Raw genomic sequence first — 55,598 nt, forward strand, 5'->3', positions numbered from 1 at the left:
CCGCATTCTGCCGTTCATCTTCGTCTGCTACGTCATCAGTTATCTCGACAGAACCAATGTCGGATTCGCGGCGCTGACGATGAACAAGGACCTCGGCCTCACCGCCGAGCAGTTCGGCTTCGGCGCGGGGCTGTTCTTCATCGGCTATTTTCTGTTCGAGATCCCGAGCAATCTGATCATGCAGAAGGTCGGTGCGCGCGTATGGATCGCGCGCATCATGATCACGTGGGGCGTCTTTTCGATGGCCACCGCGTTCGTCGTCGGGCCGAAGAGCTTCGCGGCCGCGCGCTTTCTGCTGGGCATCGCCGAAGCCGGTTTCACGCCCGGCATCTACCTCTATTTCACGCACTGGTTTCCGGGCAAGTGGCGCGCGAAGGTGACGGCGGCGTTTCTCGTCGGCATTCCCGTGGCGAACATGATCGGCTCGCCGATTTCCGGCGCGCTGCTTCAGCTCGGCGGCCTGCACGGCCTCAAGAGCTGGCAGTGGCTGCTGCTCATCGAAGGGCTGCCCGCCGTCGCGCTCGGTATCGCGTGTCTGTTCGTGCTCGCGGATCGCCCGGAAAAAGCGCACTGGCTCACCGATGAAGAGAAGTCCGCGCTGGCGCGGCGTCTCGCGCTCGAACAGGGCGATATCGGCGCGAAGCACGGCAGCACGCTGCGCGACGCGATGACCAACTGGCGCGTGTTCGTGCTCGCGTTCATCAACTTCTGCGGGATCGTCGGCTCGCTCGGCGTCGGCTTGTGGATGCCGCAGATCATCCGGCAGTTCGGCGTCGGACACGCGACGGTCGGCTGGCTGACCGCCATTCCATACGCGATCGGCGCCGTGGTCATGCTGTGGTGGGCGCGCGTCGCGGGCCGTTCGCAGAATCGCATTCCGTATGTGGCGGGCGCGCTCGTCGTTGCGGCGGTGGCGCTCTTCGTCAGCACGTTCGTCGACATGCCGCTCTTCAAGCTGATCGCGCTGTGCTTCACCGTGAGCGGCATCCTCGCGTTTCAGGCGACGTACTGGGCCATTCCCTCGGGCTTCCTCACCGGACGCGCCGCCGCCGGCGGACTCGCGCTCATCGTCTCCGTGGGCAATCTCGGCGGTTTCGTCGGCCCGTCGATGATCGGCTTCCTCAAGCAGTTCTCCGGCGGCTTCACCGTGCCGCTCATCGCCGTATCGGCGGTGCTGCTGGTAGGCGCGCTGACCATCGCCTGGCTCGGCGATCCGGGCGCCGACGCCGGCGAAGCGCCTGCCGCGCACACATCCTGATCGCGCGTTTATCACCCACAGTCATCACCACAGTCATCCCCCCTAGTCTGGAGACTCCATGTCGTACAAGAAAGCCGGCCAGCGAGCCAGTTCGAACCTGAGCATCGCGCTTGGAGCCGTCGCGGCAGCAAGCATCACCTTCGTCCCGGCAAGCGCCGATGCGCAGAGCAGCGTGACGCTCTACGGCATCGCCGATATCGGCATCGAGCACATCAACAACACCGCCGCCGGCGGCGCGCAGACGCGCGAAGTGTCGGGCAATCTCTCCGGCTCGCGCTGGGGCATGAAGGGCGTCGAGGACCTCGGCGGCGGAATGAAGGCGATCTTCGTCCTCGAAAGCGGCTTCAACCTGAACGACGGCACCTCCGCGCAATCCACGCGCGGCCTCGGCGCGGGCGCGACCACGACCACGCGGCTCTTTGGCCGTCAGGCGTGGGTCGGCCTGTCGTTCAAGGATCAGCAGTTGACCTTCGGCCGGCAGAACTCGCTGCTGTACGAACAGGCCGTCGTGTTCGATCCGATGGGCGCGTCGTCCCGATACTCTTCGTTGTCCGTCGACTACGCGATGGCCGGGCGCATCGACAACTCGGCGAAGTACACCGGCTGGTTCGGCCCGCTGACCGCGCAGGCGATGTACAGCACGCGTTACGACACGGGCTACGGCAGCGAGGTGCCAGGCGCGCAGCTCACTGGCCGCTTCTTCAGCGGCGCGCTGACCTACGCGACCGGGCCGTTCGCCGCGAGCGTGTCCTACGAGCAGCGCAACAGCAACACCGTCGCGACGAACACCGATACCGAGCGCCGCGCGACCGCCGCCGCGACGTATGTGTTCGGGCCGGTGAAGGGCTTCGCGGGCTATCGCTATCTGCGGGCGTCGAACGCGTTCCTGCCGGCGAGCCCCATCAATGTCGCCAACGGCTCGGAAGCGAACGCCGCGAACCTGTACTGGGCGGGCGCGCAGTACAACGTGACGCCGTCTTTCAATCTGACCGCGACGGCCTACTACCAGGACGTCCACTCGACGAGCGCGGACCCGTGGCTCGCCGTGCTCTGCGCGGACTACCTGCTGTCCAAGCGCACCGACGTCTACGCGACCGCCGCCTTCGCGCGCAACACGAACGGCTCCGCGCTGGGCGTGAACGGCTACGGCACGGTCGCGCCGGGCTACAACCAGACCGGCGTGGTCGTCGGTATGCGGCAGAAGTTCTGAGGACGATGGCATGACGACCGCAGCTCAGCCGCCGGGTCCGGGTCTTGCCGGACGCCTGTTTCCGGCGCTCACGGAGGCGTCGCTGCGGCGTTATCTGGGCGGGCAGGTCGCGTCCGTGCTGGGAAGCTGGACCCAGAACGTGACGCTGAATCTGCTCGTGTATCACCTGTCGGGCTCCGCCGCGATTCTCGCGCTGCTCAACTTTCTGCTGTACGGGCCGCAGCTCGTCGTCGCGCCCGTCGCGGGTTCGCGGATCCGCTCGGCGAATGCGAAGCGCGTGACGCTGTGCGTGCTGATGGTGTCGCTGATGCTGACGGCGAGCCTCTTCGCGTTGTCGATGCTCGGCGTGCTGGGCGTGAAGCTGATTCTCGCGCATGCGCTCGCCATCGGCATATCGAGCGCGGTGGAGACGCCCGCGCGACAAGTGTTGCTGCTGACCAGCCTGCGCGATGCGCGTCACACGTCCAACGCCGTCGCGATGAACACGATGGTCTACAACGTGGGCCGCATGGTGGGCCCGACCATCGCCGGGTTCGTCTATCCGGCGTTCGGGCCTGAAGCATCGTTCGTGATCTACGCGCTCGCGCTCTGCTTCATGGCGACCTGCGTGCGTTCGATCAAACCGCACGCGGCGGCGCGGCCGTCGCGCGCGGACAGCAGCCTGCGCGATGCGGTCGGCTACGTGATGTCCGATGCCTTCTCGGCGCGCTATCTGCCGATTCTCGCGTGCATCGGACTCTTCGCGGGCAGTTATCAGACGCTCGTGCCCTTGCTGGCCGACCGCGGCTTTCACGATGCGGCGCGCTTCACCGGCGTGTTTTTCGCGTGCGCGGGCGCGGGGTCGCTGAGCGCGGCGGTGCTGCTGTCGTCGGCGTGGGGGTCGCGGGCATCGCGGCGATGCATTGCGTGGGCGCCGTGGAGCGCCGTCGCCGCGCTGCTCGTCCTGGCGATGACCACGGCGGCATCGGCATCGATACCCGCGTTCTTTGCGCTCGGCTTCAGCCTCACGTTCGCCGCGACATCGACGAACGCAACCATTCAGCGGCAGTGCCCGGAGCACGTGCGCGGCGGGCTCGTCGGCATGTACGGCATGGCCTACAACGGCACGATGCCGTTCGGCTATCTGCTCGTCGGCACGGTCTCGGAAGCGCTCGGCGTGCGTCACACCTTCGCGGCCATGGCGATCGTGCTGGCCGCGGGCGTCATGTCGATTACCGCATTGCAACGATTCAGGGAACAGCGCTCAGGCGCACAATAGACTGGGAGACAGAAATGCAAGCTACTGGTGTCATGGAGAAATCCGCAATCGAGCGCCGCACCATACGCAAGGTCGTATGGCGGCTCATCCCTTTCCTGATGATCTGCTACCTGCTCGCGTTTATCGACCGGGGCAACGTGGGCATGGCATCGCTGCAGATGAACCACGATCTCGGCATGTCGGCGCGGGTCTTCGGCTTCGGCAGCAGCCTCTTCTTCGTCTCGTACTTCCTCTGCGAAGTGCCGAGCAATCTTGCGATGCAGAAGTACGGCGCGCGCATCTGGATCGCGCGCATCATGATCACGTGGGGCATCGTATCGGCGGCGACGGCGCTCGTGCACAACGCGACGACCTTCTACATACTGCGCTTCCTGCTCGGCGCGGCCGAAGCCGGATTCTTTCCGGGCGTGCTGCTGTATCTCTCGTACTGGATTCCGGCGTCGTATCGCGCGCGCATCGTTGCGACTTTCATGGTGGCGATTCCCGCCGCGAGTTTCATCGGCTCGCCGATCTCGGCGCTGCTCCTGCAGATGGACGGCATCGGCGGTCTGCGCGGCTGGCACTGGCTGTTTCTGCTCGAAGGCATTCCCACCGTGCTGCTCGGCATCGCCTGTCTGTTCGTGCTGACCAACAAGCCGGAAAACGCGACCTGGCTCGACGAAGACGAGCGCAAATGGCTCATCAACGCGCTCGCGACCGAGCACAAGGCGCCGAAGAAAGTCGCGCAGATGCCGCTCACTCAACTGTTCCGCAACCGCTATGTGCTGTGTCTCGCGCTCGTCTGCACGTGCGCGTCGGCGGCGGGCAGCACGCTGGGCGTCTGGCAGCCGCAGTTGCTGAAGTCGTTCGGCCTCACGGTGATGCAGACCGGCCTGCTGAACGCGATTCCGTATGCGGTGGCATCGGTGCTGATGGTGTATTGGGGACGCCGTTCGGATCGTGTCGGCGAGCGCCGCTGGCATACCGTGATTCCGATGCTGCTGATCGGTCTGGGACTGCTCGCGACTTCGTTGAGCGGCGCATTGGTGCCGACCGTCGCGATGTTGTGCGCGGTGCTCGTCGGCGCGTATTCGTTCAAGGGCCCGTTCTGGGCGCTCGCGACGGGCATGCTGTCGAACAGCGCGGTCGCGGCGGGTCTCGCCACGGTGAATGCGATCGCGAACCTGCTCGGCGGCGGCCTGATGGTCAACGTCTACGGCTGGGTCAAGGAAGCGACGGGCAGCTATGCGCTCGCGTTGATGCCGCTCGCGATTCTCACGCTCGTCAGCGTGACGACCTTGCTGCTGTTGACGCGCAATGGGCACGCAAGACAGTTGACGAACAAGACGGAGACTGTCTGAGCATGACGACGAACCGACGCGCGTTCCTGCGCTACGCGGGAGCGTTGACAGCCGCATGCGCGCTGCCGGCCACGACATTCGCCGATGAAACCTGGTCGAGCGGCACGCAGCCGCCATCATTCAGATTGCCCGATGGCGCCATCGACTGCCACATGCATATCTACGACGACCGGTTTCCCATCGCGGCGGGCGCGACGCTGCGTCCGCCGAACGCGACGGTCGCGCAGTATCGGGCCTTGCAGAAGAGGCTCGGCGTGAGCCGAAACGTGGTCGTCACGCCATCGACGTACGGCACGGACAACCGCTGCACGCTGGACGCGCTGAAGCACTTCGGCGACGACGCGCGCGGCGTGGCCGTCGTCGATGCATCGGTGACGGACGACGAGCTTCACGCGCTGCATCGCGGCGGCATCCGCGCGATCCGCTTCAACCTGAGCTTTCCGGGCGCGGCGACGGCGGAGATGATCGCACCGCTGGCGGCGCGCATCGCGAATCTCGGATGGCATATCGAGATCGTGATTCCGGGCGCGAAGCTTCCCGCCATCGAAAGTCAGTTGTCGGCGTTGCCGTGTCCGCTCGTCATCGACCATATCGCGCACGTGCCGCAGCCGGAAGGCACGTCGTCCGAGGCGTTCCGCGCGGCGCGCCGGCTCGTCGAGAAGGGCAATACGTGGATCACGTTGTCGGGCCCATACGTCGACACGAAATCGGGCGCGCCGGCGTATGCGGACGTCGCGCCGGTCGCGAAGGCGTTCATCGACATGGCGCCGGAGCGGATGCTGTGGGGCACGGACTGGCCGCATCCGAGCGAGAAGGGCGCGAAGCCCGGCGACGCGATTCTGGTCGATGTGATCGCCGGATGGATCGGCCGCGCCGACTGGCAACGGATGATCTTCGTGTCGAATCCGGCGAAGCTGTATGGGTTCGCGTAGCGCGGGCGCAATTCGCTGAAGTGGGTTGAGAACCGGCCGCTGTCCGCCGCGTTGCGCTTCGATGTCGCGCATTAAGATGTTTTCTGTCTCTCTTGCTCTTTCTTCTCCGGGAAGTGAGCGATCTTCGCGTCGTGCGGATTCCGTTCCGCACGACGTTTTCTTTTGCGGACGGGGTTTGCGCGCGTCGGGCTACACTACGTCCACACTTTTCGCGCTCCCAACGCCATGCCATCCCGCGATCACGACAGCGCCGACGCCCTGCAGGATCCCGCTCTGCTGCGCCGTCTCCTGCGCGCCAAGGACCGCATGGACGCGTCCTCGCACGAAGCCTGGCCGGTCCGCCGTCTCGCCGCCGTCAGCGGCGTGTCCGAAGCGCATTTCGCGCGCTCGTTCAAGCGCGCGTTCGGCATTCCGCCGCATCGCTATCTGCTCACGCGGCGCATCGAGCAGGCCGTCACGCTGTTGCGCGACACCGATCTCGCCATCACGGACATCGCCTTCGTCACGGGCTGGGAAAGCCTCGGCACCTTCGGCCGCATCTTCCGCGACATCACCGGCCGCAGCCCCGGCGCGATGCGCATCGAATCCCGCGCCGATGCCGCCGCGCTCGGGCGCGTGCCCGCGTGCGTGCTGAAGGCGGCGCAGCGCCCCGATCTCACGATGGCAGTTTTGGAGAAGCGGCGGCGCGTCGCGAAAGGTACAGTGCGGCCATCTTCAACGAAGGAGGTCACATGAACCAGGGCATCAGCGTGGTGGGCGTGTATGTCGACGATCAGGACGAAGCGCTCGCGTTTTACGTCGGCAAGCTCGGCTTTCGCGTCCACACGGATGTGCGCAACGGCGCTTACCGATGGCTCACCGTGCAGCATCCGGATCAGCCGTCGTTCCAGCTCGGCCTGTTCGCGCCGGGGCCGCCCGTTCACGACGACGCCACCGCGCACACGCTGCGGGCGATGGTCGCGAAGGGCGCGATGCCGCCGCTCGTGCTGTCCGTCGCGGACTGCCGCGCCACGTATGAGCGCCTGAAAGCGGGCGGCGTGGAGTTCACGCAGGAGCCGGTCGAGCGCTTCGGCAGCGTCGACGCCGGATTCCGCGATCCTGCCGGCAACGGCTGGAAGATGATTCAGGCGCCGCGCAACGACGCCTGAGATCGACGACTGACCGCGCCTCGGATCGGGACACGATCCGTCCGCATCGGCCCGCAAGATACGGTCTGTTCGCAGAGTATTTACAACATGATGACCGTATCGACCTCGCTCGAATCGCCGCGGCGCGATTCCGTTTCCGCGCATGACCCGCCTCGCGACACACGATCGCTCGTGCTGGCGTGGATCAGGCGCGCCCGCGAATCGCAGATTCGCCATTACACGATGGCCGATCGCCTCACGCGCTACGGCAGGCGGCTCGGCCTAGCCGTCATCGGCATCACGGCGGCGACGGGCACGTCGGCGTTTCTGTCGCTCGTCGCGACGGGCGTGTCGCCGGGCGTGCGCGTCGCTATCGGCATGACGAGTCTGAGCGCCGCCGTGCTCGCGTCGTTGCAGACCTTTCTGCGCTACAGCGAGCGCGCCGAGCTGCATCGCCGGGCGGGCGCGCAGTACGGCGCGGTGCGGCGTCGGCTCGAAGCGATCCACGCGGCCGATTCCCGCGCGCCCGACGTGCGCGAGATCGACGCCGTGCGCGACGAGCTCGATCACATCGCGCAGACCGCGCCGCATCTGCCGCGCCGGCTGGCAGTCAGCGCGCCGGTGAGCGATCCTCGCTGATGCATCCGATCGCGTCGCGCATCGCGCCGAAGCGTCGGCGATATTGCGCCGGCGTGAGGCTCACCTTGCGCCGGAACAGGCGGCTGAAGAACCCGGCGTCTTCATAGCCGACTTCATTGGCGATGGCCTCGATCGGCTGATGATCCGTTTCGAGCATCTGCTTGGCTTCCTCCAGCCGCAGCGTGTGCACGTAAGCGAGCGGCGACATGCCTGTCGCCAGCTGGAAGCGCCGGTTGAACGAGCGCTCGGGCAGGCCGCTCATCTGCATCATCGCGCTGACGGGCGAGGGCTGCGCGTAATGCTCGGCAATCCACGACTGGCAGCGCGCGATGACGGCATCTTCCGCCTGCCGCGTGCGCGCGAGCCGCGCGAACGGCTGCTGGCCGACGTCGTGCCAGTCGACCAGATTGATGCGCGCCGTCTGCATCGCGGTTTCGATGCCCGCGAGCCGCGCGATCAGATACAGCGCGAGATCGAGCCACGACGTGCCGCCGCCCGCCATGATGAGCCGCTCGCCGTCGCCCGACGCGACGAGCGCGCGATGCGAACGCACCTTGATCGACGGATAGCGCCGCGCCATGAAATCGCAGTACGCCCAGTGCGTGGTGGCGTCGAGGCCGTCGAGCAGGCCCGCTTCCGCGAGCAGGATCGCGCCGGAGCAGGCCGTCGCGAGAATCTTGCCTTGCGCGTGACAGCGCTTCAGGCACGCGATCTCTTCGTCGAAGCGGCCCGCGAGCGGCTCGCCGGGCGGCACGAGCAACTCGGGCACGCAGATGACGTCGGCGTTGTCGCAGGCATCGAGCGTCGCGTCCGCCGTGATGCGCACGTTGTTGCCCGCGACGAACGCGCCGCCGTGCCGCGACACGACCACAGGCGCGATCGGCGCGAGCCCCGGCGTGCCTTCGACGATGAGACCCCAGTCGCGTCCCGCCGACATGAACATGTCGTACATGCCATACACCACCGACGCCGATGTCTCGGGCAGCGCGAGGATGCAGATGCGCACGGGTGATCGGTCGTTCATGGCCGTTTTGTCCGGTAAGTTGCCGAAATGGCTTTGGCGTCATGCGGGCGCCGGTCGTATCGTGGGTCCGTCGCAATGTTATTAAAGTGTAAGGAAGGCGTTCGCGCCAGCGCGCATCGCAGCGACGGGCGCGCGGGCGAGCGTGTTGTAGCTCCTTCTTTCATTGGACATTGCCGGCGCACTTCCTGACGTGACCTCGTTGACGGAGCAAGACCATGAGCCAGTACCGCACGCACCTTCCGCAGCTCGACGACGCGCTTTTCATGACCGACGGCGGCATCGAAACGACGCTGATCTTTCACGAAGGCATCGAGCTGCCTTGCTTCGCCGCGTTCGATCTCCTGAAGGACGCTGCGGGCACGGCGCGCCTCGAAACCTATTTCCGGCGCTATGCGGGCCTCGCGCGAAGCGAGGGCATCGGTCTCGTGCTCGAAGCGCCGACCTGGCGCGCGAATGCGGACTGGGGCCGCAAGCTGGGCTATTCGGCCGAAGCGCTCGCGGAAGCCAACCGGCGCGCGATCGATCTGCTCGTGCGGGTGCGCGACGAGTTCGAGTCGCCGGACACGCCCATCGTCATCAGCGGATGTCTGGGCCCGCGCGGCGATGGGTATCGCATCGATTCACGCATGACGCGCGAAGAAGCGCGAGCGTATCACCAGCCGCAGATCGACACGCTCGCGGCGACGGAAGCCGACATGATCGCGGCGTTCACGATCACGTATCCGGAAGAGGGCATCGGCGTGATCGATGCCGCGCGCTCGCGCGCCATGCCCGTCGCGATTTCGTTCACGCTGGAGACCGACGGACGCCTGCCTTCGGGCGACGCGTTGCGCGATGTCATCGAGCGCGCCGATGCGCAGACGGATGCCTATGCCGCGTACTACATGATCAACTGCGCGCATCCGTCGCATTTCGAAACCGTGCTGGGCGATGGCGGCGCATGGCGGGACCGCGTGCATGGCATCCGCGCGAACGCTTCACGGCTGAGTCATGCCGAACTCGACGAAGCCGCCGATCTCGACGACGGCAATCCCGAGGAACTCGGCGCGCAATATCGCGCGTTGAATGGGTTGCTGCCGCGCCTGAACGTGGTGGGCGGATGCTGCGGCACGGATCATCGCCATGTGGGCGCGATCTGCAGCGCGATGAAGGGCGCGAGAGGGCAGTACGCGAACGCGATTTGATTCGCGGTGGCGGATGGCGGGCGCTATCGGCGTTTCGAGGTACGAACGATTTGCGGGGATATCGAGGCTCGACCGTCGCGAGAAGAACTGCCGAATACGCTCTTTTCGCGACCGTCGAACGCGCTCGCAAGCATCGACATCGATGCTCGATTCACCTGATGATTGCGCGCGGTTCGATGCCTTTGTTAGCGCTTTCGAAACACTGTCCGGTGTGCTACGGTGATCCGTATGCATGCTTGCGGGCGATCGCTGATTGTCGATCGGCCTTCCGAAATGATTCGGACGGAGTGTGACGATGGACCAGCGAAGCGGCTCACTGTCGCTTTATTCCGTGATCTGCCCCAGATGCGAGACGCTTTCCTCCGTGGAGGAGAATTCGTGCCCATACTGCGGCGCCGATCGCCACGGCGCGGTGCTCACGAGCGGCGCAATAACGGCGGTGCAGGCGGTCGAAGCGTCGCGCGGCGCGAGGCGCCATCTGCTCGAACTGACCGATGTGAACCGCGTCGAGTGCTTCCCGAACCGTGCCGGATATGAAGCGCGTTTGCCCGCGCCCGCGGTCGACCGTGTGTCCGTGCTCGAAGCGCCGCGCAGGTCGAATTCCATGCTGGCCACCGTCGCAATGGCGGGCGTCGTGATCGGCGCATGTGTTCTCGTGCGCGGCTACTTCGAACATCAGCCGTCCGCGCCGCGCGCCGGAGCGGTTCCTGTCGCGGTCGCGGGAACCGTCCGTCAGGTCGCTCCGAAGATGGATGTTGCCGACAGAGTCTTGGAAGCCCGATCTCCCGATGCGCCGACTTCTCCGGTTCACACTGCTTCGCCGTTGATTCCGGTGGTCGCGTCGAGCAAGGACAGCACGCATCAACCGGTGGCTTCCCAACGCCCGATCGAAACGAAGCCTCCGGCGGCCCGCACGGTGCGCCCGCAAAAGACCGCTTCCAAAGCCGCCGCCGCGTGCCCGCAAAAATCGGATCGCGCGTGCGCAGGGACGACGCAGCGCCAGGCGTCGAAAGCGCAACAGAAACGCGTCGAGCCGAAGCGCGCGGAGCCGAAGCAACGGCAAGCGAGCAAGGCGCCCGCTCATCCCGAAGCCGCGCAAGCGAAATCCGGAACGAAGGATTTCCAGAAAGTGACGGCCATTCCCGCGCCCGTCAAACCCGCCATGACAGCCGACGACAGCTGGAAACCCAGCAAGAAGAACAACTAGCGCGGACTGAAGAGAGGAAAGCTCGATGAGGATGCGCTTCGCGCGACACGCGAAGCGCGTTGCGATGGTTACTCGGCGGCTTGCCAGTGGTCGTCGACGGTCTTGTCGGTGATACGCACCTTCGCCAGCATGGGCGAATAGCCGCGCAGCTTGATCTCGTCGACGGCGAGCCGCTCCGAGCGATAAACCTGCTGCGTGATTCTCGTGCCGTCGTGGAATTCGAGGGCATAGCCGTCGATCGGTCCCCACTGGCCCTTCGGCATCGGTTCGATATAGACATTCTGCATCGCGTTTCTCCAGCGTGATTGGAAAGCACTGGGCGGTTCGCAGCGGCGAACGTGCACCTCTTGTATAAGAGGTTATCGAAGAAACGGCGACGGGCAGCATCGGTGCGTGGCGCCGCGCACCAAATAAAAACATAGAGAAATCAATGCGTTAAAGGCGATATTTCATGATGAGAAAGCCTGTTGTCCGATGTGCAACCCGCGCCGTGCTGCCATGCAGCGCAAATTTTCGAGAAACGGACCTCAATTCCGTATCGTGAAATGCTCGGGCCGCGCGTCGCGGCGATGCCTCACAGGCCCAGACAGACCGCCCCGGCCGCGACGACCACGCACGCCAGCCAGCGTTTCGCGCTGACCGGCTCCTGGAGAAACACGCGCCCGATGAGCGCCGCGAACACGACGCTCGTCTCGCGCAACGCGGAAACCGCGCCCATCGCGCCGGCCTGCATCGCCCAGATGACGATGCCGTAGGCGGCGATCGACACGAGCCCGCCCGCGAGCGACGAGCCCACGGCCATCGGCGTTTCCGTAAGCGGGGACCAGAGCGCGGGAGCGCCGCGCTTCGCGACGAAGATCACCGGCATGAGCCAGTAGAACATGAACATCCACGCGGTGTAGGTGAGCGCTTCGCCGTCGGAGAGACGCACGCCGATGCCGTCGATGACGGTATAGATCGCGATGGTCACGCCCGTGGTCAACGCGGCGAGCGCGCCCGCGCGCGACACGCGGCCGCCTTGCAACGCGAGCGCCATGATGCCGCCCGATATCAGCGCGATCCCGAGCGCGTGCAGCGGGCCGATCGCCTCGTGCGCGAAGATCGCCGCGCCGAGCGTGACGAGCATCGGCGATGAGCCGCGCGCGATCGGATAAGCCTGCGCGAGATCGCCGCGACGATACGAGCGCACGAGGCTCACGTTATAGACGATGTGCACCAGACCCGAGGCGACGATATACGGCCACGCGGCTTTCGGCGGCAACGGCAGGTACAGCACGACGCACGCGGAGACGACCCCGATGGCGATGCTCATCCAGGTCATCGAGAGGAAGCGGTCGCGATTGCCGTGAAGCATCGCGTTCCAGCTCGCGTGCAGCACCGCTGCAAAAAGGACGACACCGCCGGTATAGCTGAACATGCGCTTTGTTTCGCTGATGTGACAGATGATTCGTAGAATATCTATCTTGTAGGCGGGCAACAAACCATTAAAATTGCGCGGTCGCGTTAGAAAATCTCTTTCGAATGAGATCGCCATTGCCATCGCTCAACGCGCTGCGCGCTTTCGAAGCCGCGGGCCGTCTCGGCAGCTTCAAGCAAGCCGCGGCAGAACTGCACGTGACGCAAGGCGCAATCAGCCAGCAGGTGCGGCTGCTCGAGGCGTGGCTCGGTGCGACGCTGTTCGAGCGCCACAACCGGCGCGTGGTGCTGACACCGGCGGCGCGCGTCTATCTCGCGGACGTCGGTCCGCTCTTCGATCAGCTTTCGCAGGCCACCGCGCGCTATGGCTTGTCGGAAGCCGTATCGCGTACGCTCACCGTGAATTCGCTCGCGACGTTCACCTTGCGCTGGCTCGTGCCGAGACTGGAGAAGTTCCGCGCGCGTCATCCGGATGTCGAGGTGCGGATAGAGACATCGAACGAGCCGGTGGAAAGGCTGAAAGATGCCTACGACATCGTGATCCGGGGCGGCCCCGACACGTTCTATGGCTACGTCATGCGGCCTTTTCTGTCGGAGGCGCGCTTGCCGGTATGCAGTCCCGCGCTGCTGCGGCGCGTGCCCTTGCGAACGCCTGAAGACATGCGGCGGCACACGCTGCTGCATACGTCGAGCCTGCCGCGCGTCTGGCCGGACTGGCTCGCGCAGGCGAACGTCCCTTCGCTCGTGCCCGCGGCGGTGCTGACCTTCGATCACTTCTATCTGACCTTGCAGGCGGCGGTCGACGGCATGGGCATCGCGATGGGACCGACCGCGCTCGTCGCCGACGATCTCGCCGCGGGCCGGCTCGTCGCGCCGTTCGCGGCGCCGCGTCTGCCGTCGCGCAGCTACTGCACCTATGTTGCCGATGAAAAAGCCGGCGACGATCTGATCGTGCTGTTTCGCTCGTGGCTGGAGCAGGAAGGCGCGGCGTTCGCGAGCGGGCCTGAGGCGTGAGGTGTTTCGAGCGCGCTCGCGCGCCCGTCACCAGAAGTAAGTCGCCTTGACGCCAAACGTGCGCGGCGCGGCGAACGCGTAGCGATACGAGTTATCGAAGGTGTATTCCTCGGCGGCCGTGAAAACGCGCGCATTGGTCACGTTGCGCACGTACGCCATCAACTCGACGTTCTTCTGGCTCGGTATCCATGTCGCCGAAAGATCGGCTGTCAGATACGGCTTCTGATAATCGTCGCCGTAGTTGTAGATCGTGAAGTGCTGGCCGCTCTGGAACTTCGCATTCATCCTGCCGATGATGCGCCCGGCCGCCATCGTCCACGCATGTTCGAGACCGAGGCCGATCGTCATCGCGGGGCTTTGCGGCGGCGCGTTGCCGGCGAGCTGCACGTTCTGGCCGCTGCCGTCATCGACGATGAAATCGGTAAAGCGCGCATGCAGCCATGCCACCGACAAGGTCACGAGGCCGATGGGATCGACGAGCGCGCGGATATCGGCATCCGCGCCATAGATGTGCGTGCGCCCGGCGTTGACGATCTTCGTGCCGACGCGGCCATCCGCGAACGGCACGAGCTGCGCGATCTGCTGGCCCGAGTAGTCGTAGTCGAACACGCTCGCATTGATCTGCACGCGCTGCGCATTCCACAGCGACTTCGTGCCGATCTCGATGCCCTTCAACGTCTCCGGCGCATACGAACCCGACGACGAGAAGCCGCCCGACTTATAACCGGTGTCGTAGCGCACGTAGTTCATCACCGCGGACGTGGGCGCATATTCGGCGGCGAGGTGGAGGGTCGGCTTCGACCATGAGCCCGCGTCGTTCTGCGGCACATGCGTATAGACGAAGGGCAGCTGATCGGAATCCGCGAAGAAGTATTGACCGTCGCGGCTTTTTTGATCGCGCGTCACGCGCATGCCCGCGGTCAGCCTGATCTTGTCGGTCACCCAGTAGGACGACTGGCCATACACGGCGGTGGATGTCGTGTGGACGCCGTAAGCGAACGCGAGCGTCGGCTGATAGATGCCGTTGTCGAACGGCGATTCGTTCGCGCTATACAGCGACGACGCTTCATGAAAGTACGACACGCCCGCCTGCCACGACCATCGTCCGTCGCCGAGCGAGCTCACGCGCACTTCGTGATTCTGCGTCTTCGGAAACTCGTTCTGCCGGTACGACACGGGCGCATCGGGGCTCGTGCTGCTGTCGCCGTCATGACGCCAGGTCAGATTGTCGTAGCTGCCCGTATAGCTCAGCTCGACGCCGGGAAAATCGTAAGCGACGCTCCAGCGCGCGACCGTATCGTCGATGCTGAGCGATTGCGGCGTCGCATAGGTGAACGTGCGCGGATCGGCGGGGAAGGGCGGCTTCGCGTGCGAGAGATCGCCGTTCGCATCGTAGATATAGGGAATGTCGAGCGAGACCGGGCCGACGCCCTTCAACGTCGTCTGCTGCGCGGTGAAGAGCATGCGCAGATGCGACGCCGGCCGGAGCGCGACGGTGAGCCGCCCCGAGCGCGTATTCTCGTCGTCGCCGTCCGCTTGGGGCGCGTTGTTCAGGTAGCCGTCGTGGCGGCGCGAAATGGCCGCGACGCGAAACTGCAGCACGTCGTTCACCGGCACGTTGATCATCGCTTCCAGATTGCGCGTGGCGTAGTTGCCGAGATCGACGGATGCGCTGCCTTCGAATCGCGTCGTGGGCTTCGCCGTCACGATATCGACGATGCCGCCCACCGCATTGCGGCCGTAGAGCGTGCCTTGCGGGCCGCGCAGCACGGAGATGTGATCGAGATCGTAGAGCGTGCCGGAAAGCGCATACGGGCGATTGTTCGAGCTTCCGTCGGTCACCACGACGACTGAAGGATCGCCGATCTCGGTCGTGTCGCGGCTCGATATCCCGCGGATCGTCAGCACCGGCACGACGGTCTGCACTTGCGCGTAGTTGAGATCCGGCGCCATCGACGCGAGCGACTTGATATCGCTGACGCCGACATTGTCGATGAACGACGGGCCATAGACGCTCATCGCGATCGGCGTGCGCTGCTCGGGCGCGGGCTGCTTTTCGGCCCTGACGACGATGGGCGCGAGCTGTTGGGCGTTCGGGTTGTCCTCGTCCGCGCGGGCGCCGATCGCGGGAAACGCGCAGGCGCTCGCGACGAACAGGCGCACGGCCATCGACACACGACGGCAATGGACGGCTTCGAAATGCGAGAAAGACATGACAATCGCAGACTGATGCAGCACAACACCTGCGATTGCTACGGAGGCTGTCGGACACTGCGGGCCGGTCCCGCTCTCCGATGGGGATATCGACCTAAGTGGAAAATCTTTCTGCGTGGTTACGCCGGAAAGCGACGGATTATAACGTTTGAGGCGCCGCTTCGTGGTAGGGCTTCAGGCGCCGTTCAGCGCTTTTTCTTTGCTTCCTCGAGACACGCCGCCAGCTTTTCAAAATAATCCAACGCCTTGCGCGTCGGCACGACGGTCTTGATGCGCAGATCGTCGCTGCTTTCTTCGACGGACACGAGACCGCGCTTTCTCAGGTTCGTCAGCTTGCGATGCACGGTTGCGGGCGCACCCGCGACGGACAGCCCCATGGTCTCCGTGACCGTGAGCGTATGTCCCGCATGCCATGAGGCCGTGAGCGCTTCGAGCAAGCGTTCCTCGGCGGCATCGAGCTTGGGCACCGAAGGCAATGCCTGCACCGCCTGCGCGAGATTCAGGAAGCGGAAATAGGCATCGAAAACGGTCTTTTTGGCCATGAACAATCATGAGAAGTGAATGCGAATCAATCATAGCATCTGCCAAAAAGCGCTACATGAGGAAAAGCCAAGTATTTATCACCATGATAAGTAAGTGCTAACATGGCGTATCGAATCAGGGCGATCGGAAGCAGGGCGCAATGCTCTCTTGCCTGAGCGAATTTCGGGGACATGGGCGTGACTCAAGAACGCAACTTCACCTACATCACAGCGCATTTCATCGAGCAGGAAATCGGGCATCTCGCAAGAATGATCCCCTCGCGGCATTGGCATCGCAGCGCGGCGTGGCCGGTGTCGTACTGGCGCGAGCGCATCGAGGCGCTTCGGCACGCGCCCGCCATCGCGCCGGAGCAGCGTGCGGAATTGAGCGCGCTGCTCGATGAGCTGGAGCGAATCGCGCAGCAACTCACCTCGTCGCCGAAGCGCGGCGAGATGCCAAAAGGCGAAGCACGGCGCATAAGCGCGGCATAAGCGCGGCGTAGGCGCGGTATAAGCGCGCGCGGCGCTGCGGTAAGATGAGCGCTCCGCCGCCGCTCAACTGGCTCGCCGCCAATGTCTTCCTTTCAACTCCGCCTGTGCTCCGTCGTCGGCACAGCGCTCTTTTTTATCGCGTCGCTCTGGGTCAATCAGGAAATCTTTACCCATTCGGAATTCGTGCGCGGCGTGAACTGGGTCTATCTCCCGGCGGGCGTTCGGCTTCTCAGCACGCTTCTGCTCGGCGCGGATGGTGCAATCGGGCTGCTGATCGTAAGCTGGATCGTCGATTTCTTCTATTTCTTTCCCAACGATCCGCTCAGGTCATTCGTGGGCGGGATCATCGCGACCGCCGCGCCTTATGCCGTATATCGGCTGGCGCGTGAAATCTATGGACTCGACGCGTCGTTATCGAATCTGACTGCGGCGCGGCTGATGGTGCTCACCCTCGCCTACGCGCTCGCCGGCCCGCTGCTGCATAACATCTGGTTCTATCTTCAGGGCGATGCGCAGAACATCGCGTCGCGATTCTTCGCGATGTTCGTCGGCGATCTGTCCGGCACGATGATCGTCATCTACACGCTCAAGGCCGTACTGCATTTTTTGCCGATGCCGCGCCGCCCGGAAGCGGACAACGGCCGGGAACCGTAATTACGCCCCCGATCGTCTCGGGGGCGCCTTGGCTTTCTCTCTCAGGTTCCGTCTTGTCATGCCCGCTACGTCGTGTACTCTATCACTTGCTTATCATGATGATAAGTTGATTCGTGAGCGCGGCGCATTCCTGTCTCATCCGAACAACTTCATCATCAGCGTGGCGAACACGACCATGCCCGCGCCGCCGATGCGCGTCGAGATCTGCGCGAAGGGCATGAGTCCCATGCGGTTCGACGACGAGAGAATCGCGACATCGCCCGTGCCGCCGAGTCCGCTGTGGCACGCGGTGATGATCGCGGCCTCGACGGGATACATCTTCAGCCATGCGCCGACGAAAAAGCCCGACACGACCATCGCCGCGACCGTCGATGCGCAAATCACGAAGTATGCGAGCGAGAATGCGCCGACGAGCTTGTCCCACGACACGAAGAGCGTGCCCAGACCGACGAGAATCGCGAAGGTGAGATTCGTCGACATGAACTTGTAGATCTGATACGCGCCGATTTCCATGCGTTCCGGAATGGCGCGCGCGACCTTCAGAACGGCTGCCGCGACGATCATCAGCACGGGGCCCGGAATGCCCGTGACCGGCGCGAGCAGCATGCCGAGAATGAAGAGCGTGCAGCCGAGCAGCAGGCCGAAGCCCATCAGGCGCAGATCGAGCGCCGCCTCCGCTTTCTGCTCTTTCAGGAGCGCCTGATCGTCGCCGCTCTTCACGAGCATGCCGTCGCCGCTATAGGCGCGATGCTTTTCGCCGAAGCGCTTGAGCAGCCCGCTCGCGAGAATCGCGACGACATTGCCGATGAGCGCCGCGGGCACCATCATCGCGATGAGATGACCTTGCGCCGCGCCGGTGATCTCCGCATAGCCGATCGACAAGGGCAGAATGCCTTCGCCGATGCCGCCGCCGAGAATCGGCATCACGATATAGAAGAACGTGTGCTTCGGGTCATAGCCGAACATGAGGCCGGCGGCCACGCCTGCCGCGATCGCCGTCACCGTGCCGACGAGCAGGGGCACGAACATCTTGAGAAAGCCTTGAATCAGGATCTTGCGATTCATCCCGAGGATGCTGCCCGCGACGAGACACGCGATATAGAGGTATTGCAGGTTCGCGGTCTTCATCGTCGTGGTGATGGCCTTGAGCGCGGCGTCGTCCATCAGCTTGTAGCCGAGCAGCGCGGAAGGCACGAAGAGGCACAGGATCGCGGGGCCGCCGATATGCCTGAACACCGGAATGCGTCTGCCGATCTCGCCGAGCAAAAGACCCGATAGCATCAGCACGGCGAAACCGCCGATCATGTCGTTCGGAAGTTTGCCGGTGATCGCGGCGAGTATCGTCACGAGCGAGAGCGCCGCGAACATCGCGAGCGGCATGCCGCCGACGGTCAGCATCGAGAAACGGGCGCGCAGGCCGAGCGGCGCTGCGCCCGTGCGTAGCGAAGGGCTTTCCATGAGGTGTCTCCTGATTTGAGGATGATGCGGCGCGGGACGCTCAGGCGTCTCTTGTTCGGGCTTCGCTGCGTTACGCCGCCTGAGTCTTGCGTTGCTTCGGAAGGTCGATCTGCATCCACGGATGAGCGGCCTCGTGCCTCGCTTCGAACGCGCGGATCGCGTCGCTGTCCGCGAGCGTCATGCCGATCATGTCGAGGCCTTCGATGAACATGCGTTTTTGCCGCGGCGGGAGATCGAACGCGTAATGCACGCCGTCGCTCGTCGTCACGCGTTGATTCGCGACGTCGATGTTCAGTCGATTCGTGTTCGCATCGCTCACATGCGCGCTCAGTTTCGCGACGACGGATTCATCGAGCGTAATGAGCAACAGCCGGTTGTTCTGCGCATTGAAGTAGAAGATCTCGCCGAAGCTCGGCGCGATGACCGCATCGATGCCGGCCTGTTGCAAGCCCCACACGGCATGCTCGCGGCTCGATCCGCAGCCGAAGTTCGCGCCCGTCACGAGAATGCGCGCGCCTTCGTATTCGGGCCTGTTCAGCACGAACTCTTCACGCGCCTTGCCCGATGCATCGAAACGCAAGTCATGCAGCACGCCGCGCGCGAGACCGGATTTATCGATGCCGAACAGAAACTGCTTCGGCATGATCTGGTCGGTATCGAGATTGTTCAGGGGAAGCGGCGCGGCGATGCCCGCCAGTGTTGCGTGCTCAGACATGCTGGAACTCCTTGCGTACATCGACGATGCGGCCCGCGATCGCGGCGGCGGCGGCCATTGCCGGGCTCATCAGGTGAGTGCGGGCGCCGCGTCCCTGGCGTCCTTCGAAATTGCGGTTGGTCGTGGAAGCGCAGCGCTGGCCGGCTTGCAGGATGTCATCGTTCATCGCGAGGCACATCGAGCAGCCGGGCTGGCGCCATTCGAAGCCCGCGTCGATCAACGCCTGCGCGATGCCTTCGCGTTCCGCCTGTTCGCGCACCATGCCGGAGCCGGGCACGACCATGGCGCGCACGGAAGGCGCGACCTTGCGGCCGCGCACGACATCGGCGACGGCGCGCAAGTCTTCGATGCGCGCATTCGTGCACGAGCCGATGAACACGTGATCGATCGCGAGGCCGTCGAGCGCCTGGTCCGCATCGAGGCCCATGTACGTGAGCGCCTTCGATGCGTTGTGATGTGCCACGGGTTCATCGGCGAGACGGGGAATGCGCGCATCGATCGCAATCGCCTGATCGGGGCTCGTGCCCCAGGTGACGAACGGCGCGACCTCGCTCGCATCGAAGCGATGCGTGATGTCGAAGGTCGCATCGTCATCGGACTTGAGTTGCTTCCATTGCGCGACGAAAGCATCGGCTTCGATGCGCTCGGCGACATAGCGGATCGTCGTCTCGTCGGGCGCGATCAACGCGCCGCGCGCGCCCGCTTCGACCGTCATGTTGCACAGGGTCATGCGCGCTTCGGCGGAAAGCGCGTCGATCGCGCTGCCCGCATATTCGACGACAAAGCCGCGTGCCCCTTGCGCACCGATCTTCGCGATGATGTAAAGCACGAGATCCTTGGCGGTCGTGCCATCGGGCAACGCGCCTTCCACGACGATGCGCATGTCCTTCGCCACGCGATACACGAGCGTCTGCGTCGCGAGCACGTGCTCCACCTCGGACGTGCCGATGCCGAAGCCCAGCGCGCCGAGCGCGCCATAGGTGGTCGTGTGGCTGTCGCCGCACAGCACGACCATGCCGGGGCGGATCAGCCCGATTTCCGGCGCGACCACATGCTCGATGCCCTGCGCGCGATCGCGCACGTCGAACAGATGAATGCCGTGCTTCACGCAGTTGCGCGTGAAGTTCGCGGCCTGTTGCGCGGCGGCGTCGATCATGATCGTGCGCTTGTCGACGGCGACGGGATGCGTCGGAATCACGTGATCGACGACGCCCATCTGCTTCTCCGGGCAGCGCACCGGCAGGTTCTTTTCGGCGAGGCCCGCGAACGCCTGCGGGCTCGTGTACTCGTTCATGATGTGCAGGTCGGCGTAGAGCGCGACGTGCTCGTCATCGACACGAAAAACCGTGTGGCTGTCCACGATCTTTCGATAAAGCGTCTGTCCCATGCTGTCTCCGTTGAGCCTTAGGTAAGTCGAAGCCAGTGTAATTCGATAACATGGACCGTAAAATGCAGACTGCTTTAACCTATTGTTAAGCTGGATTTAAAAATGAACTCGATTGCGGATCTGGAGTTCTTCGCGCGGCTCGTCACGCAAGGCAGCTTGTCGGCGCTCGCGCGAGACCTCGGCGTGACGCCGCCCGCAGTGAGCGCGCGCCTGAGTCAACTGGAGAAACGTCTCGGCGTGAAGCTGCTGAACCGCACGACGCGGCGGCTCGCGATGACGCAGGAAGGCGAGCTCTATCTCGGCACCGGCTCGCGCTTGCTGGAGCAGGTGCAGGAGCTTGAGCGCATGGTGTCGAGCAGTCGCGATCTGCCGCGCGGCCTGCTGAAGGTGAACGCGACGTTCGGCTTCGGGCGGCGCCAGATCGCGCCGGCGCTGTCGGCGTTTCGCCGGGCCTATCCGGAAGTCGAGGTGCAGCTCGATCTCACCGATCGCCCGATGAACCTCGCGGAGTTCGCATTCGATGTCGGCATCCGTTTCGGCGAATTGCCGGACATGCGCGTGGTCGGCAGAAAGATCGCGGCGAACCGGCGCTTCGTCTGCGCGTCGCCCGCGTATCTGAAGGCGCACGGCACGCCTAAAGAACCTGATGACCTGCGCGGCCATCACTGCATCGTGCTGCGCGAGAACGACACCGCGTATGGCACCTGGCATTTCACGAAGGGAAAGCGCCACGAGACCGTGAAGGTTCACGGCACGATGAGCAGCAACGACGGTGAGGCGACCTTGCGCTGGGCGCTCGATGGCCACGGCGTGCTGGTGCGCTCGGAATGGGATGCGGAGCCGTTCATCGATACGGGCGCGCTCAAGCGCGTGCTGGCAGATTGGTCCATGCCGCCCGCCGATATCTACGCGATCTATCCGGAGCGTCTGAATCTGTCGGCAAAGGTGAGGGTGTTCGTCGAGTTCCTGGAGCAGTACCTGAAGCGGGCGTGATGCTTGCTGAATCGTCGGCACGCGAATCGCTCGACGAAGGAGGCAGCCCATGACGGCCCCGCACCATTCCAGCGCCCATGCGGCGAAGCATGGACAATCGACGGACGATGATCACGCCGCGACCTACGACGCTTTCAAGGATCTCGTCAACATGACGCCCGCGCAGCTCGAGAAGTGGCTCGCGACCGACGAGTCGCGCGAAGTCGGACAGAAGCACGGCGGCGGTGAATCGGTGGGGCACAAGTCGGGAAGGCACATCATCGACATTCTCGGCAAGAAGAAGGCCGATCTCACCGACGGCGATTACGCGCACATGCGCAAGGTGATCGGCTATATCAAGCGGCACCTCGCGCAAAGGCCGCATGAGATCGAGCATTCGCACTGGCGTTACTCGCTGATGAACTGGGGCCACGATCCGTTGAAGTGAGCGTCGGCGAAGCTTGATGGTTTTTTGATGCGTCGATGATCGTCCACGCGCCGCGCTTGCCGCTATGCTTGTAGAAAACGGAGCGCGACATGAACGAGACGAACTGGTACACGGAAAGCGGCTGCTCGCTCGACGAATTTGCGAGCCTCGTGGCGCACGATGCGCTCAAGCCCGCATCCGCCGCCGATATCCAACGGAAGATTCCGCTCTATGACTGCGGCGCGCTCGCCGATGCGTTGAGCGATTCATCGAAACGCATGGCATTGCAGGCGGAATGGGCCACGGTGCTGCGCGATGGTGCGGGCGTGCTCGTGCTGAAGCGCGCTTATGCGGACACCGCGCCGGTCGACGAAGCCACCGCGATTTTCGAATCGATCATCCGGCAGGAGCGCGAGGACGGCACGAGCGGCGCCGATCATTTCGCGAAAGCCGGCGCGAACGACCGCATCTGGAATGCGCAGGAAAAGCTCTGTCTGAAGGCGCCGCGCGTGTTCGCGCGCTACTTCGCCAATCCGTTCATCGAGTGCGCGGCACAGGCGTGGCTCGGCCCCGGCTTTCAAATGACCTCGCAGGTGAATGTGGTGCGGCCGGGTGGTGACGCGCAACAGGCGCATCGCGACTATCACCTCGGCTTTCAGACGGCCGAGGAAGTGCGGCGCTATCCCGCGCACGTTCATGCGATGTCGCCGTTTCTCACGCTGCAGGGCGCGGTCGCGCACAGCGACATGCCTGTCGAAAGCGGTCCGACGAAGCTGCTGCCATGCTCGCAACGCTATGCGCGCGGCTATGTCGCCTGGCGTCGCGCGGACTTTCGCGAGTATTTCGAAGCGCATTACGTGCAGTTGCCTTTGGAGAAAGGCGATGCGCTTTTCTTCAGTCCGGCGCTCTTTCATGCGGCCGGCGCGAATCGCACGCGCGACGTGCAGCGCATGGCGAATCTGCTGCAAGTGTCATCGGCGTATGGCCGCGCGATGGAATCGCTCGATCGCGCGCGCATGTGCGAAGCGGTTTATCCGGTGCTGCTCGATTACAAGTCGACGGGACAGATGAGCGATGCGGAGATCGATGCCGTCATTGCGTCGTGCGCGGAAGGCTATGCGTTCCCGACGAATCTCGATCGTGATCCGCCCGTCGGCGGTCTTGCGCCGAAGAGTCAGCAGGCGTTGCTCAGACAGGCGCTCGATGAACAATGGTCCGTGGATGCGCTGAAGAACGCATTGAACGACAACGCATGGCGGCGCAGCACGTAACGGCTATTCCTGATACACCGCCGAGAGCACGCTTTCCGCATCGGCCTGTGCATTGTCGAGCTGCACGAGGCTCGCGTGACGCGCGCCGAGCGGATCATGATTCGTGATGGCGGTGAGAATCGCCTTGTGACGTGGCAATGACAGCGCGTGCGTATCCGGATGACGGCTCGTCAGCTTGATCGATTCCGACAGCGCGAGCGACAGCATGTGCCCGATATACATCAGCATGTCGTTATGCGTCGCCGTCATGATCGCGCGATGGAACTCGAGATCGGGCGTGAGCAACGCGTCGGGCGTGGCGGCGTGCGACATCCGCTCATAGGCGTCGCGAATGCGCGCGAGATCGTCTTCCGTCGCGTTCGATGCGGCGAGTGCCGCCGCAGCCGGTTCGACGATCCTGCGCACCACGAGCAGCGACTCGAAGAACGCGCCCTCGTGCACGCTGTTGATGGTCCAGAAGAGCACATCGGGATCGAGCGTGTGCCATTCGTCGCGCGGACGCACGACGCTGCCCAGACGCGGCTTCGACAACACGAGCCCCTTCGCGACCAATACGCGCGTCGCTTCGCGCAGCACGGGCCGGCTCACGCCATACGCTTCGCACAGCTTCGCCTCGGCGGGCAGCCGATCGCCCGGCTGGAGCTTGCCGCTCACGATGTCGATGCCGAGCTCCTGCACGATGCGCGCGTGCATGCTCTTGCGGGGCTGTGGATGGCGATAGTCCATATCTTTCGTCGGCGCTCGTCAGCGTCTGACAGCGGCGCGATCGCCGAACGCACGCTGCGACAGACAGAACACGAGCAGCAGCGCACCGACCGCGATCTTGGTCCACCACGAACTCAGCGAGCCGTCGAACGAGATCAGCGTTTGAATGATGCCGAGCAGAAGCACGCCGAACAGCGTGCCGATCACATAGCCGACGCCGCCCGTCAGCAGCGTCCCGCCGATGACGACCGACGCGATCGCATCGAGTTCGAGTCCCATCGCGTGCAGGCCATAGCCCGATAGCATGTAGAACGTGAACAGCACGCCGCCGAGCGCCGAGCAGAAGCCCGAGAGCGCATAGGCGCCGACGGTTGCCGCATTCACGGGCAGGCCCATCAGAAGCGCAGAATGCGGATTGCCGCCGACCGCATAGAGCGTGCGCCCGAACGGCGTGTAGTGCGCGACGAACACCGCGAGCGCGAGCACGACGAGCGCGATGACCGCGCCGAGCGACAGCGATGCGCCGCTCATCACCGGTATGCGAATCTGCGAAACGGCTGCGTACCACGGGTCGGTGATGCTGATCGAATCGATGCTGATGAGATAGCACAGCCCGCGCGCGAGGAACATGCCCGCGAGCGTGACGATGAACGGCTGCAGGCGAAAGCGCGCGATCAGCCAGCCCATCAACGTGCCGAACGCGGTGCCCATCGCGAGCACGAGCGGAATCACGACGAGCGGATGCCAGCCCGCTTTCTCGACGAGCGCGGCGGAGACCATCGTCGTGAGCGCGATGACCGAGCCGACCGACAAGTCGATGCCGCCCGACAGAATCACGAACGTCTCGCCCACCGCAACGACGATCAGAAACGCATTGTCGATCAGCAGATTGAGAAAGACCTGCGGCGAGAAGAAGCCCGTGTACATCACGGAGCCGAGCACGGATATCGCGATGAACAGCGACACCGTCGCGGCAAGCGGCAGATAGCGGCTCTGCGAAAGCTTGCGCGACGGCGCGTCGCTGTCGCGACGATGCGTGAGCGCGACGCTGCGCGGCTTGGGCAGGCCCGAGTTCATCGGCGCACCTCGCGATCGGAAAGCGCGGGGCGGCGCGCGAACTTCGCGACCGTCGCGCGGAACTCGCCCGATTGCAGCATCATCACCGCGAACACGACGATCGCCTTCACCACGAGATTCACCTCCGGCGGCACGCCGAGCGAATAGATCAGATACGTGAGCGTCTGGATGATGAGCGCGCCGATCACGCTGCCCGCTAGCGTGAAGCGCCCGCCGGTGAGCGCGGTGCCGCCGAGCGTGACGGCGAGAATCGCGTCGAGTTCGAGCAGCAGGCCCGCGTTGTTGCCGTCCGCGCTCTTCACATTCGAGCTGATGAGAATGCCCGCGACGCCCGCGCACAGGCCGCTGAACGCATACGCGCCGAGCGTGAGCCTTCTCGCCTGCACGCCCGCGACACGCGCGGCGGTCGGATTGATGCCGATCGCTTGCAGGAAGAGCCCGAGCGCAGTGCGCGTGATCGCGAGATAGAGCAGCGCGAACACGAGCGCGACGATCAGTATCGACACCGGCACGCCGAGAAAATAGCCGCCGCCGAAAAAGAAATAAGGCGTGTAGTAGATCGTGATGATCTGGCCGCTCGTGATGAGCTGCGCGATGCCGCGGCCCGCGACCATCAGGATCAGCGTCGCGATGATCGGCTGCATGCCCGCGCGCGCGACGAGCAGGCCGTTCCACAACCCGCACAACAATGCGACGCCGAGCGCGGCCACGATCACCACCGGCAGCGGAAAGCGCGTGACATTGCCGGAGATGGAGCCGCCGATAGTCCATGCGGCCACCGCGCCCGCGATGGCGACCACCGCGCCCACGGAGATATCGATGCCGCGCGTCGCGATCACGATGGTCATGCCGAGCGCGACGACCGCGAGCGGGGCCGCTCGATTGAGGATATCGACGAGACTGCCGTATAGATGATGATCGCGCCATTCGACATGCAGAAAGCCCGGATTGAACGCGGCGTTCAACGCGAGCAGCAGCGCGAGCGTGACGAGCGGCCAGCCGAGCCGATGCTCCATCATCGAACGAAGCATTCCCTGTCGGGCGGTGTCATCCATGTTCGGCTCCGATCATTTCGCACACGGTGTCCTCGCTCGTTCCGGCGGGCAGCTCGCCCACCTTGCGCCGGTCGCGCAGCACGACGATGCGGTTCGCGATACGCACCACTTCCGCGATCTCCGACGAGATGAACAGCACGGCCATGCCCGTCGATGCGAGCCGGAGTATCTCGTCCATGATTTCCTGCTTCGCCGCCACGTCGATGCCGCGCGTGGGCTCGTCGAGAATCAGCAGACGCGGCTCGGTGGCGAGCCATCGCGCGATGAGCGCCTTTTGCTGATTGCCGCCGGAAAGCAGGCCGATGGGCATGTCGAGCGTCGCGGCCTTGATGCCGAGCGCGCGCACGAAGCGCTCGGCGAGCGCGTTCTGTTGCGCGCGCGTGAGACAGCGCCGCGCGCCCATCCGCGCCTGCAACGCGAGCGCGATGTTCTCGCGCAGCGACAACTCCGCGACGATGCCGTCCGCCTTGCGCTCCTCGGGACAGAACGCGATGCCGTGACGAATCGCATGCGCGGGTGTCGCGAACGAAACCGGCGCGCCGTCGATGCGCAATTCGCCTTCATCGGGCTTTTCCAGCCCGAAGAGCAGCTTCGCGAGTTCGGTGCGCCCGGACCCGAGCAGGCCCGCCACGCCGACCACTTCGCCCGCACGCACGCGCAGATCGAGCGGCTGCAATTGTCCCTTCTGACCGAGGCGCACGGCGTCGAGCAGGGCGGTGTCCGCGGCGCTCGCTTCAGTCTCTTCGGGCGGAGCCTGGCGTGCCTGCGCGGCGGCCAGCTCGCGGCCGAGCATCGCCGCGATCAGCGCTTGCGTGCCCAGTTCGCTCGCGCGCCATTCCCCGACGCGCTTGCTGTTGCGCAGCACCGTGATGCGGTCGGAGATCGCGTAGACCTGATTCAGAAAGTGCGTGACGAAGAGGATCGCAAGCCCCTCGCCGCGCAAACGGCGCAGCACATCGAAGAGGCGGCGCACTTCGTCGTCGTCGAGGCTGGAGGTCGGCTCGTCGAGAATCAATACTTTCGACGACAGCTTCAACGCCCGCGCAATCGCGACCATCTGCTGCACAGCGACCGAATAGCTCGTCAGCACGCGCGTCACGTCGATATCGAGCCCGATGCGCCCGAGCAGTTCGCGCGCCTGCCGGTGGGTCGCGTCCCAGTCGATGCGATAGCCATGCAGCGCGCCGCGTCGCGGAAAGTATCCGGCGAAGATGTTCTCCGCCACGGAAAGATTCGGGCAGAGATTCACCTCCTGATAGACCGTGCTGATGCCGAGCTTCTGCGCGTCGAGCGGCGAATCGGGATGTATCGCGCGGCCATCGAGCAGAATCTCGCCGGCGTCGAGACTCACGACGCCCGTCAGCACCTTGATGAGCGTCGACTTGCCCGCGCCGTTCTGCCCCATCAACGCGTGAACCTCACCCGGATAAAGGGTGAGGCTCACGTCCTGCAGCGCATGCACGCCGGCGAAGCGCTTGTCGATGCCGCGCAGTTCCAGTACGGGCGATGTCATCGGAGATCAGTATTTACGCTCAGTATTTACGATTGGGGAATTCCTTCGCCGCGACCTCCATCGGGAAGATGCTTTCCTGCGTCACGATGCGCTTCGGCACCGGCTTGCCCGCCTTGATGTCCTTCACCACGGACATGAGTTGCGGCCCGAGCAGCGGCGAGCATTCGACCGATACATTGAGCTTGCCCGCCATCATCGCTTCGAATGCGCCCTTCACGCCGTCGACGGAAATGATGATGATGTCCTTGCCCGGCTTCATGCCCGCTTCCTCGATCGCCTGGATCGCGCCGATCGCCATGTCGTCGTTGTGCGCGTAGAGCACGTTGATCTTCTTGCCCTCGGCCTTGAGAAAAGCTTCCATCACTTCCTTGCCCTTCGCGCGCGTGAAATCGCCGGTCTGCGAGCGGATGATCTTGAACTTCGGATCGGACTTGATGATTTCCTCGAAGCCCTTCTTGCGATCGATGGCAGGCGCGGAGCCCACCGTGCCCTGCAATTCGACGATATTGATCGGCCCCGGAACGCCTTTCTCCTTCTCGACGAGCCAGCGGCCCGCCTTGCGGCCTTCCTCGGTGAAGTCCGAGCCGATGAAGGTCACATAGAGCGACTCATCCTTGCTGCTGATCGCGCGATCCGTCAGCACGACGGGAATCTTCGCGTTCTTCGCTTCGACGAGCACGGTTTCCCAGCCCGTTTCGACCACGGGCGAGAACGCAATCACATCGACCTTCTGCGCGATGTACGAGCGGATCGCCTTGATCTGGTTTTCCTGCTTCTGCTGGGCGTCGGAGAACTTCAGCTCGATGCCGGCCTCTTTCGCGCTGGACTTGATCGACTCGGTGTTCGCGGTGCGCCATTCGCTTTCGGCGCCCACCTGCGCGAAGCCGAGCACGATGGGTTTCTGCGCGAAGGCGGGTAGCGGAAGCATCGCGCTCAAGGGCGCGGCGGCCATCGCGACTAACACGGTGCGGCGTTTCATGTCAGTGGTTCCTCCATCCGTTGGCTATTTATTCGGTCTTGTTCGAATGATTCTGGAATAACTTTTTAATTGGTTCTTCTATTTATCTCGTTCCATTCCGGTATTTGGGTTTTTGACTTTCATTTCGATGGCGCCGAGATAGATTGACTATATGAAGCTATCGGGGCTCTTTTTATTCACGTTAACCCGCTTTTCCGCCCGAAACAGTCATACCATCTCGCGCCGCCGGTTGCATCGCAGCATGAGAATCACCGGCGCGGGAAGAATCGGTAATGGCGAAGTAACGCCTCGTAAGCACTCGCGAAAAGCCGCGTTTTCTTGCGCGATCGTCGTGTCGCGCGCTCGAGGAAGATGGCCCCGCGTTGCAATCCGCAACGGTCCGATCATCTTCAAGGAGCGCAGCATGAACGTCACCGGCACGACCGCACCCCACACGACGCAAGCGTCGTCGCATACGCTGCCCATCAAGCGCAACGCCGATGTCCCAACAGTCGAGACGGGCAACGCGAACGCGAAGGCGACGCCGAGCAATCCCGCTCATCTGGGCAATCACGTCGATACGACCGCGTGAATCATGCGGACGTCCTTTCGTTTCGCGCTCGCGTGCGCCGCTGTCGCGGCATGCCCGTTCCTGTTCGACGGCTGCGCGCTCGCGGCGCTGCCGTGCCGCGTGACATCGGCGGCGCTGAAGATCGTGCCGGTTGTGGGTCATGCCGCGTCCACGCCCTTCGATGCGTGCGCCACCGCCATCGACTGATATGAAGCAAACGTTTCTTCGTTGCGCGCTCGTCGTCTGCATGGCGATGCCCGCGCTCGCGGCGGCGCAGAAGCCCTTCGATTTCCGCGGCCTGCGGCTCGGCATCCCGCTCGACGCGTTCCGCCGCGACGAGCCCGCGCGCGCGACGCCGCCCGGCAGCGTCGCCGTGTGCGACACCGATCTCGAAGCGGCCTCGCTCGGCATGGTGCTGCGCGACGCGCACAGCCTGTCGATCGCATGCAAGTGGGCGCATCGCACGCAGGGCAGATGGAGCGAGTCGCTCGCGGTCGTCGATGGCACGCCCGCGCGCGATCACGTGCTGCGCTTCATGGCGATGCCCGGCGATGCATCGCCGCGGCTCTATCGCATGTCGTTCGTGATCGATGCGCGCGTGGTCGATGACTTCACCCAGGCGTTGTCGGCGAAGTTCGGCAGGAGCCGCGTCGAACGCGCGAACGGTTATCAGACGCGCACGTGGGAGAACGCGACGAGCTCGATCACGCTCGAAGCGAACGGCGCGGCGGCTTCGGCGCGCGTGATCTATCGGCTGAAGGCCTATGAAGCGTGGCTGCGCGAGACGACCGACCGATGGCGTCTCGCCGCCGTGCACGACACGCCATGAATCAGAGGAGAGCAGTGTTCATGAAACTGGCGTCATTGCCATGCGCGATGCTGTCGCTCGCGCTCGCCGCGTGCTCGTCGTCCGGGTCGCGCTCGATCGTCGAGATGCCGACGTATGCGCCCGCCGTCGCGCAGCCGGTCAACGTCAACACGCTGGGCGCGATCTATCAGGCGGGAGCATCGCTGTCGCTGTACGAGACATCGCGTGCGCAGAAGGTCGGCGACGTGCTGACCATTCGTCTCGCCGAGTCGTATCAGGGCAGCAATTCCGCCGATGCCCGCGCGAGCCGTTCCAGCAGCATCAGCGCGGAAGCCGCGGACAAGTCGAGCGGGGCGGCGGCGCGGCTTGCGCGTCTCTTCAACGTCGGCTCGGCGGAGACGTCCTTCAAGGGCAACGGCAGCACGAGCAATCTGTCCGCGATGAGCGGGACGCTCGCGGTCTCGGTCATCGGCACGTTGCCGGGGGGAAATCTCGTCGTCGCGGGCGACAAGATCATCGCGATGAGCGGCAATCAGGACCAGTTGCGCTTCTCGGGCATCGTCAATCCGAAGGATATCGAGGCGGGCAATTATGTCGCGTCGAACAAGGTGGCGAATGCGCGCATCGAGCAGGCGGGCGTCGGCATGCTGGCCGATTCGACCACGATGGGCTGGCTGCAGCGGCTCTTCATGAGCGTGCTGACCTTCTGACGATGACGCCGCGCGCCGTGTCAGCTCGCCCGCGCCGCGATGCGCCCGGCTTCGGCCGGATCGCCATGCGGCACGAAGATATAGCCCTGGCCCCATACGGTCTGCACGAAACGCGGCTCGGAAGGATCGATTTCGAGCAGGCGCCGCAAACGCCAGATCGCGACATCGAGACTGCGATCGCGATGCGCGCCGTTGCCGCGCATCCGTTCGTTCAGTTGCGTGCGCGTGAGCACGACCATCGCGTTCTTCACGAGCGTCTTGAGGAGCGCGAATTCGCCGGAACGCAGCGCGATACGCTCGCCGTCGCGGCGCAATTCGCGCGCGCCGAAGTCCATCTCGAACGGGCCGAAGCGATAACTCGGGCGAATCTCCGGCGCGCTTGCCACGAGCGGCGAAGCAGGCTCGCGGCGCCTCAATATCGAACGGATGCGCGCGAGCAGCTCGCGCGTATCGAAGGGCTTCCCGAGATAATCGTCCGCGCCGAGCTCGAGGCCGATGACGCGATCGAGCACATCCGAACGCGCCGTCAGGAGGATCACGGGGATATCGTCGTGAGCGTTGCGCAATTCGCGCAAGGCGCTGATGCCGTCCTTGCCCGGCATCATCACGTCGAGGACGATCATCGAGGGGCGCGCCGCCTGCACGCGGCGTTTGAGGTCCGTGCCGTCGCTCAGGACGGAGACGTCGAAGCCGTGTTGCTGAAGATAATCGCGAACGTGATCGCGCACGACGGGGTCATCGTCGACCATCAATACATGTGGAGTCATGCATGGATTCTAAGCACAACGTGCATGTCGTCGCGACGGCGGAGAACTTTCCATTTCTTTCCATTACGGCATGTTTCATCGGGCGATATGCCTTCGGATCGCGCCCATGCGCGGGCTCGCGCGGAAATAGCACGCGCGTGCTTCGCGGCTTCGTCGCGTGAAAGATGCAGCGCGTAAACATCGGTAATGACCGGACGCGAGCGCGACGCGCGGTATTTACATAACGTCCGAATAGAATTTCGAGATGTCTACATCGGTTCTCATCGTCGACGACGATCCCGCGGTGCGCGACCTGCTGCGCCGCTTCCTCAACGCGCGAGGCATCGACGTTTCCGTGCTGCACGATGGCGCCGGGCTGCGTCGACGGCTGGAGCTCGAGCGTCCGTCCATCGTCGTGCTCGACATCATGATGCCGGACACGGACGGCCTGCGCGCGTTGCGCGACTTGCGCGCGGCGGGTGAGGACATTCCGGTGATCTTCGTGACCGGTTGCGACAGCGTCGCGCAGAAAATCGCGGGACTGCAATCGGGCGCGGACGACTATCTTTCCAAGCCCTTCGATCCGGGCGAACTGCTCGCGCGCATCGAAGCGGTGCTCAGGCGGCGCGCGAGTGCGCCGAGCCGTCCCGAACGCGCGCCGCGTGAACGCTTCGGGCGCTTCGAAGTGGACTTCGTGACGCGTTCGCTTCTGTGCGACGGCGAGCGCATCGCGCTGCGCGACAGCGAGTTCGCGCTGCTCAAGGTGTTCATCAAGCATCCGTACAAGGTGCTCTCGCGCGTGCTGATCCACGATCTCGTGCATCGCGACGATCTGGCGTTTCGCGATCGCGGCCTCGATGTGCCGATCTGGCGTCTGCGCCGCATCATCGAGGACGATCCTTCGCGTCCGCGTCATGTGCAGACGGTGCGCGGACAAGGCTATGTGTTCGTGCCCGACGCAAACGGCTCGCCATCGCACCGGATCGAAGCATGAGCGCCGTGAGCGCGATGACGCGCGCGCCGCGCGGTTTCATCGACACGCTTTTCGGTCGCATGGCGCTCGTGTCGGTTTGCGTGCTGCTTGCGCTGCAGGGCGGATGGTTCGCGATTCTTCACGTGCAAGGCCCGCACAAGGAAGCCGATGGTTACGCGCGCGCGTTGCTGATCGTGCTGGAAGCGGCGCATAACGATGTCGCGCTCGGCGGCCGGCTGATGCGCGAAACGCGTGTGCATGTCGTGCCCGTGTGGAACATGCCCGAGCCGCTGACGCTGCGCGATCCTCGCAAGACACGGCACGCGCATCTCGCGCGTCAGATCGCCGATGGCTTGCCGCAGGGCTCGCAAATCGCCGTCGATATCGATGCCCATCACACATCGCGGCTCTGGGTGCGCTATCCGTCGAGCAACGTGTGGATCGTCGCGCCGATCGACTTGCCGCCGCCCGCGCCGTTCATGATGGAGGCGGTCGTGCTGCTCGCCGGCGCGCTCGTGCTCTCGCTCTTCGCGACGTGGCAAATGCAGCGGCCGCTCGCGCGCGTCGCGCAGGCCGCACGGCGCTTCGGCGGCGGCGAGCGGCCCGTGCCCGTCGATGAAAACGGGCCACGCGAGTTGCGCGAACTCATCGGCGCGTTCAACCAGATGATGAAGAAGCTCACCGACGCGGACGACGATCGCGCGGTGATGCTCGCCGGCATCGCGCACGATCTGAAAGCGCCGCTCACGCGTCTTTCCTTGCGCGCGTCCGTGCTCGCGAAGGACGAACGCGAGCGCGCGCACTTCCTGCGCGATATCGATTCGATGACGCGCATCGTTCAGCAGTTCCTCGAGTTCGCGGGCCGCTCGTCGTCCGAAAGCACGAAGACCGGTGTCGATGCGTTCATCGCGGAGCAGTTCGCATCGCCCGAAGATGGCGACGCGCCGTTGTTCACGCTGTCGCTTGAAGCGGGCGATGCGTTCATGCTGCCGCGCACCTTCATCGACCGCCTGATGACGAATCTCGTCGATAACGCGCTGGAGCATGGCGAACCGCCTGTCGAAATCAGCACCGCGCGGCGCGACGGCGACTGGCTGATCGAAGTGCGCGACCACGGTCCCGGCATTCCCGACGAGCGTCTCGGCGATGTCTTGCGGCCCTTCGTTCGGCTCGATCCGGCGCGCAGCGGCAACGGCCATTGCGGGCTGGGCCTTGCCATCGTCGAACGTCTGGCGCGCGAGCAACGCGGCCGCTGCGAGATCGGCAATGCCGAGGACGGCGGGCTGATCGTGCGCATCGTCATTCCCTTTGAAGAAACATGATGTCTGCTTCGACCATGCATTCGGCGCCGCTGTCGCGCCGTGCCTTTATTCGCGGCGCGCTCATATCGACGACCTTCGGCGCGAGCGCGTTGTTATCGGCGTGCGGCGGCGCTAGCGACGATCAACCCGCGATGCAGACGCCGGCGCTCGCATCGATCGAAAACTTTCGCGACGTGGCCGGCATGGGCGAAGGCTATCCGACCGTCGATGGCCGTCGCGTGCGGCGTGGCGTGTTCTATCGCTCCGGCGCGCTCACGCCCGACGATGCGGACGCGGCCGCGCTCGCACGGCTCTCGCTGCGCGCGGTGCATGACCTGCGCGTGGTGAGCGAATCATCGCTCGCGCCGGATCGCGTGCCCGCGAACGCCGTGCGCGAAACGCACGAAGTCGCGCCCATCGATGTTGCCACGGCGATGCCCGCCGATGCGGCATCGGCCAGCGCGTGGATGAGCGAGCGCCAGCGCCAGCTCGTCACCGACGCGGTCGCGCGTCTTCAATTCGGTGTGCTTTTGACGAGGCTCGCGCGTGTGTCGGGTTCGCAGGTCATGCACGGCACGGCGGGCAAGGATCGCACCGGATGGGCGGCGGCGCTTCTGCTCGCGATCGCCGATGTGCCGCTCGACGTCATCATCCAGGACTATCTGGTGACGAACACGGCGGCGCAGACGCAGATCGATACGCGCATGAAAGCGCATGCGGCGCGACTCGGAACCGATGTGTCGGTGGTCGCGCCGCTTTATCAGGCGCAGAGCGCGACGATCGAAGCGGCGTTCGAGGAGATGCATCGCGGCTTCGGCACGTTGAGCAATTATCTGGCGCAGGGCTTGTCGATGAGCAGCGCGGACGTGGGCATGTTGCGGGCGAAGCTGGTCGCGTAGACCGCGCGTTCAAGCCTCGGCCGCGCTCTCCCGATACGCCGCGAACTTCGACATCTTCCCTATCCCCGGATTGAAGCAATTGCACGGATCGAGGTCTTGATAAAACGCCGCAAGCTGCGGCTTCGCCTCGTAAAGATGCCCGACGTTATGCTCCGCGGGATACTCGGCGCCGCGTTCATCGAGCAATTCGAGCATCTCGTGCTCGAGCGCCATGCAGTCGTTGCCCTTGACGACGATGTAATCCTGATGAAACACGTGACACAGAAAGTGCCCGTAATACAGCTTCAGAATGACGGGACGTTCGATCCGCTCGGGCAAGCGCTCGAACCAGTCGCGATCGTTGCGGCGTAACGCGATATCGAGCGCGACGATATCCTCCACTTCACGATGATGCACCGCGCGATAGCGCACCGCCGCGCTCGCCGCCGCAAAACGATGCAGGAATGCCTTGCGGCCTTCTTCATCGCTGCATTCGAAGTACGCGCCGCCGCCGTCCGCGAAACGCGTCGACAGAAACGCGCGCGCTTCGTCGATGCCCGCAGCCGGCACCTTCAGCATCAGATGATGCTCGTACTGCTCGCGATACGCGTTGATTCTCGCGGGCAGATGATCGGGCAGACGCTCGCTCACCCATTGCAGCACGCGATCGCTCAGATGCTTCGGCATGAAGCCGAGACGCTCGAACCACGCATCGCAACGCGTCTTGAGACTGAAGAACAGCGGCAGCCGGTCCGTGCCGAACTTGTCGATGATGACGAAAAGGTCCTTCCCATACTTGCGCGCCACATCGAACGCGTCGCGATGAAGGTATTCGCCCGCGATCGGCAGATGCGCGAAATTCGCGAGCGCGTGGCGACGGATATCGGTGAGCACGCTCGTATCGTTCGTGCCGACGTAGAACACCTTCGCGCCTTTCTCCGCCGCGAACGTGTCGAGACGCACCGCGAAGGTCATCACCTTGCCCGCGGAACCGGATGCCTCGAAGAGGCGTCGCGGATCGGCGTTGAAGCGCGCGGGCGTGGACGCATCGACATCGCGCACGTGGGTCGCGTATTCGTGATCCGACGCGGCCGCGCCGTCGCGAATGTCGGCATCGTCGAATGTGCCGTTTTCGATGCGCGACAGAATCTCTTCGGGCGTGCCGCCGAGCTCGATGCCGAGATGATTCACGAGGCGCGGCATGCCGGTGGCATCGACGGCGGCGAACAGCGCCATCTCCGTATAAGCCGGTCCGCGATGCACGAGCGAGCCGCCCGAGTTGTTGCTGATGCCGCCCAGCACCGACGCGCCGATGCACGACGAGCCGATGACCGAATGCGGCTCGCGTCCGAGCGGCTTCAGCGTGCGCTCCAGTTGATCGAGCGTCGTGCCGCCGATGCAGACCACCTGCGCGCCGCCCTTGAGCACATGAACACGTTTGATGCGCGTCGTGCTGACGATGACGACATCGCGATCGTAGGCGTCGCCATCGGGCGTCGAGCCGCCGGTGAGGCCCGTGTTCGACGCCTGCGTGATGACGATCGTGCGCGCGGCGACGCAGGCGGCGAGAATCCGCCATTGCTCGACGAGCGAGCCGGGGCGCACGACCGCCAGCACGCGGCCCGCGCCGAAGCGGTAGCCGGTGCGGTAGCGGCGCGTTTCTCCATCGCCGGTGAGCACGTTGCGCGCGCCGACGATGTCACCGAGCGACGCGAGCAAGCTTTGGCGCGACTCCCCGAAGGGAAGAGCGGAAGGGGCGGTCGTGGACATGATGGTCTCAGGCCCGGTGCGGTTCCGAAGACGACGACTCCGCCGGCGATGCGGCTGCCGCGCGCTGCGTGAGCGTCAGCACCGCCCCGACGACGAGCGCGCCCGCGACGACGACGAGACCCGCGTTCGTGCTGTGCGTGACGTCCTTCATCCAGCCGATAATCGACGGACTGACGAAGCCCGCGAGGTTGCCGATCGAGTTGATCATCGCGATGCCCGCGGCGGCTGCGGTGCCGGCCAGCACGCCGCTCGGATAGGTCCAGAAGACCGGCATCATCGACAACACGCCCGCCGTGCCGACCGACAAGGTGACGAGAGCGAGCGTCAGATTGCCCGTGTGCAGCGTGCTCGCATAGAAGCCCAGCGCCGCCGCGACGGCCGCCAGCGCGAGATGCCAGCGGCGCTCGTTGCGGCGGTCGGACGAACGCGCGACGAGGATCATCGACACGATCGCGACCGCATAGGGAATCGCCGTGAACAGGCCGACATCCAGCGCATCCTTCACGCCCGCCGCCTTGATGAGCGTGGGCAGGTAGAAGCTCACGCCGTAGAGACCCATCATGCAGCAGAAGTAGATCGCGGCGAGACGCCATACACGTCCGTTCGACACGACGTGCTTCAGCGAATGATCGGCGCCGGCGGATTCATCGCGCGAGATGTTGTCTTCGAGAAGCTGCTTTTCCTGTTCGTTCAGCCACGATGCCGCGCGGATGCCGTTGGGCAGCATGAACAGCGTGGCGATGCCAAGCACGAGCGACGGAATCGCTTCGAGCAGGAAGAGCCATTGCCAGTTCGACAGACCGTGCACGCCGTTGAACACCTGCATGATCCAGCCCGACAACGGGCCGCCGACCACCCCCGCGACCGGAATGCCGATCATGAAGAGCGCGTTCATGCGGCCGCGGCGCATCGACGGATACCAGTACGTCAGATAGAGCACGATGCCGGGGAAGAACCCGGCCTCCGCGACGCCGAGCAGAAAGCGCAGCGTATAGAACATTGTGGGCGTCGTCACGAAGAGCGAAGCCGCCGACACGACCGCCCACGTCACCATGATGCGGCTGATCCACACGCGCGCGCCCACGCGATGCAACAGGATATTGCTCGGCACCTCGAACAGGAAATAGCCGATGAAGAAGATGCCCGCGCCGAGTCCGTAGACCGACTCGCTGAACTTCAGGTCGTTGAGCATCTGCAACTTCGCGAAGCCGACATTGACGCGATCCAGATACGCCGCGACGTAGCAGATGAAAAGAAAGGGCAAGAGGCGCCAGGTCACTTTCGCGTAGGTCGCATTCTCGAACGCGGTCGTGACGGATGAGATGGGCGCGGACGCGCCCGATGGGGTGTGCGGGTTCATCGTAAGTCTCCTGATTCGTGCGGCTTGACGCCGCTACTGGCTTTGCTGCTGCGCATTGTTCCGCGCCGGCAGGAGACTTGTCGAGATGTCGAACCACTGGTCCGACCACTTATTTTTGCCGTGCCAGGCCCCGCTTCACGCCGGAATCAATGGCGGCGAGGGCGCGCGGCTTTCGGCACGCGTGTGCGCTCTCGCGCCTGCGCGGGCGCGCCGAGGCTCATTTCCAGCCCTCGAGGCGCAGCGTCGCGCGCACGAGCCGCTGTTCCTCCGCCTCGATTTCGCGCATGACGGCGGTCGTCGTGGTGATATGCGTGCTCGCGGCCTTGCGCGCCTGCTCGGGCTGCTTGCCGAGCACGGCCTTGTAGAGACGGGCGTGCTGCTTGTCGATGACGCGCTTCTGCGCCTCGCGATGGTAAAGATTGTTGACCGATGCGAAGACCGAGCTCAGCAGCAGATCCGTGAGCGAGCTCAGCGTATGTACGAGCACGGGGTTGTGCGATGCCTCGCTGATCGAGAGATGGAAGTTGTAGTCGAGCCGCGCGCGAGCCGATTCGCACACGTCGCCCGCGTTCGCCGCGAGCATTTCCTCGTAGCGGCGGGTGATCAGCGCGAAATCCGCCTGCGTGCCGCGCAAGGCGGCAAGGCGCGCCGATTCGGCTTCGAGCATCTCGCGGACTTCGAAGATGTCGTACAGCGTGCGCGGCTGCGAGCCGAGCAAATGCATCATCGGCGTGAGGGCGGGTTGCGCGGTCAGCGCGGCGACGAAAGAACCGCGTCCATGCGAGGTCTCGATGATGCCGCGCGTGCGCAGCACCTTCAGCCCCTCCCGCACGGCGGACCGCGACACGCCCAGTTTCGCGGTCAGGCGCCGTTCGGAAGGCAGCGCCTGGCCGGGCTTCAGCACGCCGTCGACGATCAGGCCCTCGATGCGTCCCGCGACGGCATCCGCGATCTGCAGTGCGTCTTCCTGGTTGTCTTCATGCATGGTATGCCCCACTGGTCCGACCACTTTGGTCACTCTACCATCCGCCGGGATGCGGGAAAAGCATTCGCATGCTTTACGATGTCGGGCACCGGGCGAAGCGGTGTGCGTGCATGACCGCTTCACGCCATTCGGAAAAAATAGAGCCTTGCGAATAGATAAACATGAGGTGTCGAATGGATGCTCGACAGAGTCGCTCGCCCCGGTCCATGACTTCGCGACTCACGTGGTGGATCGCGTCGGTCGTCGTGGCGCTGAGCGTGGCCGCGGGCGGTGTGTCCTTTGCCGCCGCCTATCACGAGGCCAACAAGCTCCAGGACGGCCATCTTCGGGAGATCGGCGCGCTGATCGACGCGAGAAAGCTCGTTCTCGATACGAGCGACGTCGCGTGGCAGGGCAGCCAGGATTCGGACGTGCGGCTCGTCATCGCGCGGCTGGAGCCGTCTTCGGACGGCACGCATGCGACGGCCCCGATCGCGGTTCCGGCCACGCTGCCGGACGGACTGCACAACCTGGAATCGCGCGGCCAAAGCTGGCGTGTCGATGTCCGCACCTTGCATTCAGGCGAGCGGATCGCGGTCGCGGAGCTGTCGATGATCCGCGACGAGATCGCGTCGGACGGCGCGATGAGAACGCTGTTTCCGATGCTCGCCCTGACGCCCGTCCTCGTCGCGCTGGTCGTCTTTCTCGTGCGCCGGATGCTGTTGCCCGTGCGGCGCCTCGCCCTTGTCGTGGACCGGCAGGACGATGCGACGCTCGAAGCGCTGTCCGAGGAAGACATCCCGAAGGAACTGCTTCCCTTCGTCACGTCGATCAACCGGCTCATCGGCCGGCTCAAGGAGGCGATGACCCAGCAGCGCCGCTTCATCGCCGACGCGGCGCACGAATTGCGCTCGCCGCTTGCCGCGCTCTCCTTGCAGGCGGAGCATCTCGGCGCAGCGGACTCGGCAGTCGTGGCGCGCGAGAGACTGGTCACGTTTCATGCGGCGATACGGCGGACGGCACGCCTCGTCGAACAGCTTCTCGCGCTGGCGCGTTCCCAGCATGGCTCGTCGATGAAGCCGTCCGTCGTATCGCTGCGTGAGCTCGCAAGCGATGTGGTGATCCAGACCGTGAACATGGCCGAGGACAAGCAGGTCGATCTCGGGCTCGATCACGTCGATGATGTCGCGGTGGTCGCCGACGCGCCCGCGCTCGCTGTCGTGTTGCGCAATCTCGTCGACAATGCGGTGCGCTACACGCCGCCGGGCGGCAGAGTGGATGTGTCCGTCACGTTCAACGGCGACGACCTGCTGCTCGAGGTGAAGGATTCCGGGCCGGGCATTCCCGAGGATCAGCTATCGCGCGTGCTCGAACCTTTCTATCGGATTCCGGGCACGCGTTCATCGGGCAGCGGGCTCGGTCTGTCGATCGTGTCGGAAACAGCGCGTCGCAGCGGCGGCCACTTCGTGCTGGAGAACATCGACGGCGGACTGCGCGCGCGTTACCGGCATCCGCTTTGATCGCGACAAAAAAAGACGGCTCGCCAGAAGAACGATGGCGAGCCGCAAGAGGGATCGGTCAAAAGCAACAGCGAGGGCAGATTAGCACCGCTTTCGCGCGCGCGATCGCATCGGAAAGATGTGGTAAGGAACGCGCGTCACGGCATGCGCGACACCACCATGCGGTCCACCAGCGCGTCGAGCTTCTGCCGCGCGCTCGCGAAGCGATCGACGTTCAGGCCATTCGTGTCGTAGCGCGCGGTCACGAGAATCTGCCCTTGCCGCACGAGCGTGAGATCGATCGCCGACAGATACGACACCGGCTCGCTGCTGAACGCGTGCTTGTCCCAGCGCGTCGTCGCGGCGTAGACGAGCATCGCCTCGCAGCCGGGCGGCGACGTGCCGGGGTTATAGACCATCGAATCGACGCCGCGCCGCTGCAAGGCGACTTGCAGCACGGGCACGAAGTCGCCGGTCGCGACGCTGCGATTCAACTCGATGCAGACGGATTGCAACGCGGCAGGCGAGCCCGTGACCGAAGTCGGCGACGAATAGTTCGATGCGACCGTGAAGCCCGCCTGCACCAGCGATCCCGCGGCGTCGGCGGCAGTGATCAGGGTCCACGTGCAGCCGGAAAGCGCGAGCGTGCCGGTGGCCAGCAGCGCACGCGCGATGAGCGTTCTGACCATGACCTTTGCCGTCGATACGGCTTATCGCACGACGAGCAGGCGCAGCGTGTTCGGCGCCTGAATCGTGGCGGTCATCGTCACGCGCCGGTCGGCCACATCGCGCAGGGAGAAGTGCTGGCGCGCGGGCGTATTCACGTCGTGGCGCACGTCGGGAAAGCAGGCGGCGATGTCCGCGCCCAGTTCTTGCAGCGGATCGCCGACGACGCCGTCCGGACCCCAATGCGCTCGCCAGCGGCAGTCATAGATATGCGCGCTGCCTTTGCATGTGCCCTGGCCCGGCGAACCCGCGGGCAGCATCGCGCGCTCTTTGGCGAGCGCGTCGAAAGAAGGTGTGGAGACGATCGTCTTCAGCGCGGAGCAGACGTCGGGCAGATCTTGCGCCGACGCGGACAGCATCGGCGCGATGAGCGATACGGCGACGAGTGCACGGCGCACGAAGCGGAGACGGAGAGGGCTGGAATGTTGAGCTTGCATGACCTGGCGTTGAGTCTAAGGAAGGAACGCGGTCTGTTCTTTGAAGACCGCGCATCGACATCCTCCTGCAATGCGCCGCGCGTCGATATGCGGAGCAAAGCGCCAATCCGGCAAGTTGTTTCCAGCTATTAATTCGCGAGCGTGCTCATCAAACGAACAACGACACGATGCCGCCGATGGTCACGGCCGCCGCGACCCATTTGCCGGCGGTATAGAAGCCGCCCGTATCGGTCGCCTGGACTTCGGGGCGCTCGAGGCCGAGCGCGCCATAGGTAAAGGACTTCACCGGCGATGGGTCTGCGGTGGGCAGCGTTTCGGTGCTGTCGTCGTGTGCGTCTTGCGCGACATCGGCGGAGGCGGGGCGGCGCGGCAAAGGCGCATCGGCGCTCGTATAAGCGGTCGTGCCCGCACTGTTGATCTGCATCGATTCCCCCGTTGTTATCCGATTCTCGCAAGCCGCGATAACGGCGGGTTCGCGCGCACGCTTGAACGTGCGCGCCTTTCCGATTCTTACCGCGGGTGGGCTTACATCGGGTGGTTCTGCACGAAGTCCTTGTACGCCCAATAGGCCGCCTTCTTCGAGGCGCCGTCGCCTTCGAGAAGCCCGTAGGCGCCTTCGCCGTCATCGTAGAGCTGGAAGGCCTGAATCGACTGGATGTTGTACTTCGACGCGACGCTCGCGAACTGCGCCATCATCGTGTTGCCCGTTATGTATGCGGCGATCTGGTTGTACGAGCCGTAATCCGGACGCACGCCGAACTCGTTGATCCAGATCGGCTTGCCCATGTCGTGCAATATCTGCAGCACGTCATGGCAACCGGTGCCGCCGCATGCGTGCGTGATGTCACCCTGGCTCGAATACCAGTGCCACGAGGTGACGTCCCAGTTCACGGTCGGATGACCCCAGGTGCCGTCGGGCTGCGAGCCATCGGCGAGCATCTGGAAGAACGCGGTGTGCAGCCATGTGCCGCCCAGCACGATCTTCGCCGAAGCGTCGACCGACTTCACGCCCGCGATCATGCCGCGCATCACGCCGCGCGCGAGCATGAAGCTCCAGTTGTTGTACTGATGCCAGACCGTGCCGTCGACATTGCCGTTGAGCGCCTTCGCCTCCAGTTCGTTGCCGACTTCGTAGTACTTGTAGGGATAACTTTTCGCGGTCAGCTGGCCGAGTTTGAAGCCCGCGTCGTAGGCCTCGTTCTCACTGTTGTAGTTGAGGGTGAGGAGCATCACCGGATACATCGTCACGCCGCCGTCCTCCATCGTCTTCGCGATGCCGGCCAGCATGTTCGCCGATGTCTGGCTGTACACGTCGTTGCGATAGATCGTCGCGCCGAGTTCCTGCAGTTGCGCAAGCTGCGTTTGCGGACTCGTGAAATCGTATGCGCCGCCGTTGGTGTTGTGGCCGTTCATGCCGTAGAAGATCGAGCCATTGCCGCTCGCGGCCTTCGCGGTCGACTTCGGCAGCGCGGCGCTCTTGCCGGTCGCGGCGGTATCGACGGCGCTGTCGCTTCCGCCACCGCATGCAGTAAGCATCACGCTCGTCAACATTGCTGCGACGAGCGAACCGGAAAGCGAGGGAAGGAATCGATTCTTCATATCAATTAGGATGACGAATAGGGGGACGCGTTCACACTGCGACGCGAGCGACTGACGGATACGTTTCTCAGCGAGCGGACGAAGCGACGCGCACACCGGCCACGCGCAGGCGTCTCCGATGTTCTCGCGAACGGTCATTAGTGATCCGAATGACTGCCCGATGTTGAAAACGGTTGGCCGGCGCGAAGCAGGGCGTCGGGACAACCAGGGGCAGTGCAGACTCGCTGATGCAAATCCGGGCGCATGACTGGCATGCATTCGAATTGCGGGGCCGCCGGGCAAATCGATGCCAGACGATCGATGACGACGACGAATTCACGGGAAGCCGGTCATCGGTAACTTGTGCAGCGCTTGACGCTTCGGGAAGTCGAAATTGCTGACTATCGAGCGTGTTTCAGTCCAGCCGGGGTTAAGCATGGCCGGGCATGATTCAGCGGGGAAAGATTACTTTGTTCTGATGTTGATGTAAACCCGATAGCAGAAAAAACATCTTGTACGATGCAAGAATTAAACCGCTATGTTCTCCGTTTTATCGCTCCGCACGCAGTCGTTTCTACGGCGACTTTCGCGAGTCGGCCTTCCATGTCGAAGGGTCGCGCACCGCATCGACGACCCGGCGTATCGCAGCGATAACCAGCTCCGGCTGATCCTGATGGACGTCGTGCCCGCTCTTCTTCGCGACGACGAGTTTCGCATCGGGTGTCATATGCGCGAGGTCCTCGTGCAAGCCGCTCAAGATCGCTTCCATCTTGCCGCTCGGCCATCCGGGAAACGGCGCCGCAAAGGGAATGCCGTGAACGAGGACGAAGAGCGGTATCGGGCGCATCGGCGTGTGCGCTCGTGCTTCGCGCACTTGACGGATCGAGGCGTCGCTCTCGAGCGGTGCGGTCCACCATTGCTCCGCTTCCGGATATGCATCGAGCAACGCCTGATTCTTCACCGTGAGTGCTTCGAACGTGTTCCATTGCGCAGGCGGGAGCGCTTGGTGAAAGCGTAGCCAGACATTCTCCGGCGTCGTGTCGATCAACACCATGCCCACGACATCATCGGGATAGATGCTCGCATAGAGGCGCGTGATGAGGCCGCCGGCGGAATGTCCGACGAGCACATAAGGTCCGGGAATTTTGGCGGCTGTCAGCAGCGCGTGGAGATCGGCGACCCTGTCGCGCGCGGTTCGCGGCTGGGGCACCGGCGTGCTGCGGCTCGGCAGAAACAGCGGACCATTCGGATCGAGCTTCGGATCGACTTCGAGGAGCGTGCCGGGGCGGTCGTACGCGCAGACGCGCGTGAAGGCGGCCACGCCCGGCAGCACCATGGTTCGCGAGCCAGCGGGATCGAGCTTGTCGCGGCTCCAGACGTCGGCGCGGCTGAGCGCGCCTGCTTCGAGAATGACGGTGGGACTGCCGTGGCCTCGGCACTCTAGATAGAGCGAACGTCCTCTGCCGATATCGACCGGCCCCGAAAAGTCGCCTGCCGACACTGCCGACGCCTGCAAGATCACACTGAGCATGAAGCCTGCAACGAAGCGATGGCGGGACATGATGATGGAGTCTCAGGCCCGCGACCCGCTCGACTGTATGCTCATAACATTCGCGAATCGAGGCGGCCGCTGTCCACTTGCGGATTCAGTCGCCGCTCCGACGCCGGCAGAAAATACCGCGCGACACAGAGCACCCAGGTAAGCAGGGCCGAAACGGTATACATCGCGGATCGTTCCATGAAGAACAGCAGAAACACCGCAAGCGCGAGGAGCACGATCTCGGCACGAGGCACGATGGCGGACTGCCGCACATCCCATCGTTCCAGCGCGGTCCCGAGCAGAATCGCCAGCGGAATCAGCGCGACGACCATGTGAATCGGCTCCAGAATGGGCGCGGCGAGCAGCATCGTGATGCACGCGAGCCCGTAGTCCATGCGCCTGTCCTGGCTGCGGCGCAGGACGAGATAGCACGCGAGCAGACACACGATCGCGGCGAAGATCGTCGACGTAGCATGAAGCGTCGCTTCGGACGCGGGCATGCCGAGCCTCTCGGATACGGTCTGCAATGCGCCGCGCACCGAGCTGTTCCCCGGCAAGCCGCCCGCGCTCACGATATGCGTCTGCGCGCGCGCGATCTCCACGGTGAAGTAATCCCAGATGATGCGAAAGCCGAGCTGGCTCGCAGTGAAGAGCGTGAGCGCGATGGCCCAGATGCCCGTCGATACCACGGTGCGCCATTCGCGTCGCAACAAAAGCAGGCCGACAACTGCGAGCGGCGTCACTTTGAAGACGACCGCGAGCGCGAGAAAGACGCCCGCTGCCCAGCGATTGCCGCGCTCGACCAGAAAGAACGCCGTGGCCAGCAGGAAGAACAGCAGCTCATTGGATTGCCCGAGATACGCGTCGTGCAGCACCGGAAAGCTCAGCAACGTCACCGCGATGAGCAATGCGGTCACGCGCTTGTCTTCGCCGCGATAGGCCATCTTCGCGAGAAGAATCGCGCCGACGATGCATAGTACGACGGACATCGCGACCCACGTGAGCTTCGCGGCGAACGACGGCAAAAGCGCGAACGGCGAAAAGATCAGCGCGAATTGCGGCGGATAGCAATAGATGAGGATATCGTTGACCGTATTCGCGCCGAGATTCGATATATATGAAACGAGCCGCTCGTTGTTATACAGAAGCGATGGGTCGTGCGCCGAGTTCAGCACGGTGCTGAACGCGTAGTAATAGAAATTGAAATCGCTGAACGCGCGCGGATGGTCGGCGCCGTAGGAAAGCGTGTAGTGATAGACGATCACCATGCGGATTGCGAGAAACCCCGCCGCGACCAGCATCAGCAAGGCCGCAATGGTCCGAACGTTATCCGCGGACCTGGCGCCAACCCGAGCGTTCAACATGGACGTTCTCCGTGTGTCGGCTTTCACGTTGTAAGGACGAAGTAGTCCCGAGCTTCGAGAATCGTCCGCCATTCGTCGCACGAAAGCGCGTGCGCGGAGCGTTGGCGGATCATACGGCCTACGAATCGTGACAGCATGACACGGGCGGCGTCAATCGCGTTCTTTGCACCGCAATGATGCAGCCGTTGGCGAAAAGTGATTTACGTCCGTGGGTTTTTTGCGCGTCGCGCTATCCGGTCACTTATCTGCGGACAGCTTGTCCTCTGTGCGCGTGTCGAAATCCGACGCGTCGTGTCGTTCGTGCAACTGGGTAGACGGCTCGCCGAAGGTGCGATTCACCATGCGGCCGCGTTGCACGGCGGGACGCGCGCCGATGATATCGGCCCAGCGGCGCACGTGCCTGTATTCGTGCACGGAGAGGAATTCGGCCGCATCGTAGAGCCAGCCGTTCACGAGGCCGCCGTACCACGGAAAGATGGCGATGTCCGCGATGGTGTACGCGTCGCCGGCGATATACGCGCTGTCCGCGAGGCGCTTGTCGAGCACGTCGAGTTGGCGCTTCACTTCCATCGCGAAGCGGTCGATCGGATATTCCATCTTGCTCGGCGCATACGCATAGAAGTGCCCGAAGCCGCCCCCGAGATAAGGCGCGCTGCCCATCTGCCAGAAGAGCCACGACAGGCATTCGGCACGTTTGGCCGGCTCCGTCGGCAGGAGCGCGCCGAACTTCTCCGCGAGATAGAGCAGGATCGCGCCCGATTCGAAGACGCGCACGGGCGTTGCGCCGCTGCGATCCATCAGCGCCGGGATCTTCGAATTCGGATTGACCTCGACGAAGCCGCTGCCGAACTGCTCGCCGTCGCCGATGCGAATGAGCCATGCGTCGTACTCCGCGCCGCGATGGCCGAGCGCGAGCAATTCTTCGAGCATCACGGTGACTTTGACGCCGTTGGGCGTGGCCAATGAATAGAGTTGCAGCGGATGACGACCGACCGGCAATGCCTTGTCATGCGTCGGCCCGGAGACGGGCCGATTGATGTTGGCAAAGCGTCCGCCGCTTTCCTTGCTCCATGTCCACACGCTTGGCGGCACGTATTCCGGCGATGCACTCATGCTCAACGCTCCTTGTGGCGAGATCGATCGATTCGCCCGAGGTTAGCAGGTCGACGCCAAACGTGCTCGGCGCTTCGAGTGCAACGGCACGCGCATGACGGGCATCATCGGCCCGCTTCGCGCCTGCCTTGTTCCTCCACCGTGAGAGCCGCTTCGGGCATCGCTTCGAGACGCGCCTTCGGGATCGGCTCGCCGCTTTCGTCGGAGAGTCCATACGTGCCTTCCGCGATCTTCCGCAGCGCGCGATCGATGTCGCCGATGCGCCGGTCGTTCACGTTGCGCAATGCCTGATTCGCGATGTCCTGCTCCATGCGTTGCGCATCGTCCTCATACTCGTGCGCCTCGGAACCGCGCTCTTCCTGCAATCGACGCTCTCCCGCGATGCCGCCTTCCTCGCTGCCGAGCAGTTCGCGCTTCAGTGCGAGAAGACGCTCACGCTGCTTCGCGATGAACTCGTCGCTCAGGCCGCCTTGTTGACTGGGCATGATCGTGCTCCTTGAAACCCGTGTTCGAAAGCGTGGCGAGACAGGGCCGCCACGCTTCATATATACCGCTATTCGCCCGCGGGGATGGAAACGGACGCCTCGCTCGTCAGCATCAGGAACGTGAGCGTTTCGCGCAGATAGAGCTGCACGGCGGTATCGGTATGGCTCGTGTAGCCGATCGACAAGTCCTGTCCGATATGCAGTTCGTAATCGCCGCCGCGCGTCGACAGCACGCAGCCGCCTTGCAAAGCGGGCGCCCATATGAGATCGCCGCTCACGATGCGCTTGATGTGCTGAATGACCGGATAGCCCTGATCGCTTGCTTCCGCGAGCGCGGTATAGGCATCCGCGCCGAGCAGCACGGAGTAGGGGCCATCGACGCCGGCAAGCCGGAGTTTCTCGAGCGCCTGGCTGATGGCGGCGGGATAATCGGCGACATCCGTGGGCAACAACGTCGGCGCGTTCGAGCTGCCCTCACGAATGCCGACGATGCCCGCAGCCGCGAAGCCGTCGAAGATGGCGCCGTCCTCCGCGAGCGCCAGCTCATTCGCGGCGGTCTTCCCGGGTTGCCAGTCGCCGTCGTTGGAGCCGCGCTCCACACTGTCGATGGCCTCGCGCTGCAACGTGAACGGCACGGTGAGCTGCACGAGCTGCCTCACTTCATACAGCTTCGCCGAGACGCCTTTCTTCGGCGATTCGATGTTCGTCTGATGCCCCGTGCCGATGGCCGATAGCGCCGTGCCGCCGGGGCTTTTCACGTCGACGACACGCCGGCCCGCGAGGGCGCGCTTGAAGGTGCGTGCCACTTCGGCTTCGATCTGCGCCCATGCGGCGCTGGAGACGGGCGCGAGCTCTCGATGCAGGTTATTCATGTTGTGGCGTTCCTTTGAGTGAGCCAATGTTCAATGTTCCTTCGCGGCTATCCTCACGCTGGCTTTCTTCGATCGAAGCAGCCGCGGCATCCGGAATGCGGTCGGGAAGTTCGTCGAGCAGATCAGTGGACGGCACGAAGAAAAGGCCGCCCGTCACCGCGCGGCTATAGTCGAGCAGGCGGTCGTAGTTGCCCGGCGGCCGGCCGACGAACATGTTTTCCATCATCTGTTCGATCGGCTTCGGCGTGCGCGCATAGCCGATGAAATACGTGCCGAACTCCTTCGCACCCGGACGGCCGAACGCCATGTTGTGGCGCAGGATCTTCACTTCCTCGCCGTTCTCCTCGATCGTCGTGAGCGAGCTGTGCGAGCACGAGGGCTTGATCGAATCGTCGAGCTCGACATCGGAAAGCTTTTCCCGGCCGATGATCTTTTCCTGCTGCTCGACGGTCAGGCCGTTCCATGCGTCCAGATCGTGCAGATACTTCTGCACGATCACGTAGCTGCCGCCGGCGAAGGCCGGATCATCGTCGCCGATGATCGTGTAGTTCGCGGCGCGCTTGCCCGTCGGGTTCTCAGTGCCGTCGACGAAGCCGACCATGTCGCGCAGATCGAAGTAGCGAAAGCCGTGCACCTCGTCGACGACCGTGACCGCATCGCCGAGCTTGTTGAGCATCTGCGACGCGAGCTCGAAGCACAGGTCCATGTGATCCGCGCGGATATGCAGGAGGATGTCGCCGGGTGTCGCGATCGCGCGCCGTTCGCCCGAGCCGAACTCGCGAAACGGATGCAGCGACGCGGGACGCGGCGCGCCGAAAAGAACGTCCCACGCATCCGAGCCGAAGCCGCATATGCAGGACAGGTTCGCTGTCGGCGCGCGCATGCCGACCGCGCGGACCAGCGCCGCGATGTCGCCGCACCATGAGCGCACGACATCGGCTTTGCCTTCGGCGCGCGACACGGTGGCGACGATGAAGATCGCGCTTCGGGAAATCGGATTACAGACGGCTTGAGGTTCGGGTGTGTTGTCGGGCATCTGAAGAGTTCGATTGCGTGAAGCGGTTGATTGAATCGATCGACAAGTCATGGCGAAAGCCCGCGTCTTTCGGGCGCGAACCTCGCGTCAATGTCTGCTGACTTCGCTTGCTTCGCCGAAAGGCGAGGTATGGCGTGAGATCCCGGCAAACCCTGCAAAGATGCATCCGGGACGGTGAAATGCCTCAATTGCCCGGCGTGAAGGTGTGACCGGAGCTCCGTTCGGTTTCCGTGATGAACCACGTTTGCGCGTGCCGGCGCGTCACGACCCAGGAGTGAACGTCGCTGCCGTCGAGGTGTTGCCTGATCATCCGCCGCGCCCGTTCGATTCCGTCGCGCACGGCTTCGTCAGCGGTGCGCCATTCCGGCTGCACGGTCTCGGGCCAGGGGGCGAACGCGGCCTGGCCATCGCGGCTCACGTTGACGTCCGCGACCCACGCGCCGCGTTCATTGCGTCGGGTAGCGACTGAGATTTCGAATCCCGCATAAACGTCAAAGGCAGATTCCATCTGGTCCTCCGATGCGGATCAAACACTTCGATAAAGGCGGCCTGGCGTTTCATACGATTATAGATTGGCGTATTCGATGCACTTTGAGCGAAAGCAGTGGACCGACGATACACGAGCTTCATGTAACAAATACTCCAAAACGCGCGGTTTTGTAAGATCACGGGGCGCGATGATCTTCACCACCATCCAACTGACAGGAGCGAATGTGAAACTGACCGATTTCGACACGCTGACCTTCGACTGCTACGGCACGTTGATCGACTGGGAAACGGGAATCTTCGAAGGGCTGCGCGCGCTGCTGGAGCGCGTCAAGCCCGCGTTGACGCGCGATCGGGTTCTCGAGGCGCATGCGCGCCACGAGTCGTCGCAACAGCGTTATACGCCGGGCAAGCGATATCAGGATGTATTGGCCATCGTGTACAAGCGGCTCGCGGAGGAATGGGGCGTTTCTTTCACGCACGATGAATGCATCGCCTATGGCCGATCGATTCGTAACTGGCCCGCGTTCGCGGATTCAGCGGACGCGCTGCGCTACCTGAAACAGCATTACAAGCTCGTGATTCTGTCGAATGTCGACAACGAGAGCTTTACGCATAGCAACGAGAAGCTGGAAGTGGAATTCGACGGGATCTTCACGGCGGAAGATATCGGCTCGTATAAGCCTTCGCCGCGAAACTTCGAATACATGCTGGAGAAGCTGGGCGAGCGCGGTATCCGCAAAGATACGATCCTGCACACGGCCGAAAGCCTTTTTCACGATCACAAGCCCGCGAACGGCTTCGGCCTTGCGTCGTGCTGGATCTATCGACGTCATTCGCAGCCGGGCTTCGGCGCGACGATGGACCCGGGTTCGCAGCCGACTATCGATTTTCGCTTCAACAGCATGGCGGATCTGGTGAAGGCGCATCAGGAGGCGCTGCTCGCGAAATAGCCGAGTCGATAACCGGATGATCAGGCGCCGCCGTCACGTTTCGGTATGGTCACGGCGGTGCATAAGATGATTTAAGTGGCGATGAGGTATCGGAGTGCGAACTAATTTACGCGCTTCAAAAGCAACTAACCGTCCTCCGCTCAAACATCCTACAAAGCTTCGCCATCGACCCCAGCCAGCAGCAGCGGCGCGCAACTGACTTCGAGGGGTTTACCGAAGAGAATTCAGTTCAATCGAAATCGATCTCGCCGCTGCGTCGCAGTTCGTCGAGACGTTCAATCTGCTGCGGCATGATCCGGCCCAGTGACAGTGACGGAAGAGCATCGAGACTGAAGAATCCGACCGCATCCGTTTCAACGCCGATCACTTCGCCCGCGCGCACGATCTCGCCGAGAAACACGAGCTTCCAGATGTGAAATACCGAAGGCGGATGAGGATGCTTGGCCGTATCCCACGCCGCGAGCAGACGAACGATCTCGACGGTATAACCGCTTTCTTCCCGCACTTCCTTGGCGGCATTCTCCGCTGGAGACAAGCCCACATCGGCCCAGCCGCCCGGAAGCGACCAGTGTCCATCGGCTGCTTCGCGCACGAGCAGGATCTGTCCGGCCTCGTCGAATACAGCGCACCTCACATCCAGCTTCGGATTGGCATAGCCTTCCTCGAACGCAAAAAGTTCGGTGACCTTATCGGTTCTCATCGACGCTATTTCGGCGATTTGCGCATGTGCGATCGCCGCTATTTCTTCGTATCGCTCCTTGTCGAAGACGCCGGTCGTATAGTGCAGCCCCGTCTGCGCGAGTGCGAGCAGGCGGCGAGCCTGTTCGAGCCGCAGTCGGGATGATGAATTCTCGTTCGGCATTGGCGCATTCATTGGCGATGAGTCCACGTTTAGACCCCTGCGATTGTAGCGCCTGCCTTTTTTCGGCACGAACCAGACACGAGCGAGCGTCCAGACCGAAGTTCATCGACGCACTCTTTTTCGGCGGATCTTGACTAGCGTTTCAATTTCTCGTCGTCAAGGCGGCGACAATCCGTATTCACAGCGCTATGCTTGTCCCATCACGCTCGGCATAATGGAGCTATTAAGTGACTGTCGCAATTTCATCCGTGGCCGCAAAGATATGAGCGAACAACGAGTAAAACGAGATCCGGAAGGCACGCGACGGCGCATTCTCGAAGCCGCCACCGAACAGTTCACGAAGTTCGGCCTCGCGGGCGCGCGCGTCGACGCCATTGCCTCCGCGGCAGGCACGAACGAGCGCATGCTTTACTACTACTTCACGAGCAAGGAAGGCCTGTACGTCGCGGTGCTCGAAGCGATGTACGCGCAGTTCGCGGAGCGGGAGGCAAAGCTCGATCTGTCCGGCATGCCGCCAGCCGACGCGATTCGCGAGCTGGCGCGCTCCATCTGGACACATCTCCGGGACAACCCGCAGTGGCTGAGTCTCGTCAACAACGAAAATCTGCACGAAGGGCGATACCTCGAACGTTCGAGCAGGTTGCTGGAGGCGCTCTCGCCGGTGGTCGAACTGGTGCGCGTGACGCTCGAGCGCGGCACGGCGGCGGGGCAGTTTCGCGCGGGCATCGATCCGCTGGACTTTTACGTGACGCTCGTCGGCATGGGCTATTACATCGTGTCCAACCGCTATACCATCGACGCCTTCACGGGCCGGAATTACGCGGAGAAGCCTCGTCAGGAGGCCATTTCCGCGATGCATCTCGACATGCTTCTTGCCTATCTGCGTCCGGCGAGCTAGCCGGCGCGCGGCGGCCCGAAAGCGTATCGGGCCGGCGCAACGCCGCTTACTTGATGAAGCTGAGCTGCGCGCTGATCCTGTCGAGGATCGGCTTCTTTTTCTCGTTGAACACCGCCTTGTTCTGCTGGATCAGGTTATTGCCCTTGGTGTCGATCGAAATGATCAGCGGGCCGAATTCCCTGACGCGGTTGATCCACAAGGTTTCCGGCATCCCCAGGTCCTGCCACTCCGCGCCTTCGATTTCCTCGACCAGCGTCGCGGCCAGCACTGCGCAGCCGCCCGGGAAGATCGCGTGCACGGCCTTGTGCTCCTGACAGCCGGCGGCGGTCTCGGGGCCCATGCCGCCTTTTCCGACGATCAGCTTCACGCCGGTCTGCTCGATGAACTCGCGCTCGAACTTCTCCATGCGCATGCTCGTCGTCGGGCCGATGGACACCATTTCGAAGCTGCCGTCGTCTTTCTTGCGAACGATCGGACCCGCGTGAAAGATCGCGCCGCCTTCGAGATCGACGGGCAATTCGCGCCCCTGTTCGATCAGTCTTCGATGCGCGACATCGCGGCAGGTGACGAGCCGGCCGGTCAGATAGACGACGTCGCCGACATTGAGGTCTTCAAGATCTTCGCTCTTGATGGGGGTGGTCAACACTTTTTTCACAGCACCACTCCTTCGTGGGAAAGGATTTCGTACGACAGGTCGGCATTGATGCGAATCTTGCCGCGCCGGTGCGCCCAGCAGCCGGTATTGATGGCGACGCCGATGGTCGACGGATGGCGCGCCGACGACTCGATATTCACGCCCATCACGCTGTTGTTGCCCTTCAGGCCTTGCGGTCCGATGCCGATCTCGTTGAGCCCGTCCTCGAGCAGTTCTTCCATCAGCGCGGCGCGGGGATTCTCGCTCTTCGAGTCGACCGGGCGCAGGATCGCGAGCTTGGAGAGGCGCGCCGCGGTCTCGACCGATGTCGATACGCCGATGCCGACGAGCAGCGGCGGACATGCATTCACGCCGCGCTCGGTGATCACGTCCATCACGAACTCCGCGACGCCTTCGTAGCCTTGCCCCGGCATCAGCACCTTGGCCGCGCCGGGCAGCGTGCAGCCGCCGCCGGCCATGTACACGTCGATGGTGCAACTGTCCTTTTCCGGCACGATGCGCCAGTCCAGCCAGGGAATCTGCGTGCCCGTGTTGGTGCCGGTGTTCTTTTCGTCGAAGGTTTCGACCGCGTTGTGGCGCAGCGGGCCCATCTTCGTCGCGCCCGCGGTGGCTTCGCGCAGAATCTCTTCCAGCTCGCCGAGCAGCGGAAAGTGCGCGCCGGCCTCGACGAAATACTGGATCACGCCGGTGTCCTGGCAGCTCGGACGGTTGAGTTTGTCGGCGGCTTCCTGATTGCCGTCCATCGAGTCATAGATCGACTTGGCGAGCGGATTCGTTTCCAGCGTGCGCAGTTCGGCGAGCTTTGCCTTCACGTCCTTGGGCAGACGCTTGCCGATATAGGCGGTGAACTTCGCCATGGTGTCCGTGACGGACTGAATGGCTGCTTCCTTTTCCATGTTGCATTCCTCTGACGACATATTGTTGGGACGGGGCGCGTCTGGTTTCAATGCACGGCCGCATTGCCGGGCGTGACGGGTGATTTCTGCGTGCGGGCCAGGAGCAGCGTCAGCACGGCGGAGAGCACGAGCAGGCCCGCGACGAAATAGAGTCCGCCGCTGAAGCTGCCGGTCCGATCCTTCATCCAGCCGATCATCGCCGGGCCGACGAAGCCGCCGAGATTGCCGATCGAATTGATGGTGGCGATGCCCGTGGCCGCCGCGGCGCCGGAGAGGAACATCGTCGGCATGGTCCACAGGGGCGGCTTCGCGCAGCTGATGCCGATATTCACGAGCGTCAGCGCGGCGATCAGCCCGACGACGCTATTGGCCATTGCCGCGACCACGAGACCGACCGTCGCCGCCACGCAGGCCAGCACGACGTGCCAGGTGCGCTCGCCGGTGCGGTCGGAGTGGCGCGACCAGAAGACCATCGCGACCACCGAGACGACAGGCGGAATCGCATTGAGCAGGCCCACCGTCATCGACGAAACGCCGAGTTGCTTGATGATCTGCGGCGCCCAGATGCCGAGCGTGTACAAGCCCGCCGACGTGCCGAAGTAGATCAGCGACAAGGCCAGCACGCGCGGATTCGCGAGGCCGCTGATGATGCCGTGCTTCGCGCCGGCCGAAGCACGGCTCGCGGTTTCCGCGTTCATCACGTTGACCAGCCACGTGCGCTCGTCTTCCTTCAGCCACTTGGCTTTTTCGGGCTTGTCGGTCATGTAGAAGAACACGACGACACCCAGGATGAGCGCGGGAATCGCTTCGAGAACGAACATCCACTGCCAGCCGTGCAGGCCCATCACGCCGTTCATTTCGAGCAACGCGGCGGACAGCGGCGAGCCGATGGCGGTGGAGATCGGCGCGGCGGCCATGAAGAACGCCGTCACCCCCGCGCGGCGGCGGGCCGGGAACCAGTAGCTGAGGTACAGGATGATGCCGGGGAAGAAGCCCGCTTCGGCCGCGCCGAGCAGAAAGCGAATGACGTAGAAGCTGGTCGGCCCTGTGACGAACGCCATCGCCGCGGAAATGATGCCCCACGTGACC

Annotated in this window: 58 protein-coding genes (2 of these 58 only partly in view); 26 read left to right on the forward strand and 32 right to left on the reverse strand. The window is 63.8% G+C overall.

The features are described from left to right. The 8 genes from AWB78_RS18865 to AWB78_RS18900 form a co-directional block, all read left to right on the forward strand. A protein-coding gene (locus tag AWB78_RS18865; RefSeq protein WP_062606963.1) for an MFS transporter crosses the window boundary here: on the forward strand, positions 1–1,258 show its 3' portion. The gene continues 122 nt to the left of window position 1, outside the view; only the last 1,258 of its 1,380 coding nucleotides appear in the window; its start codon lies beyond the left edge, outside the window; it ends in the stop codon at positions 1,256–1,258. A 58-nt stretch (positions 1,259–1,316) separates the two neighbouring features. Further along, on the forward strand, positions 1,317–2,468 hold the full coding sequence (locus AWB78_RS18870; RefSeq protein ID WP_062606965.1) for a porin: 1,152 nt from the start codon (positions 1,317–1,319) through the stop codon (positions 2,466–2,468). A 10-nt stretch (positions 2,469–2,478) separates the two neighbouring features. Next, on the forward strand, positions 2,479–3,726 hold the full coding sequence (locus AWB78_RS18875) for an MFS transporter (RefSeq protein WP_062606967.1): 1,248 nt from the start codon (positions 2,479–2,481) through the stop codon (positions 3,724–3,726). Between the two features lie 14 nt (positions 3,727–3,740). Beyond that, on the forward strand, positions 3,741–5,066 hold the full coding sequence (locus AWB78_RS18880) for an MFS transporter (protein WP_062606969.1): 1,326 nt from the start codon (positions 3,741–3,743) through the stop codon (positions 5,064–5,066). Between the two features lie 2 nt (positions 5,067–5,068). Further along, positions 5,069–5,998 carry an amidohydrolase family protein gene (locus AWB78_RS18885; protein WP_062606970.1) on the forward strand — a complete coding sequence of 310 codons (930 nt, stop codon included), beginning with the start codon at positions 5,069–5,071 and terminating at the stop codon, positions 5,996–5,998. Between the two features lie 225 nt (positions 5,999–6,223). After that, positions 6,224–6,733, forward strand: coding sequence for a helix-turn-helix domain-containing protein (locus tag AWB78_RS18890; protein ID WP_062606972.1), 510 nt, complete (start codon positions 6,224–6,226; stop codon positions 6,731–6,733). Then, entirely contained in the window at positions 6,730–7,146 is a 417-nt protein-coding gene (locus tag AWB78_RS18895; RefSeq protein ID WP_062606974.1) for a VOC family protein, read from the forward strand. Before AWB78_RS18890 ends, AWB78_RS18895 begins: the two co-directional genes overlap by 4 nt. Before the next feature lie 87 nt (positions 7,147–7,233). Then, the gene (locus AWB78_RS18900) at positions 7,234–7,764 is read left to right on the forward strand and encodes an SLATT domain-containing protein (protein ID WP_232477743.1); all 531 of its coding nucleotides are present in this window, start codon (positions 7,234–7,236) and stop codon (positions 7,762–7,764) included. Here AWB78_RS18900 and AWB78_RS18905 read toward each other — a convergent pair. Then, on the reverse strand, positions 7,736–8,788 hold the full coding sequence (locus tag AWB78_RS18905; RefSeq protein WP_062606975.1) for a GlxA family transcriptional regulator: 1,053 nt from the start codon (positions 8,786–8,788) through the stop codon (positions 7,736–7,738). The genes AWB78_RS18900 and AWB78_RS18905 overlap by 29 nt on opposite strands. Positions 8,789–9,003: 215 nt before the next feature. On the opposite strand from AWB78_RS18905, the gene AWB78_RS18910 reads away from it, so the two are divergent. Both AWB78_RS18910 and AWB78_RS18915 read left to right on the forward strand, forming a co-directional pair. Beyond that, complete coding sequence (locus AWB78_RS18910; RefSeq protein WP_062606977.1) at positions 9,004–9,972, forward strand: homocysteine S-methyltransferase family protein; 969 nt, start codon at positions 9,004–9,006, stop codon at positions 9,970–9,972. Between the two features lie 295 nt (positions 9,973–10,267). Further along, on the forward strand, positions 10,268–11,179 hold the full coding sequence (locus tag AWB78_RS18915; protein ID WP_062606978.1) for a hypothetical protein: 912 nt from the start codon (positions 10,268–10,270) through the stop codon (positions 11,177–11,179). A 68-nt stretch (positions 11,180–11,247) separates the two neighbouring features. On the opposite strand, the gene AWB78_RS18920 is transcribed toward AWB78_RS18915, so the two are convergent. Beyond that, positions 11,248–11,466: a hypothetical protein gene (locus AWB78_RS18920; protein ID WP_062606980.1), complete on the reverse strand. Its 219-nt coding sequence runs from the start codon at positions 11,464–11,466 to the stop codon at positions 11,248–11,250. Between the two features lie 287 nt (positions 11,467–11,753). Further along, positions 11,754–12,596, reverse strand: a complete 843-nt coding sequence (locus AWB78_RS18925; protein ID WP_062606982.1) for an EamA family transporter — start codon at positions 12,594–12,596, stop codon at positions 11,754–11,756. 104 nt (positions 12,597–12,700) lie between these two features. Between AWB78_RS18925 and gcvA the strand changes: the two genes are divergently transcribed. Continuing rightward, positions 12,701–13,609 (forward strand): transcriptional regulator GcvA, encoded by a 909-nt coding sequence (gene gcvA / locus AWB78_RS18930; RefSeq protein ID WP_062606984.1) that lies wholly within the window; start codon positions 12,701–12,703, stop codon positions 13,607–13,609. Between the two features lie 27 nt (positions 13,610–13,636). On the opposite strand, the gene AWB78_RS18935 is transcribed toward gcvA, so the two are convergent. Together AWB78_RS18935 and AWB78_RS18940 are read right to left on the reverse strand one after the other, a co-directional pair. Beyond that, on the reverse strand, positions 13,637–15,823 hold the full coding sequence (locus AWB78_RS18935) for a TonB-dependent receptor (protein WP_157697550.1): 2,187 nt from the start codon (positions 15,821–15,823) through the stop codon (positions 13,637–13,639). Between the two features lie 185 nt (positions 15,824–16,008). Continuing rightward, positions 16,009–16,365, reverse strand: a complete 357-nt coding sequence (locus tag AWB78_RS18940) for a winged helix DNA-binding protein (protein WP_062606988.1) — start codon at positions 16,363–16,365, stop codon at positions 16,009–16,011. 177 nt (positions 16,366–16,542) lie between these two features. Here AWB78_RS18940 and AWB78_RS18945 point away from each other — a divergent pair, with 177 nt between their 5' ends. Both AWB78_RS18945 and AWB78_RS18950 read left to right on the forward strand, forming a co-directional pair. Beyond that, on the forward strand, positions 16,543–16,836 hold the full coding sequence (locus tag AWB78_RS18945) for a hypothetical protein (protein ID WP_157697551.1): 294 nt from the start codon (positions 16,543–16,545) through the stop codon (positions 16,834–16,836). Between the two features lie 81 nt (positions 16,837–16,917). Next, on the forward strand, positions 16,918–17,490 hold the full coding sequence (locus AWB78_RS18950; RefSeq protein ID WP_062606992.1) for a hypothetical protein: 573 nt from the start codon (positions 16,918–16,920) through the stop codon (positions 17,488–17,490). A gap of 135 nt (positions 17,491–17,625) precedes the next feature. Here AWB78_RS18950 and AWB78_RS18955 read toward each other — a convergent pair whose 3' ends face one another. From AWB78_RS18955 to leuC, 3 genes are all read right to left on the reverse strand, one after another. After that, the gene (locus tag AWB78_RS18955) at positions 17,626–18,948 is read right to left on the reverse strand and encodes a 2-hydroxycarboxylate transporter family protein (protein ID WP_062606994.1); all 1,323 of its coding nucleotides are present in this window, start codon (positions 18,946–18,948) and stop codon (positions 17,626–17,628) included. A 70-nt stretch (positions 18,949–19,018) separates the two neighbouring features. Next, entirely contained in the window at positions 19,019–19,663 is a 645-nt protein-coding gene (leuD, locus tag AWB78_RS18960) for a 3-isopropylmalate dehydratase small subunit (RefSeq protein ID WP_062606997.1), read from the reverse strand. Next, positions 19,656–21,050 carry a 3-isopropylmalate dehydratase large subunit gene (gene leuC, locus AWB78_RS18965; RefSeq protein ID WP_062606999.1) on the reverse strand — a complete coding sequence of 465 codons (1,395 nt, stop codon included), beginning with the start codon at positions 21,048–21,050 and terminating at the stop codon, positions 19,656–19,658. Before leuC ends, leuD begins: the two co-directional genes overlap by 8 nt. A gap of 102 nt (positions 21,051–21,152) precedes the next feature. Here leuC and AWB78_RS18970 point away from each other — a divergent pair, with 102 nt between their 5' ends. From AWB78_RS18970 to AWB78_RS18980, 3 genes are all read left to right on the forward strand, one after another. After that, on the forward strand, positions 21,153–22,043 hold the full coding sequence (locus AWB78_RS18970) for a LysR family transcriptional regulator (protein WP_062607000.1): 891 nt from the start codon (positions 21,153–21,155) through the stop codon (positions 22,041–22,043). 49 nt (positions 22,044–22,092) lie between these two features. Then, complete coding sequence (locus AWB78_RS18975) at positions 22,093–22,470, forward strand: DUF3140 domain-containing protein (protein ID WP_074173473.1); 378 nt, start codon at positions 22,093–22,095, stop codon at positions 22,468–22,470. 89 nt (positions 22,471–22,559) lie between these two features. Continuing rightward, positions 22,560–23,720 carry a phytanoyl-CoA dioxygenase family protein gene (locus AWB78_RS18980; protein ID WP_062607002.1) on the forward strand — a complete coding sequence of 387 codons (1,161 nt, stop codon included), beginning with the start codon at positions 22,560–22,562 and terminating at the stop codon, positions 23,718–23,720. 3 nt (positions 23,721–23,723) lie between these two features. Here AWB78_RS18980 and AWB78_RS18985 read toward each other — a convergent pair whose 3' ends face one another. Genes AWB78_RS18985 through AWB78_RS19005 form a run of 5 tightly spaced genes read right to left on the reverse strand, consistent with a single transcriptional unit; the run spans position 23,724 to position 29,049 of the window. Next, the gene (locus AWB78_RS18985) at positions 23,724–24,446 is read right to left on the reverse strand and encodes a FadR/GntR family transcriptional regulator (RefSeq protein WP_062607003.1); all 723 of its coding nucleotides are present in this window, start codon (positions 24,444–24,446) and stop codon (positions 23,724–23,726) included. 18 nt (positions 24,447–24,464) lie between these two features. After that, on the reverse strand, positions 24,465–25,502 hold the full coding sequence (gene yjfF / locus AWB78_RS18990) for a galactofuranose ABC transporter, permease protein YjfF (protein WP_062607004.1): 1,038 nt from the start codon (positions 25,500–25,502) through the stop codon (positions 24,465–24,467). Next, positions 25,499–26,557: an ABC transporter permease gene (locus AWB78_RS18995; protein WP_062607005.1), complete on the reverse strand. Its 1,059-nt coding sequence runs from the start codon at positions 26,555–26,557 to the stop codon at positions 25,499–25,501. Before AWB78_RS18995 ends, yjfF begins: the two co-directional genes overlap by 4 nt. After that, a complete protein-coding gene (locus AWB78_RS19000) occupies positions 26,550–28,070 on the reverse strand; it encodes a sugar ABC transporter ATP-binding protein (RefSeq protein ID WP_062607007.1) in 1,521 nt (506 codons plus the stop codon). Before AWB78_RS19000 ends, AWB78_RS18995 begins: the two co-directional genes overlap by 8 nt. A gap of 19 nt (positions 28,071–28,089) precedes the next feature. Further along, complete coding sequence (locus AWB78_RS19005) at positions 28,090–29,049, reverse strand: ABC transporter substrate-binding protein (RefSeq protein ID WP_062607008.1); 960 nt, start codon at positions 29,047–29,049, stop codon at positions 28,090–28,092. A 403-nt stretch (positions 29,050–29,452) separates the two neighbouring features. On the opposite strand from AWB78_RS19005, the gene AWB78_RS46580 reads away from it, so the two are divergent. Genes AWB78_RS46580 through AWB78_RS19020 form a run of 4 tightly spaced genes read left to right on the forward strand, consistent with a single transcriptional unit; the run spans position 29,453 to position 31,117 of the window. Beyond that, a complete protein-coding gene (locus AWB78_RS46580; protein WP_157697552.1) occupies positions 29,453–29,620 on the forward strand; it encodes a hypothetical protein in 168 nt (55 codons plus the stop codon). A 3-nt stretch (positions 29,621–29,623) separates the two neighbouring features. Next, positions 29,624–29,806, forward strand: a complete 183-nt coding sequence (locus AWB78_RS19010; protein ID WP_062607009.1) for a DUF6726 family protein — start codon at positions 29,624–29,626, stop codon at positions 29,804–29,806. A 1-nt stretch (position 29,807) separates the two neighbouring features. After that, positions 29,808–30,428, forward strand: a complete 621-nt coding sequence (locus AWB78_RS19015; RefSeq protein WP_062607011.1) for a hypothetical protein — start codon at positions 29,808–29,810, stop codon at positions 30,426–30,428. A gap of 20 nt (positions 30,429–30,448) precedes the next feature. Beyond that, positions 30,449–31,117, forward strand: a complete 669-nt coding sequence (locus AWB78_RS19020; protein WP_062607013.1) for a flagellar basal body L-ring protein FlgH — start codon at positions 30,449–30,451, stop codon at positions 31,115–31,117. Positions 31,118–31,137: 20 nt separating this feature from the next. On the opposite strand, the gene AWB78_RS19025 is transcribed toward AWB78_RS19020, so the two are convergent. Further along, a complete protein-coding gene (locus tag AWB78_RS19025) occupies positions 31,138–31,884 on the reverse strand; it encodes a response regulator (RefSeq protein WP_062607014.1) in 747 nt (248 codons plus the stop codon). A 244-nt stretch (positions 31,885–32,128) separates the two neighbouring features. Here AWB78_RS19025 and AWB78_RS19030 point away from each other — a divergent pair, with 244 nt between their 5' ends. The 3 genes from AWB78_RS19030 to AWB78_RS19040 are packed head-to-tail and all read left to right on the forward strand — an operon-like array spanning position 32,129 to position 35,036. Beyond that, positions 32,129–32,857, forward strand: a complete 729-nt coding sequence (locus AWB78_RS19030; RefSeq protein ID WP_062607016.1) for a response regulator — start codon at positions 32,129–32,131, stop codon at positions 32,855–32,857. Next, complete coding sequence (locus AWB78_RS19035) at positions 32,854–34,158, forward strand: ATP-binding protein (RefSeq protein ID WP_062607017.1); 1,305 nt, start codon at positions 32,854–32,856, stop codon at positions 34,156–34,158. The genes AWB78_RS19030 and AWB78_RS19035 overlap by 4 nt, the downstream gene beginning before the upstream one ends. Further along, complete coding sequence (locus AWB78_RS19040) at positions 34,155–35,036, forward strand: tyrosine-protein phosphatase (RefSeq protein WP_062607019.1); 882 nt, start codon at positions 34,155–34,157, stop codon at positions 35,034–35,036. The genes AWB78_RS19035 and AWB78_RS19040 overlap by 4 nt, the downstream gene beginning before the upstream one ends. 9 nt (positions 35,037–35,045) lie before the next feature. Here AWB78_RS19040 and dld read toward each other — a convergent pair whose 3' ends face one another. From dld to glcC, 3 genes are all read right to left on the reverse strand, one after another. Beyond that, positions 35,046–36,785 (reverse strand): D-lactate dehydrogenase, encoded by a 1,740-nt coding sequence (dld, locus tag AWB78_RS19045; protein ID WP_062607020.1) that lies wholly within the window; start codon positions 36,783–36,785, stop codon positions 35,046–35,048. A gap of 7 nt (positions 36,786–36,792) precedes the next feature. Next, positions 36,793–38,145: an MFS transporter gene (locus AWB78_RS19050; RefSeq protein ID WP_062607022.1), complete on the reverse strand. Its 1,353-nt coding sequence runs from the start codon at positions 38,143–38,145 to the stop codon at positions 36,793–36,795. Between the two features lie 217 nt (positions 38,146–38,362). Then, positions 38,363–39,130 (reverse strand): transcriptional regulator GlcC, encoded by a 768-nt coding sequence (glcC, locus tag AWB78_RS19055; protein WP_062607025.1) that lies wholly within the window; start codon positions 39,128–39,130, stop codon positions 38,363–38,365. 206 nt (positions 39,131–39,336) lie between these two features. Between glcC and AWB78_RS19060 the strand changes: the two genes are divergently transcribed. Continuing rightward, positions 39,337–40,629 (forward strand): ATP-binding protein, encoded by a 1,293-nt coding sequence (locus AWB78_RS19060; protein ID WP_062607027.1) that lies wholly within the window; start codon positions 39,337–39,339, stop codon positions 40,627–40,629. 137 nt (positions 40,630–40,766) lie between these two features. Here AWB78_RS19060 and AWB78_RS19065 read toward each other — a convergent pair whose 3' ends face one another. The 11 genes from AWB78_RS19065 to AWB78_RS19115 form a co-directional block, all read right to left on the reverse strand. Beyond that, on the reverse strand, positions 40,767–41,297 hold the full coding sequence (locus tag AWB78_RS19065; protein WP_062607029.1) for a hypothetical protein: 531 nt from the start codon (positions 41,295–41,297) through the stop codon (positions 40,767–40,769). 21 nt (positions 41,298–41,318) lie between these two features. Next, entirely contained in the window at positions 41,319–41,771 is a 453-nt protein-coding gene (locus tag AWB78_RS19070; RefSeq protein ID WP_062607031.1) for a hypothetical protein, read from the reverse strand. A gap of 148 nt (positions 41,772–41,919) precedes the next feature. Further along, complete coding sequence (locus AWB78_RS19075; protein WP_062607034.1) at positions 41,920–42,195, reverse strand: hypothetical protein; 276 nt, start codon at positions 42,193–42,195, stop codon at positions 41,920–41,922. 101 nt (positions 42,196–42,296) lie between these two features. After that, positions 42,297–43,307 carry a lipopolysaccharide biosynthesis protein gene (locus AWB78_RS19080; protein WP_232477744.1) on the reverse strand — a complete coding sequence of 337 codons (1,011 nt, stop codon included), beginning with the start codon at positions 43,305–43,307 and terminating at the stop codon, positions 42,297–42,299. Positions 43,308–43,923: 616 nt separating this feature from the next. Beyond that, a complete protein-coding gene (locus tag AWB78_RS19085) occupies positions 43,924–44,910 on the reverse strand; it encodes an alpha/beta fold hydrolase (RefSeq protein WP_062607038.1) in 987 nt (328 codons plus the stop codon). A gap of 41 nt (positions 44,911–44,951) precedes the next feature. Next, positions 44,952–46,253: a glycosyltransferase family 87 protein gene (locus tag AWB78_RS19090; RefSeq protein ID WP_062607041.1), complete on the reverse strand. Its 1,302-nt coding sequence runs from the start codon at positions 46,251–46,253 to the stop codon at positions 44,952–44,954. 237 nt (positions 46,254–46,490) lie between these two features. Continuing rightward, a complete protein-coding gene (gene yghU, locus AWB78_RS19095) occupies positions 46,491–47,366 on the reverse strand; it encodes a glutathione-dependent disulfide-bond oxidoreductase (protein WP_062607042.1) in 876 nt (291 codons plus the stop codon). Positions 47,367–47,470: 104 nt separating this feature from the next. After that, complete coding sequence (locus tag AWB78_RS19100; protein WP_062607044.1) at positions 47,471–47,851, reverse strand: TraR/DksA family transcriptional regulator; 381 nt, start codon at positions 47,849–47,851, stop codon at positions 47,471–47,473. A 68-nt stretch (positions 47,852–47,919) separates the two neighbouring features. Then, complete coding sequence (locus AWB78_RS19105) at positions 47,920–48,723, reverse strand: family 1 encapsulin nanocompartment shell protein (protein ID WP_062607046.1); 804 nt, start codon at positions 48,721–48,723, stop codon at positions 47,920–47,922. Next, positions 48,716–49,759, reverse strand: a complete 1,044-nt coding sequence (locus AWB78_RS19110) for a Dyp-type peroxidase (RefSeq protein ID WP_062607049.1) — start codon at positions 49,757–49,759, stop codon at positions 48,716–48,718. The genes AWB78_RS19105 and AWB78_RS19110 overlap by 8 nt, the downstream gene beginning before the upstream one ends. 184 nt (positions 49,760–49,943) lie before the next feature. Further along, complete coding sequence (locus AWB78_RS19115) at positions 49,944–50,267, reverse strand: DUF6566 family protein (RefSeq protein ID WP_062607056.1); 324 nt, start codon at positions 50,265–50,267, stop codon at positions 49,944–49,946. Positions 50,268–50,472: 205 nt separating this feature from the next. On the opposite strand from AWB78_RS19115, the gene AWB78_RS19120 reads away from it, so the two are divergent. Then, entirely contained in the window at positions 50,473–51,198 is a 726-nt protein-coding gene (locus AWB78_RS19120; RefSeq protein WP_062607120.1) for a haloacid dehalogenase type II, read from the forward strand. Between the two features lie 229 nt (positions 51,199–51,427). Here AWB78_RS19120 and AWB78_RS19125 read toward each other — a convergent pair whose 3' ends face one another. Then, the gene (locus AWB78_RS19125) at positions 51,428–52,060 is read right to left on the reverse strand and encodes an NUDIX hydrolase (RefSeq protein WP_062607058.1); all 633 of its coding nucleotides are present in this window, start codon (positions 52,058–52,060) and stop codon (positions 51,428–51,430) included. 262 nt (positions 52,061–52,322) lie between these two features. On the opposite strand from AWB78_RS19125, the gene AWB78_RS19130 reads away from it, so the two are divergent. Next, positions 52,323–52,958 carry a TetR/AcrR family transcriptional regulator gene (locus AWB78_RS19130; protein WP_062607059.1) on the forward strand — a complete coding sequence of 212 codons (636 nt, stop codon included), beginning with the start codon at positions 52,323–52,325 and terminating at the stop codon, positions 52,956–52,958. A 46-nt stretch (positions 52,959–53,004) separates the two neighbouring features. Here the strand turns inward: AWB78_RS19130 and ttdB are convergent, their stop codons facing one another. The 3 genes in view from ttdB to AWB78_RS19145 are tightly spaced (at most 47 nt apart) and all read right to left on the reverse strand, a layout consistent with a single transcriptional unit that may run on beyond the window. After that, positions 53,005–53,613: a L(+)-tartrate dehydratase subunit beta gene (ttdB, locus tag AWB78_RS19135; protein ID WP_062607061.1), complete on the reverse strand. Its 609-nt coding sequence runs from the start codon at positions 53,611–53,613 to the stop codon at positions 53,005–53,007. Next, on the reverse strand, positions 53,610–54,509 hold the full coding sequence (gene ttdA / locus AWB78_RS19140) for a L(+)-tartrate dehydratase subunit alpha (protein ID WP_062607063.1): 900 nt from the start codon (positions 54,507–54,509) through the stop codon (positions 53,610–53,612). The genes ttdB and ttdA overlap by 4 nt, the downstream gene beginning before the upstream one ends. Positions 54,510–54,556: 47 nt before the next feature. Next, a protein-coding gene (locus AWB78_RS19145; RefSeq protein WP_062607064.1) for an MFS transporter crosses the window boundary here: on the reverse strand, positions 54,557–55,598 show its 3' portion. The gene runs 263 nt beyond the window's last position; only the last 1,042 of its 1,305 coding nucleotides appear in the window; the start codon falls outside the window, past its right edge — the gene reads right to left on this strand; its stop codon occupies positions 54,557–54,559.

This window comes from Caballeronia calidae (genome assembly GCF_900044055.2).
In the GTDB taxonomy this organism is placed as follows: domain Bacteria; phylum Pseudomonadota; class Gammaproteobacteria; order Burkholderiales; family Burkholderiaceae; genus Caballeronia; species Caballeronia calidae.

Bases quoted from the DNA above. Each gene is read 5' to 3' on its own strand.
- AWB78_RS18985 (WP_062607003.1), bottom strand. From the start codon at position 24,446: ATGGACTATCGCCATCCACAGCCCCGCAAGAGCATGCACGCGCGCATC.
- AWB78_RS19080 (WP_232477744.1), bottom strand. From the start codon at position 43,307: ATGCTTACTGCATGCGGTGGCGGAAGCGACAGCGCCGTCGATACCGCC.
- AWB78_RS18915 (WP_062606978.1), top strand. From the start codon at position 10,268: ATGGACCAGCGAAGCGGCTCACTGTCGCTTTATTCCGTGATCTGCCCC.
- ttdA (WP_062607063.1), bottom strand. From the start codon at position 54,509: ATGGAAAAGGAAGCAGCCATTCAGTCCGTCACGGACACCATGGCGAAG.
- yjfF (WP_062607004.1), bottom strand. From the start codon at position 25,502: ATGAACTCGGGCCTGCCCAAGCCGCGCAGCGTCGCGCTCACGCATCGT.
- AWB78_RS46580 (WP_157697552.1), top strand. From the start codon at position 29,453: ATGAACGTCACCGGCACGACCGCACCCCACACGACGCAAGCGTCGTCG.
- glcC (WP_062607025.1), bottom strand. From the start codon at position 39,130: ATGCATGAAGACAACCAGGAAGACGCACTGCAGATCGCGGATGCCGTC.
- AWB78_RS18980 (WP_062607002.1), top strand. From the start codon at position 22,560: ATGAACGAGACGAACTGGTACACGGAAAGCGGCTGCTCGCTCGACGAA.
- AWB78_RS19030 (WP_062607016.1), top strand. From the start codon at position 32,129: ATGTCTACATCGGTTCTCATCGTCGACGACGATCCCGCGGTGCGCGAC.
- AWB78_RS19015 (WP_062607011.1), top strand. From the start codon at position 29,808: ATGAAGCAAACGTTTCTTCGTTGCGCGCTCGTCGTCTGCATGGCGATG.
- AWB78_RS18885 (WP_062606970.1), top strand. From the start codon at position 5,069: ATGACGACGAACCGACGCGCGTTCCTGCGCTACGCGGGAGCGTTGACA.
- dld (WP_062607020.1), bottom strand. From the start codon at position 36,785: ATGTCCACGACCGCCCCTTCCGCTCTTCCCTTCGGGGAGTCGCGCCAA.
- AWB78_RS18890 (WP_062606972.1), top strand. From the start codon at position 6,224: ATGCCATCCCGCGATCACGACAGCGCCGACGCCCTGCAGGATCCCGCT.
- AWB78_RS18875 (WP_062606967.1), top strand. From the start codon at position 2,479: ATGACGACCGCAGCTCAGCCGCCGGGTCCGGGTCTTGCCGGACGCCTG.
- AWB78_RS18905 (WP_062606975.1), bottom strand. From the start codon at position 8,788: ATGAACGACCGATCACCCGTGCGCATCTGCATCCTCGCGCTGCCCGAG.
- AWB78_RS19115 (WP_062607056.1), bottom strand. From the start codon at position 50,267: ATGGAATCTGCCTTTGACGTTTATGCGGGATTCGAAATCTCAGTCGCT.
- AWB78_RS18970 (WP_062607000.1), top strand. From the start codon at position 21,153: ATGAACTCGATTGCGGATCTGGAGTTCTTCGCGCGGCTCGTCACGCAA.
- AWB78_RS19125 (WP_062607058.1), bottom strand. From the start codon at position 52,060: ATGCCGAACGAGAATTCATCATCCCGACTGCGGCTCGAACAGGCTCGC.
- AWB78_RS19130 (WP_062607059.1), top strand. From the start codon at position 52,323: ATGAGCGAACAACGAGTAAAACGAGATCCGGAAGGCACGCGACGGCGC.
- AWB78_RS19035 (WP_062607017.1), top strand. From the start codon at position 32,854: ATGAGCGCCGTGAGCGCGATGACGCGCGCGCCGCGCGGTTTCATCGAC.
- AWB78_RS18935 (WP_157697550.1), bottom strand. From the start codon at position 15,823: ATGTCTTTCTCGCATTTCGAAGCCGTCCATTGCCGTCGTGTGTCGATG.
- AWB78_RS18900 (WP_232477743.1), top strand. From the start codon at position 7,234: ATGATGACCGTATCGACCTCGCTCGAATCGCCGCGGCGCGATTCCGTT.
- AWB78_RS19110 (WP_062607049.1), bottom strand. From the start codon at position 49,759: ATGCCCGACAACACACCCGAACCTCAAGCCGTCTGTAATCCGATTTCC.
- AWB78_RS19040 (WP_062607019.1), top strand. From the start codon at position 34,155: ATGATGTCTGCTTCGACCATGCATTCGGCGCCGCTGTCGCGCCGTGCC.
- AWB78_RS18995 (WP_062607005.1), bottom strand. From the start codon at position 26,557: ATGGATGACACCGCCCGACAGGGAATGCTTCGTTCGATGATGGAGCAT.
- AWB78_RS19100 (WP_062607044.1), bottom strand. From the start codon at position 47,851: ATGCCCAGTCAACAAGGCGGCCTGAGCGACGAGTTCATCGCGAAGCAG.
- AWB78_RS19005 (WP_062607008.1), bottom strand. From the start codon at position 29,049: ATGAAACGCCGCACCGTGTTAGTCGCGATGGCCGCCGCGCCCTTGAGC.
- AWB78_RS18925 (WP_062606982.1), bottom strand. From the start codon at position 12,596: ATGTTCAGCTATACCGGCGGTGTCGTCCTTTTTGCAGCGGTGCTGCAC.
- AWB78_RS18910 (WP_062606977.1), top strand. From the start codon at position 9,004: ATGAGCCAGTACCGCACGCACCTTCCGCAGCTCGACGACGCGCTTTTC.
- AWB78_RS19050 (WP_062607022.1), bottom strand. From the start codon at position 38,145: ATGAACCCGCACACCCCATCGGGCGCGTCCGCGCCCATCTCATCCGTC.
- AWB78_RS18920 (WP_062606980.1), bottom strand. From the start codon at position 11,466: ATGCAGAATGTCTATATCGAACCGATGCCGAAGGGCCAGTGGGGACCG.
- AWB78_RS19010 (WP_062607009.1), top strand. From the start codon at position 29,624: ATGCGGACGTCCTTTCGTTTCGCGCTCGCGTGCGCCGCTGTCGCGGCA.
- AWB78_RS18880 (WP_062606969.1), top strand. From the start codon at position 3,741: ATGCAAGCTACTGGTGTCATGGAGAAATCCGCAATCGAGCGCCGCACC.
- AWB78_RS19075 (WP_062607034.1), bottom strand. From the start codon at position 42,195: ATGCAGATCAACAGTGCGGGCACGACCGCTTATACGAGCGCCGATGCG.
- AWB78_RS18895 (WP_062606974.1), top strand. From the start codon at position 6,730: ATGAACCAGGGCATCAGCGTGGTGGGCGTGTATGTCGACGATCAGGAC.
- AWB78_RS19085 (WP_062607038.1), bottom strand. From the start codon at position 44,910: ATGTCCCGCCATCGCTTCGTTGCAGGCTTCATGCTCAGTGTGATCTTG.
- AWB78_RS18940 (WP_062606988.1), bottom strand. From the start codon at position 16,365: ATGGCCAAAAAGACCGTTTTCGATGCCTATTTCCGCTTCCTGAATCTC.
- AWB78_RS18975 (WP_074173473.1), top strand. From the start codon at position 22,093: ATGACGGCCCCGCACCATTCCAGCGCCCATGCGGCGAAGCATGGACAA.
- AWB78_RS18870 (WP_062606965.1), top strand. From the start codon at position 1,317: ATGTCGTACAAGAAAGCCGGCCAGCGAGCCAGTTCGAACCTGAGCATC.
- AWB78_RS19000 (WP_062607007.1), bottom strand. From the start codon at position 28,070: ATGACATCGCCCGTACTGGAACTGCGCGGCATCGACAAGCGCTTCGCC.
- leuC (WP_062606999.1), bottom strand. From the start codon at position 21,050: ATGGGACAGACGCTTTATCGAAAGATCGTGGACAGCCACACGGTTTTT.
- AWB78_RS19060 (WP_062607027.1), top strand. From the start codon at position 39,337: ATGACTTCGCGACTCACGTGGTGGATCGCGTCGGTCGTCGTGGCGCTG.
- AWB78_RS19025 (WP_062607014.1), bottom strand. From the start codon at position 31,884: ATGACTCCACATGTATTGATGGTCGACGATGACCCCGTCGTGCGCGAT.
- AWB78_RS19020 (WP_062607013.1), top strand. From the start codon at position 30,449: ATGAAACTGGCGTCATTGCCATGCGCGATGCTGTCGCTCGCGCTCGCC.
- yghU (WP_062607042.1), bottom strand. From the start codon at position 47,366: ATGAGTGCATCGCCGGAATACGTGCCGCCAAGCGTGTGGACATGGAGC.
- AWB78_RS19090 (WP_062607041.1), bottom strand. From the start codon at position 46,253: ATGTTGAACGCTCGGGTTGGCGCCAGGTCCGCGGATAACGTTCGGACC.
- AWB78_RS19105 (WP_062607046.1), bottom strand. From the start codon at position 48,723: ATGAATAACCTGCATCGAGAGCTCGCGCCCGTCTCCAGCGCCGCATGG.
- AWB78_RS19065 (WP_062607029.1), bottom strand. From the start codon at position 41,297: ATGGTCAGAACGCTCATCGCGCGTGCGCTGCTGGCCACCGGCACGCTC.
- gcvA (WP_062606984.1), top strand. From the start codon at position 12,701: ATGAGATCGCCATTGCCATCGCTCAACGCGCTGCGCGCTTTCGAAGCC.
- leuD (WP_062606997.1), bottom strand. From the start codon at position 19,663: ATGTCTGAGCACGCAACACTGGCGGGCATCGCCGCGCCGCTTCCCCTG.
- AWB78_RS18950 (WP_062606992.1), top strand. From the start codon at position 16,918: ATGTCTTCCTTTCAACTCCGCCTGTGCTCCGTCGTCGGCACAGCGCTC.
- AWB78_RS19070 (WP_062607031.1), bottom strand. From the start codon at position 41,771: ATGCAAGCTCAACATTCCAGCCCTCTCCGTCTCCGCTTCGTGCGCCGT.
- AWB78_RS18955 (WP_062606994.1), bottom strand. From the start codon at position 18,948: ATGGAAAGCCCTTCGCTACGCACGGGCGCAGCGCCGCTCGGCCTGCGC.